The organism is Legionella qingyii, from assembly GCF_003184185.1.
In genome coordinates, this window is sequence record NZ_QHJG01000006.1 from 1 (window position 1) to 57,671 (window position 57,671).

Here is a 57,671-nt window from a genome sequence, read left to right on the forward strand (position 1 = left end):
CTCTTTCTACTCAATACTTAAGAAAAGTGATTGGTTTTTAAACTTTGATGAAATCGCCCTGAAAAATGATCCATCGCCTGATTTATTTAATATTTCCTTAAGAATTGAACGATACAATGGCGTCAATTAATGAGCTATTCATACAGATAAGTATCAAATGGTTTAATATCTGTATGAGCGGAGGACTGATACAACTTAGGCAATCTTAAATCAATAAGCTGAAATTATGTTGAGATAGATTTTTTAAGTTATCAGTGTGCTCAAAACAATCCAATAATAAAAACCTACGACAAAAGCACTATGTGTGTTGCTTTACGTTTTGATCAAACCTTTTTCATCACCTTTCTTAAACATAATCAAATAATACCTACAGCGAATTGAGCAAGATTTCCTGGGAGCAGCAATTTTTTATCTCGAATTACTTAACAGGTGCAGCATTTTGGCTGAGCTCATTATTAATTTTTAAGTAGGTATCCCATGAACGACAAACACGATCAGAATCAACAAGAACAAATAGCGCTGATAAGAGCAGAACGTGCACGACAATTTGCAGAACAAAAAGCAAAAGAAGAGGCAAAAGGATTGCTAGAACATTTAAATGTTCTTAATGAATTCTTCCATCACTATACATTTCCCAAAGACACACATGAAGATATTTATGCGACAACAGAACGTACCAACCAATACGTAACCGCGGTGTTCGAGTTACAACCCGTACTTAATGAATTAATCCAAAAATGGGATGGTATTGAATCCGAGCTAAGGCTACTCAGTCATGCGATGCAATTGCTTGCTACGGGCAAATCCAGTGCTTTAGGCGATTCATTTGAACATGAGTTAACGCAATTTTTTAAGTGTCTTCCTGTGTTGCTGGAGCATATAAACGAGGTGACGTCGCATATTAATGACCGAGATGAAGAGCGGCGCTATCATGATCAGAGTATTCTCGTCGAAGTGCGGGTGCTTCAGGAGCACTTGCAACAGATTCTTCATCAGCTATCTGGAGTGCAATTGCATGATGTTGATGAAAAGGCAGTTTCAGCTGTTGCGGCCGCACCGAGTAAGGCACTTGATGTAACAGAAGATGTTAAAGATATCAATCAAGACAATCCTTTTTTTTCACTTCCTGACGAAATGATGATGTCGATTCTACGCCACTTACCGCCACAGGATTTGCTTAATGCCCGATGGATGGCTAAATCAAAAACCGCAGTAGTTGATGCCACACTAGAAATGATAACCCGACCGTATTTTATCATCGATTACTTAAGCCATGCGGATGGAATTGCTGGCCATCAGTTTACAGCGTTTTATCAGCGAACCCCACGTTATCAAGAGCTAAAGCGCAAAGTCCTGGCAAATGAGCCTCTCACTGCCGAAGAAACTATTTGCTATACGCTCACCCGCGATTGCAACGTCTTACCCGCTAACTTAACAGAGGCCATGCAGGAACTGCCCTTAGATGAAGCCACCAAGAACCACTTGGAACTGATTCGTGCTGCTTCAGAAGAAATTCGTGCAATTGATGATATATATATAAGATACTTTAGTTGGCCAACGGAGGGCATTGCGAATAAAGCGATGGCTCATCGCGCTAATTTATTGGAGCACCTGAAACTACATCCAAATCAATTTGTTAATGTTTTGGCTGGGGCCAATTTTAGTGTTGGGCACTTCTCCGGTGTGGACTTTTCTTATCTTAATCTAAGAGGCATAAACTTTAGAGAAGCTGACCTTCGAGGGACCAATTTTAGTGGGGCTTTTCTTGCTGGAGTGAACCTGAACAGTGCTCTATTGTTCGGTGCTGATTTTACCGATGCGAAACTGGGCGGCGTGCAGTTACATTGCGTGAATTGTGATGGTATGGATCTGTCGGCAATGAATTTAGAAGGAATAGATTTTGAATGGGCCTATATTCGCGGTGCGAAATTATTGCCTGCGGGTGCCCTAAATAGCCCGGAAGAATTAAGCGCTGTGTTAGCTCAATTTGTACAAAGCATTGCAAATCATTCTTCTGGTAGCAAGCGTAAACTACAAGAACACATGTTAGCAGAAATTGCGCAGCATCTTGAGCTCTCCACCGAACACAGTTTAAGAGAAAAAATCGACTTGCTGGATGTTGCTTTAGCAGAGATTGATCCAGGCGAGCTGATTGTAGGGGTATTCCCATTCCAAAATGCCTGCCAGAAATTAAAAGAAAAAATGACCTCCGCACAACCTATACAGGACATTGCAGATCATCCGTTGAAAAACGAGGCAAAGGAGATTCTTGAGCGAATTTTGGGGATGCTACACGGAACGGACGAAGCTGAAGAAAAAAGGCCAAGCTGGCTTCCAAAACGGAAACAGATTAACGTTCAGGCCTATATGCGGCAATGCCGCTTATTGGTGGATTGTATTAAAAAATACCCTGAGCTAAATAATGGTCTCAAGGTTGCCAACGCGCTCGGTATTAGCCCTGAAATGTGGCATATGCTTTATACTACATATCCGGCTTTTTTTAATTTTTATCCTTCTTATTCGCCAATTTTAGTCGATTATCCTCGAGATAAACAACAAACGGATGATGAAGCGAGATATTATGCAAGTGAGGTATTTAATGGCTATAAGTTTAATATCAGATTACTGCAAAAAATAAAATGGAACGAGTTAGATCGATATTTATATGGAGAAGAAGATTTTGTTATCCTGGAAGGCAATGAATTTGATGAAAAGAAAGTAAAACTGGGTGATTTGTTGATTACTTTTTGCCCTAAGGGAAGTGATTTTCCAAAATTTGAAGTGATTGATTTTGAACGCCACAAACTAAAACCTGCTTTTTCAATTAATTTAGCGCATTATGGGAACATATCTTTGGAGGCATGCGTACCATTCGATCCCTTTGATATTGATCCTTCGCAAAAATTTAAAGCTTTCTGGTTGACTGTTGATGACATTCAATATTTCCCAGCGGCTTATGCATTAAAACAACAAATTATAGAAAGGGTGTTTGCATCTGAACGCGTCAATCGTAATCGTAAGCAAGAACTATTTTTTCCGATTTTCGAACAACATGAAGATAAAGATGAAAATCAATTGGCTGTGTTGCCCACGGAATTGCTTGATATGGTTTGTGCCTATGTTCATATGAACCGATTTAGGTCGCACAAAAATACTTCTCCCTTAGTTCAAGTAGGTGAGTTACACGGACAGTTTTTCAGGGAACGAGCCAAATCATTGCCAGAGAACACTACAAATCGACATGTTGGCTCAAGCTCCATGGCAAAAGAAAAGGAGATAACTACTGTGGAAAACCAGGAGCCTAAATCTGCTGAGAAGCTTGCTGCACCAAGAGCTCACGGATTATTTGCAGAGACTCAAAATGGAATCACCCAGGAACGCACAGCGCCGGTTGTAGCGCCTGTGATTCCAGAGCAAGGAAGAGGGCGACCAGTCCAAGATGGGACTCAAGGAGACTCTGAAACCTGTCTTCCTAAGCCTAGTATTGGTAGTTGCTTAATTTCATAAATTAATACTCAGATCCAACCGTATTTGGTTCCTCCAGCTTACAGATACGGTTGGCAAATTATACCCCTTGCGAATAAAGTTTTTCGGTTTCTACCTAAAATGAGCGTGTCGTTCCCGCCCGCTTGAAGCGACAAACGAAGTCAAATTTTTTAAGCGGGAATCCATAACAGAATATGAGCGAAGAAAATAGGGCGAACGATTGATATCCCTCGCACGTCACTGGTGAAGTGATACCGACTAAGGTATTATTCCTTATTAAGGAGAAGGCTAAGCCCTAAGGATGGGAGTTCATTGTTAATGAAACGTCTTGGTTTATCATTGCTACTGATTCTGGTTGGCTGTGGTGCTGCATCGGCTGCGCAAAAGACAGTTGTCTGCCATATGCAAGGAATAGAAGATGCTATTTCCTTTGCGCAACCCAATAAAATTGGGGATTTACCCAAAATTGATTTTGATTATCCAGTGAATGTTACTCGGTTCAGCCTGCGAGCTGATAATTTACTGCTCCTCGCGATGGATCAAGATGAGAAAGATCGCCCACGGATTTTCTTTTCAGCACAATTCAATAAACAAAAACAAGCTTATATTGGCCAATTTATGACGGATTCTGGCGGCAATGAATTGCAACTGGATAACGGTCCCCTTTCTTGTACATTAAAATAAATTAAGGTTCTTAGGAGGGCTCGCTAAGGTTCAAGCGAACGATTGAGTTCTTCGATTTCATCGAGAATCTTTAGAAATTTTTCTCCAAATGGGGTAACGAAATACTCAACCCTAGGTGGAAGTTCGTGAAACGTTGTTTTACCAAGGATGCCAAATTCAAGATTTTTTCTAAGACATTGATTTAAAACCTTAGTGGTGAGCCCTTCGACACGGCGAACCATTTCCCCGGGACGATTGATTCCATCTCGCAAAAGAGAATAGATGGTAAGAGACCACTTACAACCGTATATTGTCTCAACCATAGTTGCTGCTTTTAAGGTTTTTTTTTCGTTCAACGCGTTCTTCAAATAATTCAATAATCAGTACCAATAAGTACCTACTGTACCACTAAGTACTTACTTTTTTTAAGATTATATATCTCCCATACTCAGCAGAACAGATAGTTTACTAACTAAAAGGTGAGGGACATGTTACATCATAATTTAGCCATTATTATAGGTGGCTCTAGTGGTATGGGATTGGAAGCAGCAAAAAAACTAGCCGCAAGTGAACTTGATTTACTCATCACGGGAAGAAGTGAGCACAAGTTGAAGCATGCTGCCAATGAAATAAGACGGGTAGGAGGCAAAGTCGAAGAGTTAGTTACTGATCTTTATGATAATGCTCAGGTCGCACAATTGGTTATGAACATAAAAAATGAGACGCGCAAAATAAAATATCTTATTAATGCAGCTGGCTATTTTAAACCCATAAGTTTTTTAGACCATACAGAAGAGGATTATGATCTACAAGTAAACCTCAACAAAGCATTTTTCTTTATTACGCAAGCAGTTGCAGAGAAGATGAAGCACGAGGGAGGTGGCGCAATAGTTAATATTGGCTCCATGTGGGCGCATCAAGCAGTCAAGGCAACGCCTTCCTCGGCCTATTCGATGCAAAAGGCGGGTCTTCATTCATTCACCCAACATTTAGCCATGGAGCTTGCGGATCATAACATCAGAGTGAATGCGGTAGCCCCTGCAGTGGTCGTAACACCCATCTATAAGTCATTCATCAAGGAAGATCAAATTGAAGTATCGCTGCAGGATTTCAATAGCTTCCACCCGATTGGCAGGGTAGGCAAAGCCACTGATGTGGCGAATGCCATTGAATTCCTGTTGTCCGACAAATCAAGCTGGATCACTGGGGAAATCATCAATGTTGACGGGGGTGTTATGGCGGGAAGAACTTAACAAAGTCCGTGAGCGATACTCTATTAAGTTAAAGAACAAATCCCTCCCCCGTTTACGGGCGAGGGGAAAGGGCGCGACCATTAAGGTAAGGATTCTTGTCATTCCCGCGAAGGCGGGAATCTATTCTTAAATTTGGCACTACGCCTTGTCAGATATGGGTTCCCACCTTCGCAGGAACGACAGTTTGTTAGTGGGCACTTTCTCCCCAAGGGGAGAAGGGATCTTTAATTCTTATTCAGGGTGAAATCGCTTAAAGAACTGGAGCATTTCATAAAAGACATAGGGGCTAGCATCGCGATGATCGAGGGTATCACTTACTGATTTAATAAAGACAGCACTGCCCGATTTCTTAAACTGTTCATAGGCTATTTCTGCCCCATGATAAGGAACGTCTGTATCCCCCTTGGTGCCAACAAGCAATAAAGGTGCTGTTGGCGAAAAACTATAATGATTGAAATAGTTTTTCAGTTTCTCTGAATTGTCTTCTGTATGATTCAATATGGCATCAAAAAATTCGGGTTGAAAAATTAATGCTGGGTTTTGCGGCAGAGCATTCAGTATTTCCTTAGTGGAATGGTGCCCATCAAATAATTCAGGAATAGTAGCATGATAAGGACTGACAAATAGCTGATTTAAATCGAGCCAATAGTTTTTATAGGTTTGTAGCGAATAGAAAAAGTACGCTAAATATGCGGTGGCTCGAGGCCCCGGATTGCGCATAATAAATTGCATGGTTTCATTCCAGTCGTAAGGCGCGGAGCCTAAAGCAACAGCAGTAACTGGTATATCGGGATACTGGGTGGTCAGTAACTCAAACAGTACTAAAGAGGAAAATCCTCCTTCTGAATAACCACCAATATAGAGCTGGTCATTAAGATCAATTTTTATTATTTTGGCTAGCTGCTTGGCGGCTAACAGCATATTCATACTGCTACTGGCCAGGGTTTCATATTGTACGTAAGGATGAAGTGGAAGTTCGTTGTCTCCAAAGCCAAGATAATCCGGCATAACGGTTAGATAGCCACCATGGCTGGAAAATAAAGCCGGATAAATCGCATCCCCTTCCTTCATCTTCGAAGGTGCATCCTCATGGTTGAAACGTGTTCCATGCTGATAGCTGACAATTCCTAGTGTATCGTTTATATGAGGTACAGCCACCAAGCCTGAGGCCGTGGTGATATGGCCATCAGGAGCTGGGGTTTTATAGTTGATTTTATAAAGAGTTACATCGTAATTGGCTTCAAGTGCATCAAGTGGATGCATTTTTTTTAATGCTACTTGCGCCATCTCTTTAGAAAAGGTTCCTAAATAATTATAATTAACTAGGATTTCATTACGTTCTTGCGATTGGCCATAGGTGATACTTAAGAAGAAATATAAGGAGAAGAAAATAATTTTTTTTAAATTTGCCATCGCGATTTAGTTCCAAATAATCTTTAAAAGACAAGTACATTAAGAAAGCTCTACAACTCAGATTCAACTTTTTCTTCAGGGTTGTCAATTATAAATTTTCGCTGCATCTTATTGTTTAATAATCATATTTTAAGATTTATGTGAACAATCCAACACTCTGTATATATATTTACATCTGATAAAGGTTAAAATTGGGCCATGTTAATGTAATTAGGTAGTATTTAGATAAAACAGGATGTGGACAAATGAGAACAAAAAAAATACTAAGATTGATTTCGACAGAAAGCGATCAAGACGTGATCCTAAAAAAGCTGGATTTATGGTTCAGTAAAGACCCTCAATTAATCGAAAGAACTTATATTTTTGAACGCAATATTTTTCATCTTCTAGTATTAAAAAACAAAACGAAGGTTCTTGATAAATTGTTATCCGATGAGCAACGAAAATCAGTTGCGCAAAGAGCTGATCGACTAGGTAATACTCTATTGCATTTCGCAGTACGCAATGGAGGAGAAAATCAAGATACTTTGAATGTTTTGCTTAAGCATTTCCCTGAAATGGTCAATACCCAGAATAGAAGTGAAAATACCCCTTTTCATGATGCGGTTATTTTCGATCAACTCTGGGCGGTCAACATTCTTCTTAACCATAAGCAAACAAAGCGTTCAATAAAGAATGCTAATGATAAAACAGCCCCAGAATTAGCTCTTGGCAATCCTGCGATAAGGCAGGCAATACTTAGTATTGATTTGTCAAAAATTCAATTACTTGATTTACGTAATCGTCCAAGTAGTTCTAATTCGAGCGCTTTTGATAGTTTTCATGAGTCATTTCCTTTGATGTCTTCCCGAAGTAATTCATCAGATAGTTTAGCTTCTCCAGATAGCGTCGATTCTTCCAGTCCATCATTCAAATTACAAGAAATCAACTGGCGTGTACTTAATTTTGACCCAGGGGAAGAGCAAGAGGAAACGGAAGTTCTTAATAGGAAACCCACAAAACCTTATTCATTAACTCCTTATCTCAAGAAGCTATTAGCTGCCCATCAAGAAAAGGATTCGTCTTATCAGGCGTTATTCGAACGAGTTTGTAGGCGATTTGGTAAATATCATTTAAGTGAAGCTCTGGATTTCAGTGAGTTTTCAGCCGCCACAGTTCAAGAGGTGCTGCTGAGTATTCTGTCTTCTTCATGTTCGATTGTGACTGCTCAATCTAAACAAATTCAAAATAGAAATTTTCAATTATTCAAGGAGTTTTCTTCTTTGCTGCTCAGCAATAATTTAACGCTCCCTGAATCAAAAGAGATTGCCATTTCTGACAAAGAATCTCTTGCTAATGCTCTCAAATTATTGACAGCCTGCAAGGAAACACCAGAATCAATACGTGAATTTGATTTTGAACGAATCGCTCATAGAGCTTTAGGTTTGCTGAGCTTTTATGATTTGATAACCATCCTCATTAATCTGAGACGATTATATAAAAATCTCGATTATCATCAGAAGATTGTCGCTAATTATGTTGTTTGGCAATTATTTACCTATCAGTGTATTGAAGGGATAACTCCTGATTCCTTGGTCTTTTTACAAATGAAACTCTTCTTCAAATATAATGTTGATAAGGAGTTTGGTTTAGGTTTATTGGGGATGCAAATTAATGCTCTTTTTGAGGCATTAATTGAAAATAATTTGGATGTTTTTAATGTACCGGCATTAAGCAACTATCAACAAATAACGCAACGACTTGCCGAATATGAAGTCTCACAAGAGTCTTTTGATCGGTTAATTGATCGCGCAATGGATTTGAAAAAAGGCGAGCGAGAGTATGAGGTAAAACGGCTTGCTCAAGAAATGCGTATTCTTACGATCAACTTTTATCAAAACGTACTTATAAAAGAATTTGGTGGCGGCGAGTGGGCAAAAGCGGAATCTAAAAAAAATGCACCACACATAGATAAGTCAACTCAATTTTTTAACAAGTTAAGCGCTTATTTTGTGAAGAAAATATTGAGTCAGCCAAGTAACAATATTAAAAATGCATTACAATTCATGCTGGAGTTGGCTCATGAGCTTTGTCTTTTAGATGGTGAAAAATACCCTGATTTAAACCACCTGATGCTAATTTGTAGCGTATTGAATAATAATAATATTTTACGATTATCCAATTCATTTGAACTTTTATCGTCCAAAGAAAGAAAAGCACTTGCTGAATTGGAGCATATGGTTAGCAAGGAATCAAATTCAAAATGGATGCGCGAAGTTTATCGACTTTATCGAACGACCTTGCCATTTTTAGGTATTATTTTAACTGATGTTACTTTTGCTACTGATGGAAATCATTATCCTTTAAGCCGTTTTGAAGCAGTTGGTGGGATTTTGATGAGGGTTCTCGAAATCAAAACCTTGTTAAATAATAAATACAGCCGTAATACCACTGACCTGCAGGATTTTTTAAATAATTGTCTTGAAATCAGTGAGGACGACTTATATTTAGCTTCTCTTAGAATTCAGCCAAGAAAAGGGGATGTGTTGAATCTGGATGAACCAAGTAAAGATTGGCAGTTTATCTTGGATCATCTGAACCAAAATTTTTTAAACAATAATTTGATCCCTGCAGTTATTTATAAAGGGCAAATCCATCCCCCCATTCAATTGGCGAATCGATTAATTTCTTATTTTAGTAGATACATAGAAAATTTAAATAAAGCAGTCAAGGAGTTGAATGAGGCCGAAGAGCTTTCCGCAGAGCAGCTCAAATTAAAAGAGGATCATGACAAAATACGACAGTTGATTGAGCAGCTTGAAAAAACAATTGATCGAATTATTGAAGTGAATAAAACCTTCTACGTCAAACAAAATCTTATGGGGGCACTATGTCCCGTATATTATCAGAGTAAGATAATGCAGTTGAATCAGCAACAGTCACTGGTGGATAAATCTACAGACTTAAAGAAAACACGAAGAACTTCCTGGCGACAAGTTAGCACGCTTGTGCATAAAAAGCTTTTTTTCTCTTCTGTAGACGCAATCAAACCACAAACAGCTACAGGAGAACCTCTTTCGAGAAATTTCGCTGAGCGAATCCGCGCTGATATGGAAGTCGAAGAAATTCAACCGGATGGGGATTTGAGTCAACATGAAAGCAGTTCATTAAAACAGCTAAGCTTTTCTTAATGCGCACTTGTTATAATATTTGACCAACCAAACACACAGGAGTTACAAGATGGCATTGTCGCAACAAGAGCGTGAGGAACTGATACGTTTTATTCGATCAAATCAGTTAAATATTAAATCATCGACCGGATGGACTAATTATTCGAAATTTAGACAAAATAAAGATGCTCTGGTATTGGATATTGATGATACTGAATCATTAAGCAAGGTTTTGCAGTTCATTACTGCTTTAAATAAAAAGAAAGATCCTGCAGATCGTACTTTAGTAAGGCCTGCTGCAGGAGGTCGAGGAAAGAAATACAGTGAATCCTATTCGGTACATGGAGTGGAAGACGCTGATATTGTAATTCGTTTAGTAGGGAAAGAATTTACGGAAATTAAAGGGGTTGATAAGGAGGGGCAGGTTGTTACCATTGGTGCCAGTATGCAAGTTGGCGAAATAAATCAACAACTCTATGACCAATATAATCTTACGTTACCGACGTCCAGTTTAAATCCATACATTTCATTTATTGGTTTAGCCGCTAACAGCGGTATTGGTACTGGAAAAGATCAGCCCGGTGTAGCCGGCCTTATCAAATCGATGACACTCTGTCTGCCAAATGGAGAGATTGTAACCATTGATAGTTCCCATCCTGATTTTGAGACCATATGTTCAGGCCATCAAGGTTTATTCGGTTTTGTTTTAAGTGCTGAAGTTCAATGTATTGAAGCGCAAAAATTAGAATGCAATAAAGAAGTCATGAGTGTTGCGCAATTAATTGACGAAATAAAGCAGGGTTTATTCGAGCGCGATCCTTATACCAGTATCTATATTATGCCCACTTATCAAGCTGATGAGTTGACCAATCGAGCTTATAAAAATGTCTGCGTTTATCGTTGGCGTCCTGTTGAAAAAAACTGTGAGGATCAAAATGCTCGTACGCCCTTAACGCATGTAAGACAGGAAATGGAAACGAGAATTTATGATTATCTGAAAGTCAGCAATTTCTTGTGCCAATTTCCGCATGTGATTCCCCAATTTGCACAATATATAGTTCTTCCTCTTGTGATTGGGAGCAAAAATGAGACTTCTGTATCACGCTGGTATGATTCAGTTCATCATCAGACAGGTTATCCCGGAAATGTTGAAGACACAGGCTTATTATTTGAAGTGAGCGAAGATTGTCATGAAGTAGTCATCGCTCTGGAAAAGGTATTTACAACATTACATGAGTACAGTGAGCGCGATTATTTTCCCATCACTTCGGGGATGTATTTACGCTATTTACAGGGAATGAATGGTGGTGTCTCTATTACCCAACACGCCGACGGAAAACATGTTTGTTCGTTTGATATGGTTTCAGATATTCATAACCCTGGACATGATGCTTTCCAGAAAGAAATTACCAAATTCTTTAGGGAAAATCTTAAGGCGGTTCCGCATTTAGGAAAATTTTTACCTGATGATTATCAATTAAATTGCGCTGAGTATAATGATGCCTTAGTTCGATGGTATGAAGATAACAATTTAAATCTTGAAGAAAGCATGTTGCTTACCGCCCATTATTGCAAACTTTTGCAATTCCCTAATATGATGCCTGCGCAACCCGATTTTTCAAGAAGACAATTTGCTTTATTCCAACCCGCAGAAAACATTCCTCAGTTAAGAGATAGTGTTGATGATGAGCCCAGATATAAAGCTGCAATTTGAGCCTGCATGTCATTATTGCCAAGGTAGGTTGCATTGACAATTAATTTTTATTGCCTCTGGTATTTGTTTTATTCAATAACTAAACTTATTGAAATATATTAAAATTAACTTGAATTGAACGCTCTTTACCTACTAAGGCGGGTTGGGCGTAAAATTAAAACAGACGCTTGATGTTGATATGAACAGGACTTACGAAAAACGCCAAGGTCGAGGCAAAAAATGTTTTTAATGAGGAAGTTTAGATATACTAAATGACCGAATTAAAAACATTTTTTAACGAAGAGATGGGGGGCGTAAGTCCTGATGAAAATAAATAGCCTATGAGGGGCTGATAAAATGATACAGGACAAGAAGTCAAAACAGTTGTTGGGAATGGCTGTAATCATTTTAGCTATCCTTTTATTTCTACTTTGGCATTATTTCCAACCTAAGGCGTTAGGAAGTGATTTTGCCAGTGGGAATGGACGAATTGAAGCGATAGAAGTTGATATTGATACTAAAATTGCTGGGCGGATAAAAACCATCTACGTTGACGAAGGGGATTTCGTCAAAACAGGCCAGGTGCTTGCCAAAATGGATACCGATTCCCTTGAGGCGCAACTTCGTGAAGCGCAAGCCAAATATAAAGAAGCTCAAAGCAATGTGATTAGTGCCAAGCACCAGGTTATCCAACGAAAAAATGAAAAGGAAGTGGCTCAGGCTACGGTAGCTCAACGTCAAGCTGAGTTAAGTTTGGCAAGAAATCGGTTGTCTCGCGTGCAAAAGCTGGTCGCCAAAGGAGCTGCTTCAGTAGATAGTCTCGATGAAGCAAATGCGCTTTTTTATAGTGCTGAGGCCGTATTTAAAGCAGCCAATGCTCAGGTTGCTGAAAAAGATGCAATGATTGCAACCGCAGAAGCGCAAGTTAATGGTGCAGAATTATCCGTTGATGCAGCTGCTGCGACAATCGAGCGACTGAAAGTGGATATTAAAGACAGCACCTTGGTTGCACCAATTGATGGACGGATCCAATTTCGTGTTGCTCAGCCAGGAGAAGTACTGGCTGCTGGGGGCAAAGTATTAAATATGGTCGATTTAACCAATGTGTATATGGTTTTTTTTCTGCCCACAGAACAAGCTGGAAGAGTGCAGATAGGTGCAGCCGTACATCTGGTGCTTGATGCGATTCCTCAATATGTAATCCCGGCAAAAGTGACTTTTGTCGCGGATGTTGCCCAATTTACCCCCAAAACTGTTGAAACAGCAAGTGAGCGGCAAAAACTGATGTTTCGTGTTAAAGCACGAATCGCTCCAGAACTACTAAAAAAATACATCCATGCTGTAAAAACAGGGTTACCTGGTATGGCTTATGTCCAGTTGAATCCTAAAAGTAAATGGCCTGCCAATTTACAAGTGAATGTGCCAAATGAGCGAAGATAATGCCAAACGAATTGGAATAATTGATAATGTGAGCCTATGGTTTGGTAAGACGCAAGCACTTAAGCAAATCAACCTGAATATTCCTGCCAGTTGTATGGTTGGATTTATTGGTCCGGATGGGGTAGGTAAATCGAGCTTGCTTTCCTTAATTGCAGGGGCACGTGCGATTCAGCAAGGAACGGTCATAGTTTTAGGCGGCGATATGAAGAGTGCTTCTCATCGTAACGCCGTATGCACACGCATTGCTTACATGCCCCAAGGATTAGGAAAAAACCTTTATTCTTCACTTTCAGTTTTTGAAAACATTGATTTCTTTGGGCGCTTATTTGGTCATGAGCGCAGAGAACGTGAATACTATATTACGCGATTGTTAACCAATACCGGGCTATTGCCATTTAAAGATCGGCCAGTAAGCAAATTATCTGGTGGAATGAAACAAAAACTGGGTTTATGTTGCGCCCTGATTCATTCACCTGATTTGTTAATTTTAGATGAGCCTACTACCGGTGTTGACCCTTTATCTCGACGTCAGTTCTGGGAATTAATCAATGTCATTCGTCAAGATAAACCGCAAATGAGTGTTCTGGTAGCTACTGCCTATATGGAGGAAGCGGCACAATTTGATTGGTTGGTCGCGATGAATGATGGAGGCATTTTAGCAACAGGAACCCATAATCGGTTGTTGGCACATACTCAGACTTCTACCTTGGAAGAAGCCTTTATTGCCCTGTTGCCCAAAGAACAACAAATGCATCATCAAAAGGTAGTAATTGAACCACGGTTACAGCAAGAGTTTGCTGAAATTGCTATTGAAGCTAATGGCCTGACCAAAAAATTTGGTAATTTTACCGCGGTAGACTCAGTAAATTTTCGTATTGAGCGAGGAGAGATTTTTGGTTTTTTAGGGTCCAATGGTTGTGGTAAAACAACGGTCATGAAGATGCTGACTGGATTATTACCAATAAGTGCGGGGCAAGTATGGCTTTTGGGTAAAACAGTTGATGCTCATGATCTTAATATACGTCGACAAATTGGATATATGTCGCAATCCTTTTCGTTATATGCAGAACTGACGGTTTTTCAAAATTTATTACTGCATGCTCGCTTGTTCCATTTACCCAAGGAACAGGTCCATGCGCACATTAATCGCTTGGTAAACCGTTTTTATTTAACCGATGTTCTTAATGAATACCCTAATTCTTTGCCGCTAGGGTACAAGCAAAGACTGTCATTAGCAGTTGCGGTACTCCATCAGCCGGAAATTTTAATTTTGGATGAGCCCACCTCTGGTGTTGATCCTTTGGCACGTGATTTGTTTTGGCAATTAATGATTGATTTGTCCCGCCAGGATCGGGTCACCATCTTCATTTCCACTCATTTTATGAATGAAGCAGAACGCTGTGATCGCATCTCTTTGATGCATGCGGGAAAAGTATTAGTCAGTGATAAACCAGCCAATCTGATTAAAATAAAAAAAACCAAAACCCTCGAAGATGCCTTTATCTGTTACCTTGAGGAGGCTCGAAAAGAAGAGTCCACGAGCCAAATTACTTCATCAACAAACAGGACAAATCAACGCTCCTTTCTGCTCGCAAAACAAAATCAAAGAAATATAGCGTTTGATATCCGACGTATGTACAGTTATTGCCGGCGGGAAACACTAGAACTGATTCGTGAGCCTATTCGTGCGATTATGGCTTTTTTAGGTAGTGTCATTCTCATGATCATCATGAGTTACGGTATAAATCTGGATGTTGAAAATCTATCTTTTGCTGTGTGGGATCGCGATCAAAGTACTACCAGCCAAAATTATGTGCTTGATATTGCGGGCTCACGCTATTTTAGTGAGTATCCGCCGGTTATAAATTATAACCAATTAGACAAAAGAATGCGTTCGGGGGAACTGAATCTGGCACTCGAAATACCCAATGGTTTTGCCCGTGATATCAAACGAGGCAGGGAAGTCCAAATAGGCGCTTGGGTCGAAGGCGTCATGCCCCAGCGTGCGGAAACGGCAAGAAACTATATTCTGGGATTACATCAGCATTGGCTGGCGAATAACCTGCCTGAATTCAAAAAAAATGATCTGCAGAATTACTTCAATATAGAAACACGGTTCCGTTACAATCCTGATGTGAAGAGTTTACCGGCTATGGTTCCTGCGATGATCCCCTTACTTTTAATGCTGATTCCCTCCATATTAACGGCACTTGCTGTAGTGCGCGAAAAAGAATTGGGTTCCATTATCAACTTATATGTCACTCCAGTTACTAAAATGGAGTTCCTGCTTGGTAAATTACTGCCTTATATCGGCCTTGCCTTATTTAATTTCCTCTCGTTGGTTGCACTTTCTGTATTCTTTTTCAAAGTGCCTATTAGCGGTAGTTTTTTAACCTTTCTGATGGCAGCTTTTATTTATGTCGTCATCGCGACATCGATGGGATTTTTAATTTCTACTTTTATGCACAGCCAGATTGCCGCAATTTTTGGTACGGCAATCCTTACTATTCTTCCCGCAACGCAGTTTTCAGGTATATTGGAACCTGTATCCTCTCTTGAAGGATTAGGAGCTTTGATTGGCCAAATTTATCCCGTGACTTATTTTCTGAATATATCACGAGGCATTTTTTCCAAGGGATTGGGTTTTAATGAATTACATGGTGCTCTTTTTTCGTTATTACTTGCAGTACCCATATTAATGGCCCTTTGTTTGTGCTTTATCAAGAAACAGGAGCAGTAAAATGGCTATAAGTAATATAGTCTATCTGGCAGTTAAGGAATTACGGGGCATGTTACGTGATCCGATTATGCTGATATTAATTATTTTTGCATTTACTGTTTCTGTTTATGCGGCTGCAACGGCGTTACCTGAAACACTGAATAAAACACCTATAGCCATAGTCGATGAAGATCAATCTCCTCTATCACAAAGGATTACCGATTCATTTTATCCGCCACAATTTACTCGACCCGTGCTCATTAATTTGACCGAGATGGATTCTGGAATGAATTCTGGGACTTATACTTTTACCCTGGATATCCCCCCCAATTTTCAACGTGACTTATTGGCTGGCCGTAAACCCTCTATTCAATTAAATGTCGATGCAACACGCATGAGTCAAGCATTTGTCGGCTCGGGTTATATTCAAACCATGATTAATGGGGAAGTCAGTGAGTTTTTAAGACATTATCGCGAAATTGTCATTCCTCCAGTAGATTTAGTGTTGAGGGTTCGCTTCAATCCTACGTTAAGTAAAACTTGGTTTGGGGCCGTTATGGAAATCATTAATAATGTGACCATGCTTTCAATTGTCCTTACAGGAGCCGCACTACTGCGTGAGCGTGAGCATGGGACGATTGAGCATTTGTTGGTGATGCCTATTACTCCATTTGAAATCATGACCAGTAAACTTTGTGCTATGGGCTTGGTGGTATTAGTAGTCAGTTCATTCTCTCTGGTCATCGTGGTGCATCAGTTACTTGCCATTCCTATTGAAGGTTCCATCCCTTTATTTTTATTAGGAAGTGCGATGAATTTATTTGCGACAACATCCATGGGTATTTTTATGGGAACTATAGCCCGCTCCATGCCACAATTCGGTTTATTACTGATCCTGGTTATTATACCTCTGGAGATGCTCTCTGGAGGTATGACACCAAGAGAAAATATGCCTGAGTTGGTACGTACCATCATGCTCGCAGCACCCATCACTCATTTTGTTATGCTGGCGCAATCGGTGTTGTTCCGGGGGGCTGGTTTAGATATCATATGGCCGCAGCTGGCAGCACTTGCGTGTATCGGGTCTACTTTTTTCTATATCACATTACGTTACTTCCGTAAGTCGATTAGTTTGTTATAGATTATCCCTTAATTCATGCATTATGGCTTTCTATTTTTTCCAGAACCCATTAAGAGTACTGAGTGATTATTGGTGGGGACGCGCTTTTAAAAGGAATTTATTATGAAAACAGCATTGGTATCTGGATTTGCCCGTTCATTTATATCCGGTTGGCCGATTGCAGAAGCAACAATTACGGTTCTTGAACACGAGCAGTTAAAATTTAAGACGGATTCTTCGGGAAAGTTTGGACCCTTCGCGTGGCCCGTTGGAGAACCGATTACCTTGGTTTTTGAGAAATCTGGATCGTTTTGGACCGGATATAAGACAATACAAACAGCGACTTTAATTGTTCCGCCCGAGGGAATCAACGATGCGAATTTCCTAAAAAATATTTCATTTCAAGTTCCTTCAAATATGGCCTATAGATTTCTTTCTTTCGCAATGGGGGAAATTGAAGACCCGCAAGCATGTCAAATTGCTGCAACAGTTACACCACCCAATACCACCATGGATGACATCCCGCAAGGAGTTGAAGGTGTTACCGTGACTTTATCACCTAAAGTGGATGTAAGAACATTTTATTTTGGGATTTTTCCGATAGTTCACAAAACAAATCCTTTTGTCAAAAAATTAACATCGACGTCACTGGATGGTGGGGTTGCCTTCATCAATGTTCCACCAGGTGATTACATCATGGAAGCCAAAAAGGATAACATCCTTTTTTCCAAAGTAGCGATTAAGGCACGTAAAGGAATGATTGTGAATGCAAGCCCGCCACAAGGTCCAACAATGCTCGAAGACCCCAAAGTAGATTCAGAGAAAAAAACAAATCAGTTTAGTTTTTTTAAACCGGCATTAGCACTAGGATTTACTACGGTGGGTGCTCTTGCTGCAACTAGTATGCTGAGTAAACCTGCTCCATAAATCCTATAGGCTTAGCTATAATTGGACATGGGCCGCGTCATGGGATTACTGTTTCCTTTGAGCCGAAACGAGATAAGTGGATTCTTATTGATGCAAATGCGCCGCCAGCTCAGAAATATTCAGAAGACGATGCCATAGCCAAAGCTTTATTAGTAGAGGGTGCTTGTTCTACAAATGGAACTGCGGGAATTAATACGCACGTTTATTTGATGTCAGGAAATGAATCCTTACAACATGCACTTTCTGAATGGATGCAGGAAGTACAGAAATTATCTGAGCAGGATATGCAAACAAAAACCAAATAGGAGGATTCGCGAGGAGGAACTTTGTTGAGTGTGGTTCTTCGCAGCAATAATTCCGCTTGTTGTTTTAAAAAATGAACACGCAATAGAACGATTAATAGATTTTGATATTGCTGCATTGCTTAATTCCAAATTGTACTCTACTTTAGTAAATAAACATGAATATATATTTAATCAAATCGAAAAAGTTAAAGCATATAAAAATCAAACTAAGGAATTAACGAATACCCCGCAGAATCCAGCCGCTTAAGATATTGGTATTCTGACGGGCTATTGAGCAAGGAATGAAAGAACATGACAGACACAGCAATAGAAAAAACAGTGAGAAGAGTTTTTGATGAGTTGTGGAATCAGCAAAGGGCTGCCCTGGCAGATGAGCTCTTTTCTGCAAAAACCGTAATTCACTTTAGCTATGAACAAGCAGCCAATTTACAGAATTTTAAAGAAGCGCTACCGCAATGGTATCACGCTTTTCCGGATCTGATGCACTCTATTGATGATCTGATCGTGAGTGGTGATAAAGTCGTAACGCGCTGGCATGGCCTGGGTACCCATCAGCATGAGTTTTTGGGAATTCCCGCAACAGGTATCCCTGTATTTTATAGTGGCATTACTATTTTTCGCTTGGATAGTAATCATCAAATCGCTGAAGCTTGGGTCTATAGTGATTTAGACGACATGATCATCAAAATGCAGCAAAGTCAAAAGCAATAGGCATGATTATGGAAAAAGATCGGGAAAAGCGTTATGAGCGGGCAAAAAAATTTCTTCCGCAAAATGTTGTTGGTTTGCTAAAAAACCTTCAACCTTCAATTGCGTGGTCCCCCGATGATAAGCGTATTTGCTATCGGCATGATACGAGTGAAGGTTATGAATATTTAATTTTTAATCTACAAAGCAAAACCAAGGAGCTCGCTTTTGACCACAAAGTAGTGGCAGCAACAGTTGCTAAACAGTTAAATCGGGAAATCAAGGCTTTTGCCTTGCCAATCAATCAAATTGATTTTTTTGACGAACACATTTTGCAATTGCATATTGAGCAATTTATTTTTCAATATGATCGAACAACGCAGGTGCTCTCGCGTATTCCTGAGGCAAAAAAAACGGCTGCTATGACTCGATGCCCCACGATCATGGAATTATGGGGACTTTTACCCATTCCTATTGTTCCAAGAGTTCGCTCACCAGATGAGCGTTGGGATTTATACAGTAAGGAGCATAATTTATTTCTTTTTTCATTTGACGAAAATAAAGAATATCAGCTTACTACAGATGGCACAGTAACGAATGCATATGCAGCTTCCCCTGATACTAATTTAACTTCATTAACGCTGCGTCGTACTCAAACAGTACTACCGCCTATGGCTATTTGGTCTCCTGATTCACAAAAAATTGTAACTTTTCGATGCAATCAAGAACATGTAAAAAAATTGGCATTATTACAACATGCTCCTGAAGATGGTTCTTTTCGTCCCCAGGTTTTTGAGGCGCATATTCCTTTTTTAGGTGATGAAATCATTCCAGAAATTAAATTATGTTGGGTTGATGTCAGGGAAAAGAAGCTGTACGAAATCGACATGCCTCCTTTGATGCCCGCATTGGTGGGTTCTCCAATTGAAGCAGGTTATGTCTGGTGGAATGAAGACAGTACAAAAATATTTCTTTTGAAAGAAGAACGAGGTAATCATCAACTTTCTTTATGCGAATTAAATGTTGCGACCCAAAAGCTGCGCGTCATCCTTACCGAAAAGTCCAAAGGGTATCTCGAACCCAGTCAATTAATTTTGTGGCAAAATTACACGCGAATACTCGAAGCCTCAAATGAATTTATTTGGTTATCCGATCATAACGGTTGGGCGCATCTTTATTTACATGATTTACAAACGGGGCAAATAAAAAATCCCATTACGCAAGGTCTATGGATGGTTCGCAAAGTATTCCATGTTGATATGAAACATCGATGGATTTATTTTTTGGCTAATGGGAACGAGTCGGGTGTTGATCCCTATTTCCGTTATTTATATCGTGCCCGCTTGGATGGAAATGACGTGCAATTGTTGACACCAGAAACAGCGGATCATTCAATTGTCTTCTCACCATCCCAAGAATATTTTATTGACTATTATTCTTCTATGGATTCCATTCCAATCACAAAACTACGTGATAAGAATGGCCTAGAGCTCGATACCATAGAAAAGGCTGATTTTTCCCAGCTCTTTTCTTTAGGATATAAACAGCCTAAGCCTTTTTGCCTAAAAGGTGCGGATGGAGAAACTGATATTTATGGTGTTATTTATTTCCCTACTGATTTTGATCCAAAGAAAAAATATCCAATAATTGATGATATTTATCCTGGGCCGCAATTAACTCGAGTTCCTAAAACGTATTGTTATGATCCTCCTGAATATCTTTATGGCTGCTGGTGGCCTCAAAGTGTAGCGGAATTAGGTTTTATCGTTGTCAACATCGATGGGCGAGGTACGCCTTTGCGTTCTAAAATATTTCATGAGTACTCCTATCAACATTTAGAAAGTGCAGGTGGATTAGAGGATCATGTTGCGGTCATTAAAAGTCTGGCCAAGCAGCATTCTTATATTGATATCAATCGGGTCGGAATTTTGGGGCAATCTGCAGGGGGATATGCTGCAACTCGAGCTTTATTGGACTATCCTGATTTTTATCGAGTAGGGGTCTGTGTTTCCGGATTACAGGATTTACGAAGTTATTTAGCTTTTTGGGGCGAGCGGTATCAGGGTATGCCAAACGATGTAGACTACACACTGCAATCAAATTATCCACGGGCTGATAAACTTCAAGGTAAATTATTTCTGATTCATGGTGATTTGGATGATAATGTTCATCCATCCAACATGTTGCAATTTGTTGATGCGTTAATTAAGGCAGATAAAAATTTTGATATGTTATTAGTGCCTAATGCAAACCATGGTTTGTATTTCATGAATCCTTATGTTTGGCGTAGAATTTGGGATTATTTTGTTGAATATTTAAAATAGTAATTACGTCCTTACGTTTTACTGCTACGGGGTGGGTGTTCAATGAATTCCTTGAAGAAAGAGCAACCCGCTGCCATAATAAATTTAACGCGTTACCAGTAATTTAAAGAAAAGGATTCCTTATGGCTACTGTAGGTACTTATCTCGCACAACGCCTCCAAGAATTAGGCATGAACGATTATTTCGCTATTCCTGGTGACTATAATTTGGGCTTATTGGATGAACTGTTAAAAAATAAATCACTAAACATGATCAATTGCTGTAATGAGTTGAATGCAGGTTATGCAGCTGATGGTTATGCACGTATAAAAGGAGTTTCTGCACTGATTGTTACCTTTAGCGTTGGCGGCTTAAGTGCGGTCAATGCTGTTGCTGGTGCTTTTGCTGAGAATCTGCCTGTCATTGTCATTTCAGGGGGACCAAATACAAATTCAGTACAAGATGCGGAAATTCTACACCATACTTTGGCGACCGAAAATTACAGCTATGTTCGCGAAATTTTTGCAAAAATTACTGCACATAGTGTGTTTATTCATAGACCAAGTGATGCGCCCATGCAAATTGATACCGCTATTGCGATTGCGCTTGCAAAGAAAAAACCCGTTTATATTGAAATTGCATGCAATATTGCAGGACTTAGTGTTTCTCCGCCAACGCAACGGGCGCTTAATGTCAAAAAATTGAGTGATACGTCATCTCTTGCAGCCGCAATTGAGGATGCCGCTGCTAAACTTAATGCAGCAACTAAGCCAGTATTGATTGCAGGCAGTAAATCTCGTCCTTGCGAAGCAACTTCTATGATCGAAACCTTAAGCCAAGCCTGCGGCTATGCTTTAGCTGCAATGCCTGATGCCAAGGGATTTGTTTCAGAGCAGCATCCCAATTATATTGGCATTTATTGGGGGCCTGTCAGCTCTCCTGGATGTGGCGAAATTGTAGAATCAAGTGACCTGTATTTCTTTATAGGACCAAATTTCAACGATTATACGACGGTTGGTCATGTGTGTAATATCCAACCCAAGAAGCTTATTGTTATTGCGGATGGGAGTGTTTCTATCGCAGGAACAGTGTATACCGAAGTATACATGAATGAGTTTTTACATGGCTTAAAGGAGCGATTGAAATTCAATGATGCATCACTCAAAGCGTACAAACGAATCGCTGGTTCCGCTCCTTTATATAACGAGCCAGATGATTTGAATTCACCACTCACTACCCGATTTTTATTTGGGCAAATTCAGAAACTTCTAAGTAGTGATTATGGGGTGTTGGCGGAGACTGGTGACTCATGGTTTAATGGCATGCGTCTCAATTTACCAGAAAATTGCCCGTTTGAAATTCAAATGCAGTATGGATCTATTGGTTGGTCTGTAGGGGCGCTTCTGGGAATGCAAGCCGCACTTCATAATAAAAAACGTGTTATTGCTTTGATTGGTGATGGTTCTTTTCAAATGAGTGCCCAAGAGCTTTCAACGCTCATTCGTTATGGATTTAAACCGATTATCTTTTTAATGAATAATGCTTCGTATACGATTGAAGTTCAAATTCATGATGGCCCGTATAATGTGATTAATAATTGGCGTTATGCTGATTTAGTGGATGCTTTTAATGGGGAACAAGTAAATGCCCGCGCATTTAGGGCCCCTACGCATCAAACACTTCTTGATGCAATCGCAGAGGCTAAAAAAGCGGATGCCTTATGCTTTATTGAGGTCATTTTAGACAAAGATGATTGCAATAAAAACCTATTGGAATGGGGCGCCAGGGTCGCATCCTACAATAGTCGGTCACCAAGAACGAATTAGCCGTGCCCGCTATGTTCCATCGTGTCTACAACGAACTATACTTATACTTATAGTGATGGTTAAAAAGGACTTATATGAAAATCTATTTGAATCCTCAACCACATGCAGTGGAGCGTGTAAATAAAGTTCGAAATAAACCCTGTAGCATGCCAACTCCAAGACATAACAAAGTAGAAGAAGATTTATCGGAAATGTCAGATACAGAAATTTTCAAAACCGAATCTGAAGAGCAAGCTTGGAGAGATGTCCTTAAAAAGGATAAAACTCACTAGGTTTTTTCGATAAGGAATTATAGGTGATTCATTTTTTTCAGGTTTTTTTAGCACTTCTGTTGGTTTTACTCAATGCATTTTTTGTTGCCGCTGAATTTGGCATGGTAAAACTTCGTGCGACCCGTGTTGAAGCAATCAAAGATAATTATGGTCTACGGGGAACAATTTTAGTTCATGTGCATAAAAATCTTGATGCTTATTTATCTGCATGTCAGCTCGGTATCACGATTGCATCACTTGGTTTGGGTTGGGTAGGAGAGCCGGCATTTGCTGAGTTGCTTAAGCCTGTTCTGATTTTTATTGGCGTTGATTCACCGAGAGTAATTACAGTAATTGCTTTTTTCGTTGCGTTTTCATTTATTTCTTTTCTCCATATTGTTGTTGGAGAATTAATGCCTAAATCCCTTGCTGTTCGTCAATCAGAACGGGTATCCGTATGGACTGCACTTCCTTTATATGGTTTTTATTGGTTAATGTACCCGGCAATATGGGTACTTAATACTTGTTCAAATTTTCTTTTAAAAGTGTTTAAATTAGATGAAGTCCACCAGACTGAGTATTTTTATTCAACAGATGAAATAAAGCTGCTCTTGGGGACAAGCCATCTGCATGGTGAGCTTACTGAAGAAGAGGTTGAAATCATTGAACACACTCTTGATTTAGCCGATCTTAAAGTCACTGAAGTCATGCGCTTTAGTGAAGAAATGATCGTGATCAACATAAGTAAGCCGATACAACAAATTATCGATGTAATTATGGAGCATCGCTACAGTCGATATCCTGTTTATGACCCAGATAAAAAAGATGTGATTGGTATTATTCATGTAAAAGATCTGCTTCCTATTTTTTATCAGCATGGTGAAATCAAAGAGTTACACTCACTGATTAGACCGGTCCTTAAAGTGTCTCGCCGTCTACCTGCATTGGATTTATTAAATAAATTCCGTGAAGGGATGTCTCATTTTGCTCTTGTGTACAGCGGTAAAGGAACTATTTTAGGTTTTGTCACGATCGATAATTTACTGCAAGTACTGATTGGCCGCATTAAAGATGAATTTCATCGTACCAAAGTGGATTGGGTATTGAATGCAGATGGAACCATATCTGCCTCGGGGAATTGTTCCATTTATTTTTTAGAACAAGCAATTGATGAGGATATCGATATAGAAGACGAAATTGATACTTTAAATGGGTTATTCCTTCATCGATTAGGTTATTTGCCTAAGGAAGGGGAGCGTATTGAGTTTCCAGAGTTTAATGCCAAAATTGAAAAAGCAACCCCCTCAAAAATTATTAAAGTAAGAATTTATCCTAAAAATGCGGAGCCTTCTGAAGGGCAAAATGATGTAAAAATCTGATTTGGCCTTGATACTGTGTTCAAACAGCCCTGTTGTGGAAAAGTAATATAACGGAGCTGATGGGTTGGAGATACAACGTTCTGTGAACAATTCGACTACACTTTCGATTTTTTTTCTTGAGTTCATTTCGATAGTCCAATAATTTGCAAATAAAAATTTATCTGCTCCAGTTTTTCTCTATTTTATGAGTGTAGTCACTTTTTTGGTATTCAAAAAATAATCATTATTTTTGCTAATTTTTTTCTGTATATGACGATCAAAATGATTGTGGATAAGTATATGGAGCGACATTATCATCGCTGACAAATGTGATTTTATGGTTAAATTTGGATCATATTGGTTGAATTATGAAAATTACTTGCCTATATTTATAACATTCATTAATTCAAATAGAGAGACTCAAAGCTCTTTGATTAAGGTAGTTATGAAACAGACCGAATTGCATTTGTATCGTGGTTTAACCAATTCGGAAAAGCGATACAGTAGAGCCATAATATGGATACCCTTATTAGTTACACTATACAGCATAATTTCAGGGATGTTATTTAATATTGGTGTTGGTACATTAATATTGTTTTTAATTTGTTACAGCTGTACCGTTTTAGGGATTACGATTGGTTTTCATCGCTTGTTAACGCATCATTCATTCAAGGCAAAGCGATGGGTTAAGATTGTGTTTGCTTGTTTTGGTTGCATGGCTTATGAGGGACCACCATTCTTTTGGATAGCTGCTCATCGAAGACATCACAAATATACAGAGACTGAATTCGATCCGCATTCACCCCTTTCAACAAAAAAAGGGGGGCTCTATGGTTTTTATCACGCTCATATGGGATGGATGGCTAATCATACTTTAGAGAACTGGCGATATTACCTGGGCGATTTGCTCCGGGATCGCGATTTATTGCTTATAAACAAACATTATAGCCTTATTGCTCTGGGCGGAATAATTATTCCTGGAATCATCAATGGATTAATGTACATGAGCTGGTATTCGTTCTGGGAAGGAGTTATTGTTTGTGGATTTGTCAGAATCTGTTTCCAACAACATGTTACCTGGTCCATTAATTCTATTTGTCACATTTGGGGCAGAACAGATTTTAAAACTCAGGACAACAGTAAAAATAATTGGCTCTTTGCGCTTCTCGCTTATGGTGAGGGTTGGCATAATGGACATCATGCTTTTCCAAGTTCAGCCAAGCATGGGTTAAAAAAATGGCAAATTGATCTTTCTTATATATTAATATTATTACTATCACGCGTGGGGTTAGTCCATGAAATCAAGTTACCTACAGAGGAGCAAATAAAACAAAAATCTATAAAATAATATAATGGTGATGTCCTGGGTTCTCATCAACTATTATTTTTTTCTGCATAAAACTATTCATCTTCTCTGTTATGGACCGCAACTTTGAGATCGGGATCAAGAGGATTTCCAGGAATTGTTCGCGTTTCGCTGGCCCATTCGCCTAAATCAATGAGTTTACATCGATCAGAGCAAAAAGGTTTGAACCGGTTCTCAGGGTGCCAGGTATTCTGTTTCCCACAAATAGGGCAAGCGATTTTTTGATGATTGTTCATGACGGTCTTCATTAATTTACATTGAGTATGGGGTATGTGATCTGGCACCATTGATGTTCAATATTCCAGATCATATCAATTTTAGCATATTCAGGTATTATCGGAACATTTAGGGACGAAATTTAAGAGAAGGTATTAACCTATAATATGGTAACCGCTATCAATATAAATGACGTCGCCAGTAATATTTTTTGCATATGGGCTTGCAAGAAAAACAACCATTGCCCCTACATCATCTATATCAACTAATGATTTTAGTGGCGATTTTTCTTTAGCATGTTGGATTAAATCATCAAACTTTTCAAGGCCTGAGGCTGCGCGTGTTTTTAGCGGACCCGGAGAAAGTGCAATGACGCGAATTTGTTTTGGACCCAATTCCACCGCCATATAGCGCACAGAAGCCTCCAAAGCAGCTTTAACAGGTCCCATGAGATTATAGTTTTCGACGACCTTTTCCGCTCCATAGAATGACATGGCAAACAATGAGCCCCCATTTTTCATCAGCGGTTTAGCCAGATTGGCCATACGGATAAATGAATGACAGGAAATATCCATGGCCATGAGAAAGCCTTCTTTAGAGCATTCATGCACAGGATTTTGTAAATCTTGTTTTGGCGCGAAAGCAATCGAGTGGATGAGGATGTCTATTTGTCCCCATTTTTTCTCTATTTGTAAAAATAAATTATCCAAATCCTGATTTTGAGTCACGTCACAAGGACAATAAATAGATGGTCTGAGATCCTTGGCGACTTTATCTACAAATGGTTTGGCTTTTTCATTTAAATAAGTAATTGCCAGATCAGCGCCTGCCTTTTTTAATGCTCGTGCACAACCAAAAGCAATGGAGCTGTCATTGGCAATGCCAATGACTAATGCTTTTTTTCCTGCAAGTAATGTGCTGTCCATGCATGGTTCCTTTTTCATATTCTCCATATTTGCCTTTAAATATTTTTCTACCATCACTCATAGCATTTCAATCTAAAGAACACGTCTTATAGTTAATTTTAGACCATAGTTAAACAATTAGATTAATTTGCGATCAGTAGGTTGGGTGTCATGAATTTCGCTAGACACACAGGTTGATGCTGTTGTGTTTTAAAAAAGGGATACTTATTGAGCTGAAAAATATTGCGTAATAATTAAAAATCGGCCTAATGAGTACAATTAAAAACAAAATGTTCTATACTATTTCAATAGCCAATTCCAATTTCAATGCTGCATTAGATTAAGGATAGTTCTATGTTGCATAACCCAATTGATAACCGCTCTTTGTACAACTGGTATGATTTGACAATGAGGTCGCTCCAGCCCTACTCAGATTATTGTCTCATGCTTTCCAAACGGTTTCGACGAATAGCTGATACCATGGATTTACCGATTAATCTGCCATTTCTTTCTGACATGCAAAAAGAGTTAGGTGAATCGGCTATGCATTCGTCAATTAAATATTTTAGAGAGTTAACCGGCTATTTTTATTTTTCTCATATGATGACAAACATTTATGAGAAACCGAGCTTTGATATCAAAGATATAAAATTAGGTGATGACTATTATGATATTGTTGAGGAGGTCGTTGATCGTAAAAGTTTTTGTCATTTATTACGCTTCAAGAAAAAAGGGATTGATGATCATGTTTTCCCTAAAATGCTTCTTGTTGCCCCGATGTCAGGCCACCATGCAACTTTATTAAGAGATACGGTGCAAGCACTATTACCATTCTATGATGTATATATTACCGATTGGAACAATGCACGCGATGTTCCCTTGTCAGAGGGAGCATTTGACTTAGATGATTTCATTGAATATGTGATTTCTTATTTCAAACTTTTGGGGCCTGGATTGAATGTGATGGCGGTATGCCAACCTACAGTTCCTGTCTTGGCTGCTCTTGCGTTGATGTCAACCGCTAAAGACCCTAAATTACCTCGTTGCACCATTTTATTGGGTGGGCCTATCGATACGAGTCACTCTCCTACTGCGGTAAATGAACTTGCTGTTTCGAGAGGCGATGATTGGTTTCAACAGAATGTAATTTCTATGGTTCCAAGTCGATTTCCTGGGGCAATGCGGTTAGTCTATCCTGGGTTTATGCAGCTTTCTGGTTTCATGAGCATGAACTGGCAACGGCACATGGAATCGCTCCAATCAGCTATAACGGATTATGCGGAAAATAACCGAGAATCTGCGTTTAAAACGATACGTTTTTACCTTGAGTATTTTTCAACGATGGATTTGACGGCTGAATTTTATATGCAGACAATCAATACGGTTTTTCAAGAGCAATTACTTGCTAAAGGTCATTACAAATCTCGAGGAAAGAACATTCGTTTACAGGATATAAAAAATACATCGATTTTGATTATTGAAGGTGAGCATGATGACATTACGGGGCTTGGACAAACTAAATCGGTTATTAATTTATGCAAAAACCTTTCTGAAAGTAAGAAAAAGTATTATCTCGCGAAAGAAGTTGGACACTATGGATTATTTAATGGCAGCAAGTTTCGAAAGAAGATTATTCCAGAAATAAATAGTTTTATTCAAAAACAGAGTGGTTTGGTGAAAAGGGATAGATTAAAACATGGATCACAAAAGACTTGATTTGGATAAATTAGCAAAGAATTTTCTACAAAAGTGTCAGGCCTTACCAAAGATCAAGGTAGCTGTAGTATTTCCTTGCAGCGAGGATTCCCTTGAGGGCGCAATCGAAGCCAATCATTTGGGGTTAATTGACCCTGTTTTTATTGGGCCTAAATCCAAAATTCAAGACATTGCAAAAAGCATAAAAGCTGATATTGGCGATTATGAATTAATTGATATTGCAGAGTCACAGGTGGCTGCTGAAAAAGCAGTGCAATTGGCGAGAGAGAGAAAGGTTGCCGCTTTAATGAAAGGGAGTTTGCATACGGATGAATTGATGCATGCGGTTATTAAGAAAGAAAATGGATTACGAACTCGTCGTCGCATCAGTCATGCGTTTATTATGGCGATTGAAAAATATCATAAGCCATTTATCGTTACTGATGCAGCAATTAATATCGCTCCTGACTTGATGGTTAAGAAAGACATCATTCAGAATGCAGTCGATCTGTTTCATGCATTTAGTAAAGAAATAGTACCAAAAGTAGCGCTTTTATCCGCAGTAGAAACCGTGCATCCCGAGATGACATCGACAACAGATGCAGCATGCTTGGCAAAAATGGCTGAGCGTGAACAAATTACCGGAGCAATTGTCGATGGTCCATTTGCTTATGATAATGTATTCAGCCTCCATGCAGCCCAAACTAAAAATATTAAATCCACAGTGATTGGTGATGTTGATATTTTTGTCGTGCCCAATTTAGAAGCCGGTAACATTTTAGCCAAACAAATGGTATTGATTGCTGATGCACTGTCTGCGGGCATCATTTTAGGCGCTGCGGTACCCATTATCTTAACCAGTCGTTCTGACAATATTCGTTCTCGGATTGCATCATGTGCAGTGGCCGTTATGATGGCCAATGCGAAAAAAACAAGAGAGTATAATGAGCAATATTCACTATAAAAATGTTCATGAAATTACTGGGGATATACTGAAAATAGTTGTCCCATACGCTCATGATATGCGTGCAATTTCAGTTCCAAGACTCGATGATTTAGCGTTGATCCATACCTCAAAAGGGGTATTACTTGCTCAAATTACCCATTTAGAAGACGAGATCGTTACTTTGCAAGTGTATGGGAGCACCAAAGGGTTATCAACAAACGCTTCAGTTACCTTTCTTGGCCATCCGATGCGGGTGAGTTATTCTCCAAACATTCTCGGACGTGTGTTTAATGGAGTTGGGCAACCTATTGATGGTGGTCCTAATTTAGAACAAGACGATACAACACCTATTCGTACATCCACAGTAAATCCTACGCGACGAACGCTTGCTTCCAAAATGATCCGCACCAATATTCCTATGATTGATGTGTTTAATTGCTTGGTTGAAAGTCAAAAAATTCCCATATTTTCAATCGCAGGTGAACCTTACAATGAATTATTGGCAAAAATTGCAACCCAAGCAGAGGCAGACATTATTGTGTTTGGTGGAATGGGGCTATTGTTTGATGACTATTATGCTTTTCGTAAAACTTTTGAAGACCATGGTTCAATTGCCCGGACGATTATGTTTGTAAATCAGGCTTCCGATTCTATTTTAGAACGATTACTTATTCCCGATATGGCGTTAGCTGTTGCTGAAAAAATGGCAATTGAAGAAGGCAAACGTGTGCTGGTGTTATTAACCGATATGACGGCGTTTGCTGATGCATTAAAAGAGGTGGGTATTGCCATGGAACGTGTGCCATCAAACAGAGGGTATATGGGCGATCTCTATTCTCAATTGGCAAGACGATATGAAAAGGCTTGTGACTTCCAAGGTGCTGGCTCGGTCACCATTCTCTCAGTAACTACGATGCCAGGTAATGATGTAACGCATCCTGTACCTGACAATACTGGGTACATTACCGAAGGTCAGCTTTATCTGCACTCAGGCTCTATTGATCCATTTGGTTCACTATCCCGACTCAAACAACATGTGATTGGCAAACAAACACGTGATGATCACGGTCAAATTATGAATACGATGATCCGCTTTTATTCAGCTGCCTGTGAAGCGGAGCAAAAACAAGCAATGGCTTTTGAAATTTCTGAATTTGATGAACGGTTACTTAAATTTGGTCGTTTGTTCCGTGAACGATTTATGGATATTAAAGTTTCCATCTCTTTAGAAAAGGCATTGGATTTATGCTGGCAAACACTTGCGGAGTGTTTTCATGAAAATGAATTACTTATGAAACAAGAACTGATTGCTAAATATTTTAATGCCAAGACTCAACCGGATACCGATCATGGCGCAAATCAAACTCAATAAAGCATCACTAAGTCTAGAGCAAAGAAATCTGAAGAACTATCAGCGATTTTTGCCTTCCTTAGAATTGAAAAGGAAAAAATTATTGTCGGAGCGAAGCCGTGTTGATACTCAAGTTAATGAATTAAGACAAAAAAAAGAAGCCTTGGAACACTGCATTCAAAATGATGTACCTATGGTTGCAAGCACTATGAACATCTTAAGTAAACTCATTGACATTAAAGAAATTGCCCTCGCTGAAGAAAATATTGCTGGCATCAAGTTACCGCTGTTACAAACGATTACTTTCCATCCTATAGATTATGTGTATTTTAATACACCGCAGTGGTTTGAGCGGTTAATTGTTGTGCTCACTGAAAAAATCGAATTGCAGCTGCGTTTGCAAATAGCACTGGAACGGCAACGGCGATTGGCTAAATCCATTCAAACGGTAACTCAGCGAAAAAATCTTTTTGAAAAAGTATTAATTCCCAAGTCATTGAATAATATCCGGCTGATTCAGATTTTTTTGGCCGATAATGAGCGTGCCGCAGTGGTTCGTTCGAAAATCGCTAAAAAGAAAAGGATACTACGATGAGTATCGCAACCTTTGAGAAAGTGAGTGTCTTTGGGCCAAGTCGATGCAAGGCAGATATTTTAAGTGCTTTACAAGAATTAGGTTGCATGCATTTGATTGCTATTAACCCACCCAGAAAAACGGCATTAACTACTATTTCTACAACATTACTTGATCAAATAAGATGTGCATTGCTTTATCTTAATAATTCACCGGAGCATGGAAACCCTCGCCTTATTTGGAAAGATTTTAATCCGGATATTGTGGTAAAAAAGATTTTAGCGAACCAACATGATTTGAGAATTGCAATTGATCGACGTGATTTTTTAACAACACGAATTCGTGAGGTATCTGAATGGGGTGAGTTTATATTACCTCCCGATGGTGATTTAGGCGGAATCAAATTATGGTTTTATAAAATTAAACTGAAAGAAATTGCCCGGATTCCCAAAAATGTTCCTTTGCACGAAGTGTATCGGAATCATCGTTATGCTTTTATTATCGTGCTGTTCGAGCAAGAGCCTCAAGAAGAGCAATTTCCTTTTCATCGGATTCATACAGGTTCGATCGCTTTAGAAGCACTGCGTGTTGAATTAAATGAATTGAATGAAAAAATTGATGATCTTATGGATGAACGACGTAATTTAACGCGTTATCGTTATTTGTTAGCCCGCGAGGTAGCTCAATTTTCTGATAGAACCGAGTTGCAGAAGGCTTCAGGACAAACACAAGAGCATGATGAATTTTTCTTGTTACAAGCTTGGGTACCGCATAATGAATTATCACGTCTCACTCAATTTTGCCAAGAGAACCAATTAAGCTTGGTCATCGAAAAACCGTTACCCGAAGAACTACCACCGACGCTTATGGAATCACATCCCTGGTTGCAAGGTGGGGCTGAGCTCGTTAATTTTTATCAGACACCAGGATATCATGCATTAGATCCCTCCATTATGGTCTTTTTTTCATTTTCAATCTTCTTTGCGATGATTCTTGCTGACGCTGGCTATGGAATTCTATTGGCCTTTTTCGCAGTTTTTGGGTGGAAAAGATTAGGAAAATACAATGCCGCAGTATGGTTAAGACCTTTATTAGTGGTTATTAGTCTTTTTTCCATTCTATATGGCGCCATGCTTGGGAGTTATTTTGGTATTGAACCTAAAGCAGGAACATGGTTAGCGACATTGAAAATAATTGATATCAATGATTTCAAATTGATGATGCTCCTCGTTCTTATCATAGGATGTCTGCATATTTGTATTGCTAGTGGCATGCGTGCCTGGTTTGCCCAACATCGCCATGAACGCATTCAATCTTCAGGGTTTATTTTATTAATTGTTGCCACATTACTTTATTCCATTGGTTTGATGAAACATAACAGTACGATAACCCAACTAGCCATTTTTCCTTTTATCCTGAGCTTATTGCTGATCATGATTTTTGCCTCAAACGAACCGATTACCAGCTTTAATAATCTTGCAAAAAGAATTGTTCACAGTTTGGGGGCTTTAACGGAATTGCCCTCGCTATTTGGCGACATCCTCAGCTATCTTCGCTTGTTTGCATTAGGAATGGCAGGGGCTTCATTAGCAGTCACATTTAATTCCATGGCGCAGCATATTACCCAATTTGGTAAACCAAGTAGCTGGGTTTTAGCGGTTCTTATTTTAATTATCGGACAAACACTTAATTTTGTTTTATGTTTTATAAGCGCGATAGTTCATGGACTTCGTCTAAATTATATCGAGTTTTTCAAATGGAGCATCAAGGAGGATGGGTATTGTTATCAGCCTTTTAAGAAACAGGAGATATCCCATGAATGAGTTAATGGTACTTTTTGGATGGGCAGGTATATTTGCTCCGATGGCATTAGCAACAATAGGAAGTATCTGTGGTTGCGCCATTGCAGGACAAGCGGCAATTGGCGTGATGTTAGATACTGGAAGTGGATATGGAAAATACATCGGTGTTTCAGTGCTTCCCTCTACCCAGGCCATTTTGGGAATAGTCATTATGTTTACTCTCAATAGAACAGTTACGCCGCAGATTGCTGGAGGACTTTTTGGTATTGGATTTTTGGCCGGAATCGCTTTGATGATATGTGGCATTCAACAAGGATATTGTTGCGCCAGTGCGATCAATGCAACAAAAAACAAGCCGGAAATATTTGGTTTATCTATTGCTCCAGCCGCGATTGTGGAAGGTTTTGCAGTATTCATATTTGTATTTGCTCTGGTAATAAGCAATGGAATATAGGAGTTTTTTATGGAACCCAAGCAAAATCAAACGGCGAACATGATTTCTCAAGGCGTTGAAGCACTAATCGAACGGTTAAAACAGGATGGAGTGAATGCCGGGAAAGAGGAAGCTGCACGATTAATCAGTGAAGCACAAGAGAAGGCGAACACGATCCTCAATAGCGCGCAGACTAAATCAAAAGCCATGATGGATGAAGCACACCAATTGATTCAACAAGAAAAAAAGGCGGCAGAGGATGCACTACAGCTTGCAGCGCGAAATATGCGCCTTGAGCTCAGACAAAACCTGATTGACCGTTTTACTCAAGAGGTCAGATGTCTTGTACATAAAGAACTGGATGATAAGGATGTATTACGACAATTAATTCTTTTAATTGCAACAGATTCTGTGGAGCAAATCCACGCGTTTAAAGCAAAAAATATAGAAATTCAATTGCCCCAAAAAGTACTCGATTTCGATGAGATTAGAAAAAATCCTGAATTACTGGAAAAAGATTTCTTAAAAACGATGGTGAAATGTTTAACTGGGCGCATGCTCAGAGAAGGCATGAGTATGCGCGTCAATCAGCAAGAAAATAAAATCGCCGGGATTAGAGTGCACCTTGTTAATGAAGAAATTGTCCTGGATTTGACGGAAGATGCCGTCAGCAGTTTACTCATCAAGCATATGCAGCCTCGATTTAGAGCGCTCCTGGAAGGATTATTACAATGAGCGGTCAATATTATACTGTTGTATGCAGCTTGCCGCGCATGAACAGGTATTTCCAAATTCAGGAAACACCTATTTCAAGGCTACAACTGGAAAAACGGCTAAAACTACTCCCAACAGAGAAATTTACTCTTGCTTTTACTCTAGAATCATTAGCTTGGACAAGTTGGTTTGCACCTCATCAATCCATGTCTGAGCTAAGAGATGCATTTCAACAACTGATTGACAAGGAGCCTGCTTTTATTCGCGATATCCTTATCTGGTTTTTCGATTTACGCAGTATCTTTGCGGCCTTGCGTATGAGAAATGAAAAAAAAGAACCACCCGAAAACCCTCAAGAGTATTGGATTACGCGATGGAATCATAAATTGCTCAGAAACTGGAGTGAGCCAGATTTTGGATTGAAATTCATTTATCCTTGGCTGCCCAAGGTTGCTGCAGACATTGCCAAAAAAGATACGGTCGCAGTCGAAGAGTTTTTATTGTCCTATATTTGGAAGTATTTATCGATTATTGAAACTGGGCATTACTTTGATTTTGAGGCAATTATTATTTACTTACTCCGGTGGAATATCATTCATTATTGGTCGCAATTTAATAAAGCTAATGCGTTAACTTATTTGAATGAACTCTCTAATTTATTATTAAGCAAGCAGCTGCCAAATGATGTTATCTTGAACGACAAAGGGAGCGTGTCATGAAGGATAAACAGTCTCAGCAATTAGTCCATAATGCCACAGTGATTGCAATACAAGAGGGTGTTGTGCATATCCAGCAAAAAGGATCTATGCCCATCATCAAGAATGAAATTATCTATATTTGCCCTGCTCAAAGTCCCACTGACGAACGCATAATGGCTGAAATCTTACAGGTAAAGGACGATACCGCGATTGCTCAGGTATTCGAAGAAACGAGCGGTATAGCAATAGGTGATCGTGTTGAGCAATCAGGGGAGTTGCTCTCTGTAACTTTGGGCCCAGGTTTATTAGGAATGATCTATGATGGCCTACAAAATCCTTTAACTAATTTTGCCAACAAGTATGGCTTTTTTTTACCGCGTGGTGTCCGTGAAGAATCAATTGATCCACATAGAAAATGGGTGTTTACAACATGTGTGCATGCAGGTGATACGGTGAATGCTGGCAGCATATTGGGGGTAGTTCAAGAGGGGCGATTTACCCATAAGATCATGGTTCCTTTTGATATGGGGAAACACCTTAAAGTGGAATGGTTGCAGCAAGGTACTGTTACTGCTGATACACCCATAGCAAAGCTCATCGACTCTGAAAATAACGTGCGCGAAGTCAGCATGTTACAGAAGTGGCCGGTACGTTTTTCGATTGCGCAAACCCTGATGAAAAATAATCTTGCAGAGCGCCTTTATCCTAGCGAACCGATGATGACTACATTGCGATTGGTCGATACTTTTTTCCCCATCGCACGCGGTGGAACCGCCTGTATTCCAGGGCCATTTGGTGCAGGAAAGACTGTTTTACAGAATTTAATTGCACGTTATTCTGATGTTGATATCGTCATTATTGTGGCATGTGGTGAGCGAGCAGGAGAGGTAGTAGAAACCATTACTGAATTTCCAAAACTTGTTGACCCCAAAATGGGGGGGACGCTTATGGATAGAACCATTATCATTTGTAATACCTCTTCAATGCCGGTCGCTGCACGCGAAGCATCTATTTATACGGGAATTACTCTGGGTGAGTATTATCGGCAGATGGGATTTAATGTGTTACTGATTGCAGATTCAACTTCTCGATGGGCACAGGCGATGCGGGAAACCTCAGGACGAATGGAGGAGATTCCCGGGGAAGAAGGTTTTCCAGCGTATTTGGATAGCAGCATTAGAGGATTATATGAACGAGCAGGCATTATTCAATGTCACGATCAATCGACGGGTAGTCTTACCATAGTTGGAACAGTTTCCCCTGCGGGCGGAAATTTCGAAGAGCCGGTAACACAATCCACATTAAGCTCAGTTAAAACGTTTCTTGGGTTAAGTTATGATCGCGCTTATAAGCGCTTTTATCCTGCGGTTGATCCATTAATTTCCTGGTCGCGTTATTTTGAACAACTTAAACCTTGGTTTGAAACCAATATCGAGCCAACATGGACAACTAAAGTGATGGAGGTAATCAAGCTGCTGCATCAGGGACAAGAGATTTTTAATATGATGCAAGTTACAGGTGAAGAAGGTATTACCATGCGAGATTACATTCTCTATCAGAAATCGCTTATGTTTGATATGACCTACTTGCAACAAGATGCTTATGATCCTATCGATGTTTCCGTACCTATGAACCGCCAAAAGGAATTTTTTAATCTTCTGTTTGATATCATTATGAAAGAATATGAATTTACAGAGAAAGAAGAGGCGCGTGATTTCTTTGTGAAACTAACGGGTTTATTAAAGAATTTAAACTATTCACCATTAAATTCCGATAGTTATACAAGCTATTACAATCATATTATTAAATTAACGAAACTGTGATGGGGTTACGCGAGCAGGGGCTCGTTTTTAAGCTCTCTCCCTTTCGGTTTTAAAGCAAACTACACTTACATACTTTACTTCTCTTAATTTATCCGTTGTGCAAATTTATTTGTTTTAATGTGCTAAATTTATCATAATGACAGCTTTTTTCGTCTAAGGATCTTATGTCATCATTGCTTACAATCAATTTGTTAGAAGATTTAGTTCGTACTGCTGAGTTGAATCAAGAGGGTAAGACTGCAGATTATATTCCGGAACTCGCTAATGTGAATCCGGATTTAACCGCGATCGCAGTGCAACCATTAGGTGGGCAACCTCTTTCACACAGCAACGACCTCCTGAGCCCAGTAACACTGCAAAGTACATCCAAGATGATCCCTTTGATTGGGTTACTTGAGGAAGCTGGTAGCGAACAAGTGTTCGAATGGGTTAAGGTTGAGCCTTCTGGAGATGATTTTGCGTCAATTACTCGCCTGGAGCAATTTGGTCCTAAACCTTCAAATCCCATGCTGAATGCTGGGGCAATTACTTTATGCTCACGCATTCCGGGCAAAGGCGAGCAACAATTTGGATGGTTAGAACACTGGACGCAAAAATTATTTAATCAACGTCTCAGTATTAATCCTTTGGTTTTTGCCTCTGAAAAACGAACGGGGAACCGCAACCGTGCACTCGCTTATTTATTGAAAAGCAGAAACAATCTTGGGGTGGATGTTCATGAAACTCTGGACTTATATTTTGCTCTATGTTCCTATGAAGCCAAGTTAGAACAGATGCTCTTTTTACCTACTTTATTAGCGAATGCCGGACGAGATCCAGAAAGTGGGGAGCAAATCATTTCCACTGAAACGTGTAAAATTACTTTAGCAATCATGGCAACTTGTGGACTCTATGATGAAACAGGGACTCATATGGTTAAAACCGGGATGCCGGCTAAAAGTGGAGTATCTGGCTATACCATCGCCGTTGTTCCTGGTAAAGCAGGGATTGTCGTATTAAGCCCACGAGTTAATGCGAAAGGAAATAGTATTCGCGGCGAAATCATGCTCCAGGGGTTATCTAAAGCCATGAATTGGCATTTTGCATTACCCTAATCGGATCAATACCAAGCTTATCTCGGGTATCTAAACGGATTTCCCGGGTTAAGGGGGGCGCCTTTACCCGGGTTACATTATCCTTTGCTGCAAGGTGCAATTACAATGTGACTGTTGAGAGAGCAAAAAGTTTATCGTATTCATGTTGTAATACATCATCCTCATGGCGATGTTCAATTAAAACGTTTTGTAATGAGTGCAGCAGATTGTCACATGCAGTTATTCTTAAGTTTAATATTTTAAGAATTTTTTGTTGTTCAGGGGGCTGACCCTGTTCAACTTGCTTGATTACTGTATTCAGATTTCTTTTGGCTTTAATAACAACGTTTAGCGCTTCAACTTCATTTCCTTTGATTTGTGACGCAATACGGGCAAAGCTTATTTGGGCATCGGCTTGATTAACGTAGCCCAAAAATGAGTTTGTTGCTTCCTTATAATAAGGATAAGCTTTTTCTAGATCTCCATTGCGTTCAAATGCAGCACCTGCAAGAGTTGAAAAGAATACCTTGTCCTCATCAAATTCTGCTTTGCTCATACTGGTGGCATAATCGGCTGCTCTGCTAAAATAGAATGCACTTTTATCATAATTTCTGGCACCTAAATGCAGCAAACCTAAATTCTTGTAGGCATCATACAAAGCAGGGCTGCCAAGATTCAATACAGGGTTTTTACTCTCGCTAATAACAGATTCCATTCCATTGATAAGCTCCTCTATTTCTATTCGATTATCCTGAGTAAATTTAATGAAATCATGAGATGGGTTCAACACGAGATACTCTAATGGTTCACGGGAGTCTATGGCTCTAAGTAGTTTGCCTAAAAATTTATCAGATTGTGTTTTTAAATCCCGAAGCTTTTCTTTCAGCTTCATTTGCTTTTCTTCTGGGAGTTTCTCATGGGCATATTTATTTATATTATTATTAAATGCATTCTCATAAGATTCGGTGTATAAGCCATTATTTGAAATAACAGTCAACGTTTCAGACTCTGGATTAAATGCAACGCTATAATAATAGGCGTGATTTAATGCTTCATTGATAATTACATTCGATTTGACTAATTTTCCCGGAATTCGTTCTTGTAATGTAGTTAATATTTTTTCTTGGACATTCTCAATGTTCCAATGTTCATTGTTTGCAACAACAATTACTTCCAATTCTGAGTTCGAATGGGTTCCTATCAATTCACTATTATAATAGTATGGATCTAAATCAATATAGGCTGGTTTTTTAACGTTAGTCAATGCTATATCACTATCCATGAAAAATAGACCAAACCCACTCGTACTTACTGCTGTTCCAACCTCTTTATTGACAGGGTTATAGGGTCTGCGTAGAGCTTGCGGGGAGACATGGAGCATAAAATAATTGTTGTATGTGCGATCTCTGACAATCACCGTATGACAATGATGAACGCCTGTTGATTTTAAAACTATTTCTTCTTTGGGAGCTATTTTTGTCGGCTCATAAGTTGCATATGCGTGAAATTTCTTATCGAATTTTGGATGCAATGCATAATAGGCTAATTGGCTTGGAGAATATTGAACGGCATCATCTTCTGAAACTTGAATAAATGTAGGCATAATTTTTGCAAATTGATTAATAATCGTGTTGTGCATTCTATCGACAAAATCTTAAGGTTTTCTTAAGAGAATTATTGATGCCATTGTGTAAAAAATTAGTAGTAGATGCTTGAAAAAAGGAATTAAATTTTTATAATGCCTAAATGTTAATCATTCCAAGATGCTATTTTTATGTATTCCAACATATATTTGCCCCGTTTTTTTTCAACATCCCTTGAAATAGATATTCAGAGAAAACTGTCAGATCGCGAAACTTTGAATTGGGATCAAACTCGATATCAAGCTTTATTGAACTTAAAGAAGCATCTCTCACGCATGATGACAAGTCTTGCGCAATTAAAACAAATTACAGGGGCTGCCCAGATTGAATCAATGTGTTCACTTATCGAGCTATCGATGCAAAAAGCAATATCTGATCCCAGCTTCAATTCAGTTCAGTTTTCTAATGCATTGAATAATAAATTTTCACAATTAAAAGATGAGATTGAAGAATATAAGAAATTACAAAAGTGTTTTTCCGGGTGTAACTTGTTCGCGAATTCTATTGTGGCTTCTGTAGGTGCTCTAGGCGTTGTTTTATTTGGAGCTGCCGCAGCCACTGGCCCCTTGGGTATCGCTCTTTTAGGATTAGGGATGGCCATCTTGTCGGCACTCGTTTTTGCTGCGGCTGCTTATAGCGTTTATGTAGATGCGCGATTTCTAGGAGATAAACAGCTAGAAAACCTTGAAACAGGTATAAATTTCTTAAATAACTATCCTAATGTGTCGTTTTTGCTTGATGAACACCCAACTGGCAGCACTCTATGTTGTATTTAAAGTTACATCGTGTAGTTTTGCTGCTTATTCTGATGACTAAGAGAGACAGTTACAGGACTTACGAAACCCCTCTAGGTTGAGGCAAAAAATTTTTTTAATGAGGGAGTTTAGATAGACTAAATGACCGAATTAAAAACATTTTTTAACGAAGAGATTGGGGTTTTTCGTAAGCCCCAACCTGATTTCGACTTTCTACAAAACTGTCTAATAAATTCAAGGCTTTATAGAATAGAGGGATTCCTCTTTTTGTTTTACAAACATTGACCTATGGATTTCTACGTAAGTCTCGATGATTTGGGATTTTAATTTATCAAGCCCTATCCCTTCTTTTGCAGATGTTTCGATATAAACTGTATTGAAACGTTCGGCCAGTTCTTTTGCCTCTTGGTTGCTTACTTGTCGCTCCGAATCAGTATCGCATTTTAAGCCTACCAATAAAAACCTGAAGCGGGGATTATGTTCGTTATATCGAAAAACATCTTGATACCAAAACATTAAATTATTAAAACTCTCACGAGTACGTATATCAAAGCACAAAAGATGAATTTTATCTCCCATATATTGTTTTCCATAATAAGGAGTTGCATTATGAGTCATTGGATAATCGCGTCCTTGAATTAAAGGGCTTTCATAACGAAACAACAATGTTCCATAGTTCTTATCATTCTGCTCATGACTTTTCTCAATCTGTGTCTTATTCGAATTAATAAACTTGTTTTCGGCAAGTCGACAGATTAGGCTTCTAATGCCAATATCTGTATCGCCAATCAGATTAACGGTAATTGTTGGTACACTCTTTTTAAAAGAAGTTTTCCAATTGGATCTGGGAATCTCTGTTATTTTTCTAAAAAAATGGCCTGTTTCTGAGAGTCGGCATAGGTCCTTTGGTTTGAGAAAAGAAGTAATGCAGGCTGTTATTTCCCTGGGTAATGTACTAAAACTCCCAGCTCTAATCGTAATTAATTCATTTTGTGTTTCTTGCGGTAATTCTCGTTCAATGACTTTTTGTTTTTGATGAATTGCCATAGTCAATTCGTCAAGGTATTTTTTTAATTCTGCTTTAAATTGTTTGATAGCGGGAGAGCCAGTAAGAGTTGAAGTAAATTGGGTTAACAAGGATTTTTCTTGCATCTGCAGCGAGCTAAAGGTTTTCGCCAGAAGCAGACTATATTGCTTCTTAAGGGCCGTTTGGGATGAAACAGGGCAGCTCAGATCAATGAGATCAATGAGTAATTTTTCTACTCGCCTTCCTATCTCAGAACTCAGGGAGTTAAAAGCTGATTTGTTATCTTTTTGTCGTTTGAGTTCTTTTAGCATCCCTTGTAAATTGCTCACAAGTTCCGTACGTTCTTCCAGTGCCTGTTTAATTTTTAATAATTGACTCACTCCATTGTGCTCATCAGAGCTTCGTGGATTAAAGCCGCTTAAATAGTTATAGGATTGTTCTAGCAGAACATAGACTGCATGAAGAAGATTAATTTGTTCTTGAAAGTATGTAATGCGTGAGTTCATATTTTCTTCTAAATATCCAATAAATTAATTGTTAGTTAAAATGCAATGCATCTTGTCGGGACGTTAATCTAACATTTGGGTCAAAATAAAACAATCATGTGCTATATTTCCGTCTTTGAAATATAACTAGTACCCATCTTTGCAGCGAAGGTACTAATAAGGGGGGGCTTGCCTGTGTAATGTAGTGAAACCCGGGTTATGGCTCCTTCGGGCAGGCGCCCAGACACAAGGATTTAGAAACACGGTTTTGTGTTTTTATAAAATGCGGTACACTGGTTTTCATTTTTACGGTATGGCCAAACAAAATGCTTAATGTTTCTCGGGATACAAAAAATAACAAAGAATTCAATACAGCAGAGACGATAGATGCATCGACATCAGCAACAGAAGGCAATTCGCAAAAGCCTTCTATCCAAAGCTTGCAAGAGATAATTCTCGCTGTAATTGCTCAAGATCCTCTCTTGGTTATTAAGCTTATTCAAAATAAGAGCTTTGAGGATACTCTTATTCCAGAAATTCTGAAAAAAAGTACTCCTTTTATCAATTTAGTACCTGCAGAACTAAAATGTGAGCTTCTTAAGTTTCTTCCTATTCGGGATTGGTGTTCATTATTTAAGGTGAGCAATGAGTGGCGACAATTAGTAATAACTGCTGCAGAATTGTTTCTTAATGAAGTTGCACGTGACAAACCAACGGTAATTTTAGTTGATAAATTTGAGGAAAGTCTTAACAGCCTGCTGGAAAAAGTTAAGAGTTACCACCAAAAAACTCGAAGACGCCCTCGGCAGGTGCAGGAGATAAAGCAGCTAGAGAGCGAAGTTAAGTCTTTCACCCAGCCGTTGGCAAAATTTTTTCATTGCCAGAAAAGGATGGATGAAATTCAAAGAGCTATAGAGCGTGGATATGGAAACAGTACCTTAGTATCTATTTTTTCTGGTCCGGGAAATAGTCAATTGTATCAAATTATTGAATCATTTCTCAAAGAATGCAAAAGAAATACGGATTCAACCTGGTTTAGAAAAGTTCAGTATTGTGTGAGCCTGTGCCCTGAGCATGTTATTGCCCAGCAATTTTCTGATGCTTGGTTAGAAATAAAGAATCTGCAAGTTGACTTAAAAATACCATTACTTTCAGCTACATTTGGGATTTAGTGATATGGTGATTACAACTCATATTATGATTAGAAGATAATTTTCAATAGAAAAAATTAAAATAGCTCGTTCACAATAGTTAATATATTTTGGGGATTTCTCGCGATATGGGTTGGATTATAACGAGTCAGTAATGATTCTGAATTAAATCCCCACGTGACCGCTATAGAATGGATGTGACATTTTTTAGCCGCTTCAATATCTCGTGTTTCATCTCCTATGTAAAAAGTATCATCCAACTTCATTGAGTATGATTTGATTGCTTTTTTTAATAAATACCCTTTACCAAAATAGCTCGATTCTGCATGAATAAAATTAAATATATTCTGCATTTGATGTTGTTCAAGCCAGGCTGAAACATTGGCTAATGAATTCGAGGTTACTATTCCCATAGCGCAATCTAAACGCTTCAATTCATTAAGTACTTCAGGTAGATCGATAAATGTAGATAAGATAGGAATTTCCTTTTTCATCTGCTCTCTTGCTCGATGCATTAGGTAAGGAAGCTTATAAAATGGAATTTTTAGATAATGGATGAGTTCTTTTGATGTTAGATTCCTTAATATTTCTAATTCGGAGGGCTCTATTTTGCGTAAATTTAGTTCATTAGCTAAAAGCGTCAATTGTTCAATAGCAATGGGGAAACTATCGGCTAATGTACCATCAAAATCAAAGATTAAATTAAATTTCCTATTGATCATTTTTCTTCTCTTTGTGATTTCACACTTGATGATAAATTCAGCTCCTAATATAGAGTATGCTCGAATATTTAGAAAATACAGGAGTAGTCAGGTATTTTTATTCAAAATAGTGCAACAAAAAAGAATTACCCATAAATCCTTCAAAGACGCTAAGGACTTAAGATGGTATTTTGTTATGCCCTTATACAGCAAGTGATTGAAAATTTATCTATTTGATGTTATAATGTTCATTCGATTTTGAGTTTCAGGTCTGCATTAAAGATTCGTTCTCGTTCAAATAAAAACAATCAAAAAAGAAAATCGCTTTTTCATGGAGTAAATCATGTGGTTCACTTTTGCTATCCTTGCCGCCATCTTATGGGGATTTAATTATGCTTTAGCTGAAAAAATACTAAATAGTATTTCACCCATTACCCTATTGGCATTGGAAATGATAATTGGTGCTATATTGTTTTCCGGTATTTCTTTTTTTACCACGATGAAAAAAGACCTTCAACTATTAACGACTGATTCTGGTTTACTTTTATTAACCATAACTGAGATTGCAATTGTGCTCATCGCCAGTTATTTTATCGCCACGTCCATTAACCTTAAAAATGCTACAATTGCAGGTATCGTCGAATTAACCTATCCTCTATTTACCATTATTTTTACCTGGTTTTTATTTAATCAAATTCATGTAAATTTTTCAGTCATCATTGGCGGACTTTTAATTTTTATCGGTGCCTTGGTAATCGGTTTTGCATAAATTGGCTGTACTGCTTTACGTTTTAAGAGTTGGTTTGCTCAACCTTTGGGCATGCCAAACTAAAATCAATCTCGCCCAGCTCTCTGCGCGAATGGCATTAATATCCTCTGGTTGTCGATGACGGAACATATTCAGTTCTTTTTCAAAACAATCATTTTTTCCTTGGACATGTCGTTCATCGTCCACGGAATCCCTCCAATGCCGTAACCCGATTGCTTTAATCCTGCAAATGGCATCCAATCGGTGCGAAAGGCGGTATGATCATTAATCAGTACTGTGGAGGCTTCAAGGCATTCTGCTGCTTTTAGCGCAGGTTCTATGTCCTCAGAAAATACGCTGGCTTGAAAGGCGACGGGTAATGAGTTCGCAATACGAATTGCCTCGTCAAGTTGCTCATATTCATAAACACAGGTTACTGGGCCAAAAATTTCCAATTGGGACACTTTAGCATCAGCAGGTGGATTGAGTAATACGGCAGGAAGTAAGGTTGTTTCAGAGAACCTGCCTCCACCAAACAGTTTGGCTCCTTTGGCCACTGCTTCATCGATCCAGGACATGACGCGTTCTGTTTCACGTGGGAGAATCAATGGTCCCACCTCTGTTTCTTTGAAGAGTGGATCCCCAACGCGCAATGATGTGACTCGTTTAACGAATTCATCCATAAATGGGCTGATAATGTCTTTATGTACCAAAATGCGCTGTACAGAAACACATACTTGCCCGGCATGGTAATACCCACCTTTGACAAGCGATTGGGTGGTTTTCTGGATGTCTGCACTGCGATCTACAATTACCGGTGCTGCACCGCCATGCTCTAAGGCACAACGAGTTCCTGGAGAAAGTTTGCTTCGTAAACTCCAACCGACTTTGGCTGAGCCAATAAAGCTCAAGAAGGCAATCCGTTCATCAGTAGCAAGTTGCTCAGCCAGGGAGTTATCCTCTGTGATAAAAGTTTGACACCAAGCTTCTGGAAGACCAGCTTGTCGTACTAATTGGATGAGTTCTAAACAACATAAGGGTGTTGTAGTAGCGGGTTTAATAATTACCGGGCATCCCACCGCGATTGCTGGAGCGACTTGATGCACAATCAGATTTAAAGGATGGTTAAATGCAGAAATAGCCGCTACGACGCCAATCGGTTCTTTAACCGTAAATGCCCAGCGATGATCACTTGCAGGGGTTAGGCCCATAGGAATTTCTTTACCTGCGAAATGCCGCAATTCTTCTGCTGCATCGTTTAACCCATCTATGGCGCGCGTCACTTCAATTGTTGCGTCAGTAAACGGTTTACCACCTTCTTGGGCAATGAGTTTGGCAAAACGCCCCTGCTCGGATGTTAATAATTGAGCCGCGCGTTTCAAGATGGCCATGCGCTCATAGGGTTTGAGCCAATCCTTGCGATTGTTTAGTGTTGATGCAGCGGTCTTAAGTTTTGTTCTCAGTGCTTGTTCATCATCAACGGTAATTTCTTTGATCAAGGCCCGGTCAAATGCTTGTACCACTTGCAGTGCTTTTTTCATGATGTTCCCTTATTTGCTGGTGCTGGAGGTAGACGTTGTTGTAACTCATCGACAAGGACACGTTTATTTTCTGAATAATCGATTGGGAAAATAACAAGCTGTACTCCTCCAGCAGTGAATGCATTCTCGAGAATGGATTGAAAGTCTTCAATTTTTTCAACTCGGGTGCCATGTGCTCCATAGGACTCAGCATATTTTATGAAGTCAGGATTCTTGAAGGTCATCCCGAAATCAGGGAAGTGATCTACCGCCTGTTTCCAACGTATCATGCCAAAAGCATGATCTTCGATCACCAGGACAACCAGGTTTAATTTCAGCCTGACTGCGGTTTCTAGCTCTTGGCTGTTCATCATAAACCCCCCATCACCACACACAGCCATCACCCGGCGCTTAGGATATAAAAGTGATGCCATAATTGCGGATGGAAGTCCAGCCCCCATAGTCGCGAGTGCATTATCAAGAAGAATGGTATTTGCCATTTGCGTCCGATAATTGCGGGCAAACCAGATTTTATACATCCCATTATCCAAGGCGAGAATTCCATCATGTGGCATGACTTGCCGCACGTCATAGACCATGCGTTGTGGAGTAAAGCGATCTTCAGTAGCTCGCGCAGTAATTTTGCTCAAAATACCTTCGCGTAAATGCAAAAGTGCATTCGCATGTGGAAGATTCCCTTCGAGTTTGTCGGCGAGCAAATTTAAGGAGGGTCCCATATCTCCAATAACTTCTGCTTGAGGAAAATAAATTTGTTCCACAGTAGCAGATTGGTATCCAACATGAATGACCTTAAGATGGCTGGTTCCCATGATAAAAGGTGGTTTTTCAACGGTACTATGGCCTATGGTAATAATCAGATCCGCTTGTTCTATTGCTTCATGAACATAATCTCGTTCTGAAAGAGCGGCTGTCCCCATATAAAGCTCTGTGGCTCCTGAAACAGTCCCTTTACCCATCTGTGTAGTGAAATAAGGAAGTTTTGTCCGCAAAATAAATTGCGCAAGCGCATTGGTCGCTCTAGGACGTGAAGCGGCCGCACCGAGCATCACGAGCGGTCGCTTGGCTTGCATAATCATTTCTGCGGCGCGATCTAGGGCCGCTTCGCTTGCGACGGGATATTCAATAGGGTGTGGCGGGATGAGTGCAACCTTTTTGCTGCGCTCGGCGGCAATGTCTTCAGGGAGTTCTAAATGTACCGGTCCCGGTGTTTCTGCTTGGGCAAGATGAAATGCTTCACGCACAATAGTGGGGATCATCGAAGGGGATATAATTTGACGCGACATTTTAGTTAAGGGCTGCATGGTAGCTACCGTATTCACCATCTGAAATCGCGCTTGATGCGAGGATAAAACCCCTTTTTGTCCGGTAATCATGATCATCGGCATTGCACCAAGGAGAGCATAAGCAGCCCCGGTCGTGAGATTGAGTGCTCCGGGGCCAAGGGTAGTCATACAAACTCCCGGGTTCCCGGTTAATCGGCCATAGGTCGCGGCCATAAATGCGGCTGCTTGCTCATGCCGGGTGAGTACTAGTTCAATTGAAGAGTTACGAAGTGCTTCTACAACATCGAGATTTTCCTCTCCGGGAATACCAAAAACGTGTTTGACTCCCTCGTTTTCAAGGGCTGCAACTAACAGCTCGGAACCTTTGATCATAATGTCCCTCATGGATTTCAAAATGTTCTTCTTCCAATTATAAACCAAACTCGTTCATATTTTTTTATTATGTTGTCTTGTGAGGAAGAATCAGTTGTTATCAGAAGAAGTGAATCGATAAATACGATTTATCATAAAAACGAAAATGGACAGGTTGATTCTAGCCTTGAGGATCTATGTAATACAGGGTATTTAGATTAGTCCCTTTTTGGTTTATCAACGCGCTGTACCGAATTTGGTAAATGTATACGACAGTTGAATTTGGCATGTTTTGCAAACTATATTTGCTGATAAATATAAAAAAGAACGTTATGATGAATCAGGGGTAGCTATACCAGTATAATTACTTATCAATACGAGCTCAAATATGCCTAATCTTATAAAAAATAAAACTATTCTCATTTCAGGCGCCAGTATAGCAGGCCCGGCCTTAGCATATTGGCTGCATCATTACGGCTTTACGGTTACTCTTGTTGAGCAAGCCCCTAAGTTTAGAGAAGGTGGATATAAGGTTGATGCACGGGGAATATGTATCGACGTTTTGAAAAAGATGGGACTTTACGAAAAAATCCAAGAAAAAAATGTACACACAAAAACAGCTATCTTTATGGATGATGAAGGCGCGATTACCTCAGAAATCTCCGCTGATGAATTAGGTATGCGGCAACCCCAAGATGTGGAACTGCTTAGAGGAGATTTGTCTAAAATTTTATATGATGCCACCCGTGATGAATGCGAATACATTTTTAATACGTCAATTAAATCGATTAAGCTTAACAAAGACGATGTTGAAGTTGAGTTCAATAATAATATGATTCGCAGCTTTGATTTGGTAATAGGTGCTGATGGCATTCATTCTAATGTGCGTTCTCTTGTTTTCGGTGAAGAGTCTCAATATTCTCATGATTTTGGCAATTATTTTTATGCTATTTATTCCATAGAAAATTATCTTAAACTAGCCAATAAAGAATTATTTTATTCTATCGAAAACAAGCAGGTTAATCTTTCTTCTACCCAAGCAGAAAACAACATTACTGTAATTTATCTCTTTCAAGATAAAAATTATGCTTACAATTATAAAGAAGTTGATAAACAAAAAGCTGTTGTTATTAAAAATTATGCCAATGCAAAATGGGAAGTGCCTCATCTATTAAAAGAAATGGATAAAGCAAATGACTTTTATTTTGATGTTGCCAAACAAATTCACATGCAGCAGTGGTTCAAAGATAGAGTTGCATTAATAGGTGATGCCGCTTACAGTCCCGCGTTAACATCTGGCCAAGGCAGCAGTGTTGCTATTGTCGGCGCTTATGTATTAGCGGGAGAGTTATATGCTGCTGCGGGTGATTACGAAAAAGCATTTACTTCATATCAAAATAAAATGCAAAAATATATTAAAATTAACCAAGAAATAGGTGAGGCTGTTATAAATTTTATTCTTCCTAAACCAAAAAATATATTCCAACAAGTATACGATAAAATAAAATCTGTTCTCTTGCCAAAAGATTACACAATAAAACAATTACGTAAAAAATTTTATAAAGCATCCAATGGAATTACGTTAAGTCAGTATGAGTAGGGTGAAAATCTTCTATATCAGAATGCGCGCTATTTGTACAAAAATTCGTTCAACATAGGGGCTAACAATATATTGGCAAGGTACAATTTGCTGTTGATGGTTGCGATTATTCGTATTACCTTTTAATGCTTGATGCCTTGGAAACTTGCTAGTCAATTTAGGATGGGATTGTCAACATGCCCTACTTAGGATTACGAAATAAACGAGGAGGAGCTACCACTTCCATGTGGCTCGCGTCATCCATGACGCCCTAAAATTCTTTTTTAAAACATCCATTGTTTATTTCCTCGTTGTGTTAAGCATAGCAAAATCCCCTAAAAGGTCATTAGCCTATGTGCTTAAATTTTTGTAAGATATTTCTTAAAATGGACATGTGTTCCTTGAAAGCCCTGAGTTGGCCTTTCTCAAGGGGATGGACTGACTTCAGAAGTTCGCAGGTTTGATACTGTCAATCTATTTATCCGGCAATACATCAATTTTGTTTACAAAACATTTAGTCTCACCACTCCAGGGGAGAGTATAGGCATCACAATGATAGCTAATGATTACATGTTTGTTATTTTGCATGGCAAAATCAGCTTGCTCTACCAGTTCGGATTTGAATTGTCCCAGCGTGAAGTGAAAAGCACGTCCACTTGCTCCACTGGCATTTTCTAAACCACCCAGGATCATTTCTCCTTCATAAGTCCCCCAAAATCTACCTTCTTTGGCAACCTTAACTATAACTCCTGATTTTTGCCCTTTCTGTACAGACCAGCACCCTGTTAATAAACAGGAAGTGATGAGTAAAATGGCTGATATGAATATTTTTTGCATCGTTGTATTCTATTGTTCGAGTGACAAACACTCTTTTAGTTGGTTTGTCTATTATTGTAAAGCAGTTTTACTATTGATGTAATATTGGATTCAATGAATGGCCTTTTTTCTATTCTATTCGCTTTTATAGCGTTTGACTTTTTTAAATAAGCGAATTAGTTTGATGTTGAGTTTATTTTCAAATTCAGTAAGGATTGTTTGATAGTGTTCTGAGTGCAAATCGGTAACAGAAGACTTGCTGGCAAATAAAATATAGTTATCGCTCACTGTAGGACAAATAAATAATTCAGCAAAATAATCGCGCATGGATTGAATAAAAGCGGAATTCAACTCAGGAAGTTCATGAAAATTGATAACCAGCCAGCCCCTATCATCCAAAACACGATCAGCTTGTTCGATAAACTGTTGCTGGATTTGAAATGAGTCCATTCCATAATCAAGGTACATATCAGCGAAAATGACTTGCGTGTTGTTGCTTTTTTGAAATTTGATTGCAACCTGGGCATCTGCAATTAATATCTCGATGTTTTGCTTTTCTGGTAATTGAAAAAAATTCGTTGCTACATCATATACCTTTTGGCGTAGTTCAATACAAAATAGCGAGCACTCGGGTAAAAGAAAGTGAAGGCAATGAATCAAACTTCCTCCACCCAGGCCTAATAAAGTGATATGGCTTGGATTTACGAATGCAAGAACTAACAACATCACACGAGTATATTCATGTACGGGTATATGAGGATATTGAATATAAATACCGGTCTGATCATAGATGGGATCAAAATTTAACGCTCTAATATTTCCTCTATCAATGACGAAGATATCACCCCAGGAATCATGTGTGCGATAAATTATCGTTTTTCCAAAGAAATCAGTATCTGTAGTCTTCTTAGCGCTCAATCGTTTATCCTTTATATCTTGTCTTTGAACAGGCAAAGCATTCATTTTGACGGATTCTATCTCATGTTCCAACACAATTTTTTAAATTCATGAAGTAGAACAATTAAAAAGAAACGGCTATTCATCAAGAAAAAAACCGGTTTACCTATTTGAGTCTGTTAGAAACCATAGGCCGTCGTTGGTCTATGGTTTCTAACGATACATGGAAATTTACAGATTAGAAGAAAATTCTGGTGGAGTATAACTTTCTTCTTTGCTCTTGGTTCCCGGCTTCATGGAAAACACACCAAGCTGGGTTGCATTTTTTGCGCTGCCAGGGGACAGGGAGGCCTCTACAGGTTTTTTAGCAAACACTTTTTTATCATCAAGCAGTGTTTTACCATTACTATCGGTAATAGTTAAATATAGGGTTTCGTTGTCCTTATATTGTTTTGATTTTAATGCAACAAATTGACCAGACATATCATAAGAACAAACATATTCCTCTGATTTGGCATCAAGGGTCGTGTTGTCAGTCACTTCCATACGACAGGTAAATAATTCGCGAACAGCGGCCCATTCCTGAAGTTTCTCTTTTTTCTCTAAAGCCTCAGCAAAATCAATCGTATCTGTATTAAGAACAAGAGAACCGAATAATTTGGCCACTTCATCCAAGATTGAAGCTTGGATTACACCGTAACTTAAGATAAAGAATTTATTACGTGCAGGAATTATAGATGATTCGTTTTTTAAGGATGTAACTGATTTTTCAAGGGCAATGCTGAGTGCGTTGTTATCGCCTATTGTATTCTCGCCATCGGTAAATAATAAAATATTATTGTGTTGATTTGATTTCATAAGCATCGATAATTGATCGGATACCGTACCAAAAAGGCGCGTATATCCTTTAGCTTTTAATCCATTGACATTTTGAGACAATTGGAAAAAATCCTCTTTTCGGTAACTACCCATGCCAACATTTTTAGTTTCGCTGTTAAACTCAGTGATATTAATGACTGCATCAGGCTGAAATTTAAATAAGGCATCGGCGAACTCAATGACACTCTTTTTCAACTTGGTTAAGCGCTGTCCTTGCATACTGTCACTGGTGTCTAAAACAAAATGATAAGTAGGGGGTGTCAGAGCCTCGGGAACGAAAAAGTAAGGCGTCACTTCAAGCGTATCCTCGCTAACTCGTTTTTCTGCATAAAAAACCTTTTTATCTTCAAAGGAATTTGAATGAGCCAAAAGTAAAGGTGATTTCCCATCAATTAAAATAAGTTCTTGCTTGTGATTTTTTAGGAACTCCTTGACGTTAAATTTTATTTTTTCGCCCTCAATGCTCATGCACTTATAATTCAACGAATTAAATAATGGTGCGAAGGCGGCAGACGGTAATTGGATGTTCAAGTATTCCTGTTGCTCATCGATGGTGAAATCGAGCCCGGTAAGTTGCAAAACATTCAATACGGCCAGACACGATTTTTTGTGTGTATCAGCTGTTAGATTATCAATACAGGTGGCCTGAGTGATCTCTTCAGCCAATAAATCAGCCAGAGTTACTCTTTTTAGGTCTGGTTTTACGGTGTTTTGTTGTAAGAGTTCTTGCAATTCAGCCGCAAGACGCTCATTTTCCTTTGTTGTTGTGGAGTGAAAAACAACCCGCTCATCATGACATACCACTTTGGTATTATCTATAGGAACACCCATAGCGTTCAACAATCCCACCATATTTTTTGTGCGCAGCATATTATTAGCAAGATGCTTCATAAAACCCCCCATTTATTAAAATAAACGCAAATTGCCGAGGATAATACACAGAAATAAAAGGGAATAATAGACAAGTGCCAATGCTTTATTTCAATCGCAATTGAAAAGTTCAGTTCCATTTTTTAAAGTATCCAAATCACTATTGAATAAGTGAGTTAATTGTACTTTGGTTGAGTTATATTGGGTCTGGTGGGGTGATTTTGAGCACTCAATTGTTTATGCGAACAACATGTCAAGAAATAGAAAATATTGGGGATTACATAATAATTATATTTATTATCCAGGAAGGCATAAACTTCATGCTTCGGGCTATTTTCTTCGGAAACTAAAAAAGAACCAGCCCATTATTCAGAACCTCAAAGAATCACTATAGATTTAGTGTGATGAGCGTTGTTTGCCTTATTCACCAATAATTTTTATTAAGACTCTTTTATCGCGGCATCCATCGAATTCACCGTAAAAAATTTGTTCCCAGGGTCCAAAATCAAGTGCTCCTTCAGTAACCGCGACGACCACTTCTCGTCCCATTATTTGTCTTTTTATATGTGCATCCGCATTATCTTCTCCAGTATTATTATGTTGATACTGTGATATAGGTTGATGCGGAGCCATGTGTTCTAACCATTTTTTATAATCTTGGTGCAGGCCTTCCTCATCGTCGTTAATAAAAACAGATGCGGTAATGTGCATTGCATTAACTAAAACAAATCCCTCCTGAATGCTGCTATCTTTCAGGCATTCACGTACTTGCTCCGTAATATTGATAAATCCCATCCGTTCGGGAACGTGGAACCATAACTCTTTTCGATACGATTTCATTGAAGACCTTAGCCTAGATAAAATTTTAAATAAAAACCAACGATATTACTCTAAATACTAACCATGACAAGTCGTTAGACGTAAGACACCAATCGTTTAATTTGGACCACAAACTGTGCCCCCCAATTACTTACGCCAGTAGGCAAAGCATTTTTTCAGCTACCATCAAACACGGCTTTGGGTGATATAAGCCATAGCGGCTCTCTCAGTAAAGAACATTCATTTTTATTACTCGGAGTACAGGTTTCAATATAACGAATTTTAAGAGAGTCTTTCCTCAGAGTTCAGCGAGTTCCCTTGCAGCATTAAGGTCCAGTTTTGTGATCAAGGAAAATACATGGTCCATTTCCTGGGTTGAAAAGGAATTCTTTAAAAACTTCATGCAGCGATAAGTCAAAATAAGTGCGTCTAATGCTAAACCAGGTTCCCAGGCAATTAAATGATGTTTATTGATTAATTCCAGAATAAACGTTAAATAGGGTTTTAAAATCGATTGCTCATTTGCATCAAGCAATGATTCGCACATGGCCATGTAGGATAATAATTTTACTTTGTTACTTATTGAGTCTTTGTGCAGCAATTCAATTTGCTGGCGAGACATATCGGCTTTTTGGGTATTCAAGTGAGCAATGACTTCTTTTATTGCTTGCAGTTGATTTTGCTCGATTGCAGATAATGTTTTCTCACTGTCTGTACTTTGTGAGCTCTTTTTTACGGTAAATAGGTTAAGTTGTGCTACGTAGTGTTCACTTAGAAAAGGAGTTTTGTCGCTAAATCTTAATTTTTCAATACCAGGTATTCTATTTATAAAATGAACCAATTCTCGTTTGGTTGTCTCATAGGCAGGATTAAATTTCCCATCGAGCTTTTGCAATGCATTAAGGCTAATTAAATTTAAATCGAGCCAAAAAGGTTCTTGAGGGAGCATTTCTTCTGCTGTAGCAACTATTTCAGCCCAATTTCCCGTGTCTTGCACTTTTTTGATGCGTTCTTGATTGAAATACTCAGGAGGTTTTACCAGCGTCAATCCATCGTCGTTAAAAGGGATTCCTGTTATTCCGCTCCAGGATGCAACACGATTTAAATAATAAGCATAAGGATTGGATCGATCCTTTTCCATCAATTCGCGTGCGAATTGAGTGCAGAGAAGGAAGGCTGGTTCTAAACTAACACTTGATTCGTTCTGTCGATTTGAGCTCTGCATCTCAATAATCGTTTGTTCTTGTGCTGCTGTGGGTAGGGCAATTACTTCAGTGGATTCGATTTTTTTTTGCAAATTTGAAAAAAGATCGATATTTACATTGCGTGTAAGTAATTCCCGCTCGAGATTTTTTAAGGTGCTAATACTTGGTTGCAGAAAATCTTCATCTTCCGAAACAAGTTTAATCTGCTTTAAATGATTCAGTGATTGGGTCGCATACCAGTTTAACGCTTCAATTTTGGCTTTCAGTCGGCCTTGGGGGTATGCTTCTTCCCAAAAATGTACAATAAAATCTAGAAGAAAATTTAACCCAGCTGCTAGTCCTCTAAATTGGTATTGGTGAAAGAGGCCATAAGCCAAATAAGAAGCGATTTGAATGTCTTTAGTATAATAGGTCAATAACTCAATCGAATTATCAATAATGCTCAACCAATGAACATCTGATGATTGCCCGACTCGAGATAATTTTTGCACTTCATTGCGAATCAGGGTGTATTGAGAAAACTCATAACATTCTTGGCCTGCTCTATTGAGTCCTGGGATGGGTTGGGTTCCCAGGTTGGTAATCGAGTCAATTTTAAACATCGTATTCGCCCTGGGCCCAGCAATCAGTGATGGTTCTTGGAAGCTTCGATACATGGGAGAGATTCTTTTGTGCTACTTTATAATCTCTTTGTGCTGCAAAGTATTTTGCAATTTGCCACATGATGTCATGGCCACCTTTTATGTAGTAACTGACACGAATTTTATCAATTTTATTCGCTTGTAAAAATTTCGCATGCTCTGGAAAATTATGCGGATAAAAATCTTTAATTCCAGTATCAAAGTCCTGTAAAAAGTGTAAAAACCCTTCATCTCCTTGATATGGAATTACTAATTTAGCACCTGGGAAGAACAGAGTAATCTCAGTTGGGCCACAACTTTCTAATTGCCAGTTAGGAATTTTTTGTTGTGACGGGTAATTATAGTTTTCCAGGCTGTATTCTTTTTCCTTACACTCAACATGTAATACCGTTTTATAAGGCAGTACTGTTGCTTTCACATCTAGGTTTGTAGGTTGAGCATAAATCATTAAATTAACCGGGGAGCGCTCTTCAGGTTTTTGTTTCAAATGGCCTAATGCTTCCAGATCTTCATTAATTCTCATTCCAAAGGTTAACAACTGGTAATACTGCTCTTTAAACGGAAATTCATGACCTAAAATGTATCTGGGTAAGAAATGGGTTCCAATTTGTTTCATGAAAGGAAGGGCATATTTGTCATTAAAGATCCAGACAAGGCCACCTTTGGCAAATAAAGTTTGATTTAACTCTTCACCACTTAAAGCAATCGTTCGGAGATATACTTCATCGAGCCACTTTTGTTGGATATAGCATGATGCAAAACGATTTGTATAGTCAATGTAATAGTCCAATGGACCACGCATCAGTGTCCAAAAAGGATTAGAAGCGTCGAGTTGGTCAAAATGTTCAAGAGCTCTTCTCATATCAACTAAAGCCTGATATGCCTGCATAACTAATGAAGATTGCCTGTCGACTTCAATTTGACTTAAATACAACTCTCGAGCATTCGTATAAGCCTTAACTGATTGTACGTAAGGCTCCTTATAAAGTTGCTTTAATAAATCACGATATCTCATATAAGACTTGGCCGCATTCACTTGAGTGTTGAAATTTAACTTGTTAGCAACGCTCGGCGGTCTGTTATAAATATTACTCGGACTATCGGTTTTCCACTGAGAGGGCTTTTCCTGGAGTTTTTTCATCCAATCTGAAATCAGATCGGATAGCTGCTTAAATTCTATTCCCTGTTCGCTATTATGGCTGTACACCATGAGGTCGGAAAACTGTAAAACAAGTTGAATCCAACGAGGCTTGGCGAAGGGAAGGTTGCCCTGAAATTCCGATGCTAAATCTTGCAAGAAGGCATTATAAGGGCTGGTGGTTTGCAACATATCATTGAAGGTTTGATCCCATTCATATTGAAAGGCCAGAGTTTTAGTGCCTTTATAGAAATTAAGTGCAAAGTTTTTCCATACATTTAGACGGGTTTCGGCATACCATACATCAAAGCTGCCTTTGGATCGGCTCATATCGATGTATAGAGGTAGAGCATGGTTAATTTGAACTAATAACGACTGAATGGCTGCAAATCCTGCTTTTGTGTATGCAGGGGCAATGAGGTAATCCTTGACAATATTGGAGCCTATCCAGAAGCTGTTTAATCCAAGCTCAGATGCATTGTCTTGAGTATTCGCCCATGCAAGCAGCCAACGCAAATCCGATGCCAAGAGATGTGATTGATCAAGCCAGAGTGTTAATTTACCGGCCTCACCGCGTAGTTGCTCGGAATTTGAATTCCAAATGACATAATCCTTGTATAAGGGGCCAAAGGTATTGAGAAAACGCTCCGGTAATCGATTGTATCCCAAGTATTTTATTTGTGGATCTGGCATCTGCATTAGGGTAGTGGGGCTTACACCGCTAATTATTTTGGCCTGGATTAAATTAATCCGACTCACCATATTCTGGACCAAATAGGCTTTCTGTGTGTCAGTAAGACCTCCATGAGTAAGCATTTGCTCCATTCGCTTATCAAGAAGCGCTAAGATGTATTGTTTAAAATGATTTACATATTGCTCACTGTAATAAGCATATAATCGATTTAAACCGCCTCGGTAAGGTAATATTTTAATTTGCAACTGATTTCTAAAAA

The 57,671-nt window shown here is 39.0% G+C and carries 45 protein-coding genes (1 of these 45 running past the window's edge); 30 read left to right on the forward strand and 15 right to left on the reverse strand.

Annotated elements, in window-relative coordinates:
• The first annotated feature begins 477 nt into the window (after window positions 1-477).
• Window positions 478-3,507 carry a pentapeptide repeat-containing protein gene (locus DGG96_RS04575; protein ID WP_110141781.1) on the forward strand — a complete coding sequence of 1,010 codons (3,030 nt, stop codon included), beginning with the start codon at window positions 478-480 and terminating at the stop codon, window positions 3,505-3,507.
• 297 nt (window positions 3,508-3,804) lie between these two features.
• Window positions 3,805-4,170, forward strand: coding sequence for a hypothetical protein (locus tag DGG96_RS04580; protein ID WP_110141782.1), 366 nt, complete (start codon window positions 3,805-3,807; stop codon window positions 4,168-4,170).
• 23 nt (window positions 4,171-4,193) lie between these two features.
• On the opposite strand, the gene DGG96_RS04585 is transcribed toward DGG96_RS04580, so the two are convergent.
• The gene (locus tag DGG96_RS04585) at window positions 4,194-4,505 is read right to left on the reverse strand and encodes a winged helix-turn-helix transcriptional regulator (protein ID WP_240610429.1); all 312 of its coding nucleotides are present in this window, start codon (window positions 4,503-4,505) and stop codon (window positions 4,194-4,196) included.
• Between the two features lie 132 nt (window positions 4,506-4,637).
• Between DGG96_RS04585 and DGG96_RS04590 the strand changes: the two genes are divergently transcribed.
• Window positions 4,638-5,402, forward strand: coding sequence for an SDR family NAD(P)-dependent oxidoreductase (locus DGG96_RS04590; protein WP_110141783.1), 765 nt, complete (start codon window positions 4,638-4,640; stop codon window positions 5,400-5,402).
• A 231-nt stretch (window positions 5,403-5,633) separates the two neighbouring features.
• On the opposite strand, the gene DGG96_RS04595 is transcribed toward DGG96_RS04590, so the two are convergent.
• Window positions 5,634-6,815: an alpha/beta hydrolase family protein gene (locus tag DGG96_RS04595; protein ID WP_165831578.1), complete on the reverse strand. Its 1,182-nt coding sequence runs from the start codon at window positions 6,813-6,815 to the stop codon at window positions 5,634-5,636.
• Window positions 6,816-7,060: 245 nt separating this feature from the next.
• Between DGG96_RS04595 and DGG96_RS04600 the strand changes: the two genes are divergently transcribed.
• The 13 genes from DGG96_RS04600 to DGG96_RS04660 all read left to right on the forward strand — a co-directional run bounded on the left by DGG96_RS04600 (window position 7,061) and on the right by DGG96_RS04660 (window position 25,941).
• Complete coding sequence (locus tag DGG96_RS04600) at window positions 7,061-9,985, forward strand: RasGEF domain-containing protein (protein ID WP_110141785.1); 2,925 nt, start codon at window positions 7,061-7,063, stop codon at window positions 9,983-9,985.
• A gap of 49 nt (window positions 9,986-10,034) precedes the next feature.
• A complete protein-coding gene (locus tag DGG96_RS04605; RefSeq protein ID WP_110141786.1) occupies window positions 10,035-11,678 on the forward strand; it encodes an FAD-binding protein in 1,644 nt (547 codons plus the stop codon).
• A gap of 336 nt (window positions 11,679-12,014) precedes the next feature.
• A complete protein-coding gene (locus tag DGG96_RS04610; protein WP_110141787.1) occupies window positions 12,015-13,097 on the forward strand; it encodes an HlyD family secretion protein in 1,083 nt (360 codons plus the stop codon).
• Complete coding sequence (rbbA, locus tag DGG96_RS04615) at window positions 13,084-15,837, forward strand: ribosome-associated ATPase/putative transporter RbbA (protein ID WP_110141788.1); 2,754 nt, start codon at window positions 13,084-13,086, stop codon at window positions 15,835-15,837. The genes DGG96_RS04610 and rbbA overlap by 14 nt, the downstream gene beginning before the upstream one ends.
• A 1-nt stretch (window position 15,838) precedes the next feature.
• Window positions 15,839-16,957, forward strand: coding sequence for an ABC transporter permease (locus DGG96_RS04620; protein ID WP_110141789.1), 1,119 nt, complete (start codon window positions 15,839-15,841; stop codon window positions 16,955-16,957).
• A gap of 102 nt (window positions 16,958-17,059) precedes the next feature.
• A complete protein-coding gene (locus DGG96_RS04625; protein ID WP_233590517.1) occupies window positions 17,060-17,863 on the forward strand; it encodes a carboxypeptidase regulatory-like domain-containing protein in 804 nt (267 codons plus the stop codon).
• A gap of 333 nt (window positions 17,864-18,196) precedes the next feature.
• Window positions 18,197-18,415, forward strand: coding sequence for a hypothetical protein (locus DGG96_RS04630; protein ID WP_110141791.1), 219 nt, complete (start codon window positions 18,197-18,199; stop codon window positions 18,413-18,415).
• A gap of 44 nt (window positions 18,416-18,459) precedes the next feature.
• Window positions 18,460-18,879 carry an ester cyclase gene (locus DGG96_RS04635; protein ID WP_110141792.1) on the forward strand — a complete coding sequence of 140 codons (420 nt, stop codon included), beginning with the start codon at window positions 18,460-18,462 and terminating at the stop codon, window positions 18,877-18,879.
• 2 nt (window positions 18,880-18,881) lie between these two features.
• The gene (locus tag DGG96_RS04640; RefSeq protein WP_240610431.1) at window positions 18,882-21,179 is read left to right on the forward strand and encodes a S9 family peptidase; all 2,298 of its coding nucleotides are present in this window, start codon (window positions 18,882-18,884) and stop codon (window positions 21,177-21,179) included.
• Between the two features lie 122 nt (window positions 21,180-21,301).
• The gene (locus DGG96_RS04645; RefSeq protein WP_110141793.1) at window positions 21,302-22,984 is read left to right on the forward strand and encodes a thiamine pyrophosphate-binding protein; all 1,683 of its coding nucleotides are present in this window, start codon (window positions 21,302-21,304) and stop codon (window positions 22,982-22,984) included.
• 74 nt (window positions 22,985-23,058) lie between these two features.
• Complete coding sequence (locus DGG96_RS04650) at window positions 23,059-23,256, forward strand: hypothetical protein (protein ID WP_110141794.1); 198 nt, start codon at window positions 23,059-23,061, stop codon at window positions 23,254-23,256.
• Window positions 23,257-23,279: 23 nt separating this feature from the next.
• Window positions 23,280-24,614 (forward strand): hemolysin family protein, encoded by a 1,335-nt coding sequence (locus DGG96_RS04655; RefSeq protein ID WP_110141795.1) that lies wholly within the window; start codon window positions 23,280-23,282, stop codon window positions 24,612-24,614.
• A 424-nt stretch (window positions 24,615-25,038) separates the two neighbouring features.
• On the forward strand, window positions 25,039-25,941 hold the full coding sequence (locus tag DGG96_RS04660; protein ID WP_110141917.1) for an acyl-CoA desaturase: 903 nt from the start codon (window positions 25,039-25,041) through the stop codon (window positions 25,939-25,941).
• Window positions 25,942-25,994: 53 nt separating this feature from the next.
• Here DGG96_RS04660 and DGG96_RS04665 read toward each other — a convergent pair whose 3' ends face one another.
• Window positions 25,995-26,195, reverse strand: coding sequence for a DNA gyrase inhibitor YacG (locus tag DGG96_RS04665; protein ID WP_110141796.1), 201 nt, complete (start codon window positions 26,193-26,195; stop codon window positions 25,995-25,997).
• 135 nt (window positions 26,196-26,330) lie between these two features.
• Window positions 26,331-27,101 (reverse strand): enoyl-ACP reductase FabI, encoded by a 771-nt coding sequence (gene fabI / locus DGG96_RS04670; protein WP_110141918.1) that lies wholly within the window; start codon window positions 27,099-27,101, stop codon window positions 26,331-26,333.
• Window positions 27,102-27,434: 333 nt separating this feature from the next.
• On the opposite strand from fabI, the gene phaZ reads away from it, so the two are divergent.
• The 10 genes from phaZ (at window position 27,435) to glsA (ending at window position 38,210) form a co-directional block, all read left to right on the forward strand.
• Entirely contained in the window at window positions 27,435-28,796 is a 1,362-nt protein-coding gene (gene phaZ / locus DGG96_RS04675; protein ID WP_110141797.1) for a polyhydroxyalkanoate depolymerase, read from the forward strand.
• The gene (locus DGG96_RS04680) at window positions 28,777-29,739 is read left to right on the forward strand and encodes a bifunctional enoyl-CoA hydratase/phosphate acetyltransferase (protein ID WP_110141798.1); all 963 of its coding nucleotides are present in this window, start codon (window positions 28,777-28,779) and stop codon (window positions 29,737-29,739) included. The genes phaZ and DGG96_RS04680 overlap by 20 nt, the downstream gene beginning before the upstream one ends.
• Window positions 29,720-31,093, forward strand: coding sequence for a V-type ATP synthase subunit B (locus DGG96_RS04685; protein WP_110141799.1), 1,374 nt, complete (start codon window positions 29,720-29,722; stop codon window positions 31,091-31,093). Before DGG96_RS04680 ends, DGG96_RS04685 begins: the two co-directional genes overlap by 20 nt.
• Complete coding sequence (locus DGG96_RS04690; RefSeq protein WP_233590516.1) at window positions 31,071-31,667, forward strand: V-type ATP synthase subunit D; 597 nt, start codon at window positions 31,071-31,073, stop codon at window positions 31,665-31,667. The genes DGG96_RS04685 and DGG96_RS04690 overlap by 23 nt, the downstream gene beginning before the upstream one ends.
• Window positions 31,664-33,469 carry a V-type ATP synthase subunit I gene (locus tag DGG96_RS04695; protein WP_110141800.1) on the forward strand — a complete coding sequence of 602 codons (1,806 nt, stop codon included), beginning with the start codon at window positions 31,664-31,666 and terminating at the stop codon, window positions 33,467-33,469. Before DGG96_RS04690 ends, DGG96_RS04695 begins: the two co-directional genes overlap by 4 nt.
• A complete protein-coding gene (locus DGG96_RS04700) occupies window positions 33,462-33,902 on the forward strand; it encodes an ATP synthase subunit C (protein ID WP_110141801.1) in 441 nt (146 codons plus the stop codon). The genes DGG96_RS04695 and DGG96_RS04700 overlap by 8 nt, the downstream gene beginning before the upstream one ends.
• Window positions 33,903-33,911: 9 nt before the next feature.
• Window positions 33,912-34,616, forward strand: coding sequence for a hypothetical protein (locus DGG96_RS04705; RefSeq protein ID WP_110141802.1), 705 nt, complete (start codon window positions 33,912-33,914; stop codon window positions 34,614-34,616).
• The gene (locus DGG96_RS04710) at window positions 34,613-35,314 is read left to right on the forward strand and encodes a DUF2764 family protein (RefSeq protein WP_110141803.1); all 702 of its coding nucleotides are present in this window, start codon (window positions 34,613-34,615) and stop codon (window positions 35,312-35,314) included. Before DGG96_RS04705 ends, DGG96_RS04710 begins: the two co-directional genes overlap by 4 nt.
• Window positions 35,311-37,116 (forward strand): V-type ATP synthase subunit A, encoded by a 1,806-nt coding sequence (locus DGG96_RS04715; protein WP_110141804.1) that lies wholly within the window; start codon window positions 35,311-35,313, stop codon window positions 37,114-37,116. Before DGG96_RS04710 ends, DGG96_RS04715 begins: the two co-directional genes overlap by 4 nt.
• 164 nt (window positions 37,117-37,280) lie before the next feature.
• Window positions 37,281-38,210 (forward strand): glutaminase A, encoded by a 930-nt coding sequence (glsA, locus tag DGG96_RS04720; protein ID WP_110141805.1) that lies wholly within the window; start codon window positions 37,281-37,283, stop codon window positions 38,208-38,210.
• A 100-nt stretch (window positions 38,211-38,310) separates the two neighbouring features.
• On the opposite strand, the gene DGG96_RS04725 is transcribed toward glsA, so the two are convergent.
• Window positions 38,311-39,828, reverse strand: coding sequence for a hypothetical protein (locus tag DGG96_RS04725; RefSeq protein ID WP_110141806.1), 1,518 nt, complete (start codon window positions 39,826-39,828; stop codon window positions 38,311-38,313).
• Between the two features lie 135 nt (window positions 39,829-39,963).
• Here DGG96_RS04725 and DGG96_RS04730 point away from each other — a divergent pair, with 135 nt between their 5' ends.
• Complete coding sequence (locus DGG96_RS04730; RefSeq protein WP_110141807.1) at window positions 39,964-40,608, forward strand: apolipoprotein L family protein; 645 nt, start codon at window positions 39,964-39,966, stop codon at window positions 40,606-40,608.
• 213 nt (window positions 40,609-40,821) lie between these two features.
• On the opposite strand, the gene DGG96_RS04735 is transcribed toward DGG96_RS04730, so the two are convergent.
• A complete protein-coding gene (locus DGG96_RS04735; protein WP_110141808.1) occupies window positions 40,822-42,120 on the reverse strand; it encodes an F-box-like domain-containing protein in 1,299 nt (432 codons plus the stop codon).
• 305 nt (window positions 42,121-42,425) lie between these two features.
• Here DGG96_RS04735 and DGG96_RS04740 point away from each other — a divergent pair, with 305 nt between their 5' ends.
• Window positions 42,426-43,271: a hypothetical protein gene (locus DGG96_RS04740; RefSeq protein WP_110141809.1), complete on the forward strand. Its 846-nt coding sequence runs from the start codon at window positions 42,426-42,428 to the stop codon at window positions 43,269-43,271.
• A 56-nt stretch (window positions 43,272-43,327) separates the two neighbouring features.
• On the opposite strand, the gene DGG96_RS04745 is transcribed toward DGG96_RS04740, so the two are convergent.
• On the reverse strand, window positions 43,328-43,972 hold the full coding sequence (locus DGG96_RS04745) for an HAD hydrolase-like protein (RefSeq protein ID WP_110141810.1): 645 nt from the start codon (window positions 43,970-43,972) through the stop codon (window positions 43,328-43,330).
• Window positions 43,973-44,294: 322 nt separating this feature from the next.
• Here DGG96_RS04745 and DGG96_RS04750 point away from each other — a divergent pair, with 322 nt between their 5' ends.
• Complete coding sequence (locus DGG96_RS04750; protein ID WP_110141811.1) at window positions 44,295-44,720, forward strand: DMT family transporter; 426 nt, start codon at window positions 44,295-44,297, stop codon at window positions 44,718-44,720.
• Window positions 44,721-44,851: 131 nt separating this feature from the next.
• Here the strand turns inward: DGG96_RS04750 and DGG96_RS04755 are convergent, their stop codons facing one another.
• Both DGG96_RS04755 and DGG96_RS04760 read right to left on the reverse strand, forming a co-directional pair.
• Complete coding sequence (locus tag DGG96_RS04755) at window positions 44,852-46,240, reverse strand: aldehyde dehydrogenase family protein (RefSeq protein WP_110141812.1); 1,389 nt, start codon at window positions 46,238-46,240, stop codon at window positions 44,852-44,854.
• The gene (locus DGG96_RS04760; protein WP_110141813.1) at window positions 46,237-47,895 is read right to left on the reverse strand and encodes an acetolactate synthase large subunit; all 1,659 of its coding nucleotides are present in this window, start codon (window positions 47,893-47,895) and stop codon (window positions 46,237-46,239) included. The genes DGG96_RS04755 and DGG96_RS04760 overlap by 4 nt, the downstream gene beginning before the upstream one ends.
• 367 nt (window positions 47,896-48,262) lie before the next feature.
• Here DGG96_RS04760 and DGG96_RS04765 point away from each other — a divergent pair, with 367 nt between their 5' ends.
• Window positions 48,263-49,474, forward strand: coding sequence for an FAD-dependent monooxygenase (locus DGG96_RS04765; protein ID WP_110141814.1), 1,212 nt, complete (start codon window positions 48,263-48,265; stop codon window positions 49,472-49,474).
• Window positions 49,475-49,927: 453 nt separating this feature from the next.
• On the opposite strand, the gene DGG96_RS04770 is transcribed toward DGG96_RS04765, so the two are convergent.
• The 6 genes from DGG96_RS04770 to DGG96_RS04795 all read right to left on the reverse strand — a co-directional run.
• Window positions 49,928-50,290 (reverse strand): hypothetical protein, encoded by a 363-nt coding sequence (locus DGG96_RS04770; protein WP_110141815.1) that lies wholly within the window; start codon window positions 50,288-50,290, stop codon window positions 49,928-49,930.
• A gap of 114 nt (window positions 50,291-50,404) precedes the next feature.
• Complete coding sequence (locus DGG96_RS04775; protein WP_233590515.1) at window positions 50,405-51,232, reverse strand: class I SAM-dependent methyltransferase; 828 nt, start codon at window positions 51,230-51,232, stop codon at window positions 50,405-50,407.
• Between the two features lie 165 nt (window positions 51,233-51,397).
• The gene (locus tag DGG96_RS04780) at window positions 51,398-52,936 is read right to left on the reverse strand and encodes a vWA domain-containing protein (RefSeq protein WP_110141816.1); all 1,539 of its coding nucleotides are present in this window, start codon (window positions 52,934-52,936) and stop codon (window positions 51,398-51,400) included.
• A 399-nt stretch (window positions 52,937-53,335) separates the two neighbouring features.
• Window positions 53,336-53,755, reverse strand: a complete 420-nt coding sequence (locus tag DGG96_RS04785) for a secondary thiamine-phosphate synthase enzyme YjbQ (protein WP_110141817.1) — start codon at window positions 53,753-53,755, stop codon at window positions 53,336-53,338.
• A gap of 277 nt (window positions 53,756-54,032) precedes the next feature.
• Complete coding sequence (locus DGG96_RS04790) at window positions 54,033-55,541, reverse strand: TssA family type VI secretion system protein (RefSeq protein ID WP_110141818.1); 1,509 nt, start codon at window positions 55,539-55,541, stop codon at window positions 54,033-54,035.
• On the reverse strand, window positions 55,534-57,671 hold the 3' portion of the coding sequence (locus DGG96_RS04795) for a type VI secretion protein IcmF/TssM N-terminal domain-containing protein (RefSeq protein ID WP_110141819.1). The gene runs 1,354 nt beyond the window's last position; 2,138 of the gene's 3,492 nt are visible here — the last part of the coding sequence; its start codon lies beyond the right edge, outside the window; the stop codon is at window positions 55,534-55,536. The genes DGG96_RS04790 and DGG96_RS04795 overlap by 8 nt, the downstream gene beginning before the upstream one ends.

What these genes read in the sequence shown, in the direction of transcription:
- DGG96_RS04600 (WP_110141785.1), top strand. Translation starts at nt 7,061, where the DNA reads ATGAGAACAAAAAAAATACTAAGATTGATTTCGACAGAAAGCGATCAA.
- DGG96_RS04635 (WP_110141792.1), top strand. Translation starts at nt 18,460, where the DNA reads ATGACAGACACAGCAATAGAAAAAACAGTGAGAAGAGTTTTTGATGAG.
- DGG96_RS04740 (WP_110141809.1), top strand. Translation starts at nt 42,426, where the DNA reads ATGCTTAATGTTTCTCGGGATACAAAAAATAACAAAGAATTCAATACA.
- phaZ (WP_110141797.1), top strand. Translation starts at nt 27,435, where the DNA reads ATGTTGCATAACCCAATTGATAACCGCTCTTTGTACAACTGGTATGAT.
- rbbA (WP_110141788.1), top strand. Translation starts at nt 13,084, where the DNA reads ATGAGCGAAGATAATGCCAAACGAATTGGAATAATTGATAATGTGAGC.
- DGG96_RS04780 (WP_110141816.1), bottom strand. Translation starts at nt 52,936, where the DNA reads ATGAAGCATCTTGCTAATAATATGCTGCGCACAAAAAATATGGTGGGA.
- DGG96_RS04775 (WP_233590515.1), bottom strand. Translation starts at nt 51,232, where the DNA reads ATGAATGCTTTGCCTGTTCAAAGACAAGATATAAAGGATAAACGATTG.
- DGG96_RS04580 (WP_110141782.1), top strand. Translation starts at nt 3,805, where the DNA reads ATGAAACGTCTTGGTTTATCATTGCTACTGATTCTGGTTGGCTGTGGT.
- DGG96_RS04755 (WP_110141812.1), bottom strand. Translation starts at nt 46,240, where the DNA reads ATGAAAAAAGCACTGCAAGTGGTACAAGCATTTGACCGGGCCTTGATC.
- DGG96_RS04790 (WP_110141818.1), bottom strand. Translation starts at nt 55,541, where the DNA reads ATGTTTAAAATTGACTCGATTACCAACCTGGGAACCCAACCCATCCCA.
- DGG96_RS04660 (WP_110141917.1), top strand. Translation starts at nt 25,039, where the DNA reads ATGAAACAGACCGAATTGCATTTGTATCGTGGTTTAACCAATTCGGAA.
- DGG96_RS04690 (WP_233590516.1), top strand. Translation starts at nt 31,071, where the DNA reads ATGGCGCAAATCAAACTCAATAAAGCATCACTAAGTCTAGAGCAAAGA.
- DGG96_RS04640 (WP_240610431.1), top strand. Translation starts at nt 18,882, where the DNA reads ATGATTATGGAAAAAGATCGGGAAAAGCGTTATGAGCGGGCAAAAAAA.
- DGG96_RS04750 (WP_110141811.1), top strand. Translation starts at nt 44,295, where the DNA reads ATGTGGTTCACTTTTGCTATCCTTGCCGCCATCTTATGGGGATTTAAT.
- DGG96_RS04685 (WP_110141799.1), top strand. Translation starts at nt 29,720, where the DNA reads ATGAGCAATATTCACTATAAAAATGTTCATGAAATTACTGGGGATATA.
- DGG96_RS04785 (WP_110141817.1), bottom strand. Translation starts at nt 53,755, where the DNA reads ATGAAATCGTATCGAAAAGAGTTATGGTTCCACGTTCCCGAACGGATG.
- DGG96_RS04730 (WP_110141807.1), top strand. Translation starts at nt 39,964, where the DNA reads ATGTATTCCAACATATATTTGCCCCGTTTTTTTTCAACATCCCTTGAA.
- fabI (WP_110141918.1), bottom strand. Translation starts at nt 27,101, where the DNA reads ATGGACAGCACATTACTTGCAGGAAAAAAAGCATTAGTCATTGGCATT.
- DGG96_RS04710 (WP_110141803.1), top strand. Translation starts at nt 34,613, where the DNA reads ATGAGCGGTCAATATTATACTGTTGTATGCAGCTTGCCGCGCATGAAC.
- DGG96_RS04620 (WP_110141789.1), top strand. Translation starts at nt 15,839, where the DNA reads ATGGCTATAAGTAATATAGTCTATCTGGCAGTTAAGGAATTACGGGGC.
- DGG96_RS04665 (WP_110141796.1), bottom strand. Translation starts at nt 26,195, where the DNA reads ATGAACAATCATCAAAAAATCGCTTGCCCTATTTGTGGGAAACAGAAT.
- DGG96_RS04650 (WP_110141794.1), top strand. Translation starts at nt 23,059, where the DNA reads ATGAAAATCTATTTGAATCCTCAACCACATGCAGTGGAGCGTGTAAAT.
- DGG96_RS04765 (WP_110141814.1), top strand. Translation starts at nt 48,263, where the DNA reads ATGCCTAATCTTATAAAAAATAAAACTATTCTCATTTCAGGCGCCAGT.
- DGG96_RS04625 (WP_233590517.1), top strand. Translation starts at nt 17,060, where the DNA reads ATGAAAACAGCATTGGTATCTGGATTTGCCCGTTCATTTATATCCGGT.
- DGG96_RS04745 (WP_110141810.1), bottom strand. Translation starts at nt 43,972, where the DNA reads ATGATCAATAGGAAATTTAATTTAATCTTTGATTTTGATGGTACATTA.
- DGG96_RS04680 (WP_110141798.1), top strand. Translation starts at nt 28,777, where the DNA reads ATGGATCACAAAAGACTTGATTTGGATAAATTAGCAAAGAATTTTCTA.
- DGG96_RS04770 (WP_110141815.1), bottom strand. Translation starts at nt 50,290, where the DNA reads ATGCAAAAAATATTCATATCAGCCATTTTACTCATCACTTCCTGTTTA.
- DGG96_RS04760 (WP_110141813.1), bottom strand. Translation starts at nt 47,895, where the DNA reads ATGATCAAAGGTTCCGAGCTGTTAGTTGCAGCCCTTGAAAACGAGGGA.
- DGG96_RS04695 (WP_110141800.1), top strand. Translation starts at nt 31,664, where the DNA reads ATGAGTATCGCAACCTTTGAGAAAGTGAGTGTCTTTGGGCCAAGTCGA.
- DGG96_RS04735 (WP_110141808.1), bottom strand. Translation starts at nt 42,120, where the DNA reads ATGAACTCACGCATTACATACTTTCAAGAACAAATTAATCTTCTTCAT.
- DGG96_RS04705 (WP_110141802.1), top strand. Translation starts at nt 33,912, where the DNA reads ATGGAACCCAAGCAAAATCAAACGGCGAACATGATTTCTCAAGGCGTT.
- DGG96_RS04575 (WP_110141781.1), top strand. Translation starts at nt 478, where the DNA reads ATGAACGACAAACACGATCAGAATCAACAAGAACAAATAGCGCTGATA.
- DGG96_RS04605 (WP_110141786.1), top strand. Translation starts at nt 10,035, where the DNA reads ATGGCATTGTCGCAACAAGAGCGTGAGGAACTGATACGTTTTATTCGA.
- DGG96_RS04700 (WP_110141801.1), top strand. Translation starts at nt 33,462, where the DNA reads ATGAATGAGTTAATGGTACTTTTTGGATGGGCAGGTATATTTGCTCCG.
- DGG96_RS04590 (WP_110141783.1), top strand. Translation starts at nt 4,638, where the DNA reads ATGTTACATCATAATTTAGCCATTATTATAGGTGGCTCTAGTGGTATG.
- DGG96_RS04715 (WP_110141804.1), top strand. Translation starts at nt 35,311, where the DNA reads ATGAAGGATAAACAGTCTCAGCAATTAGTCCATAATGCCACAGTGATT.
- DGG96_RS04725 (WP_110141806.1), bottom strand. Translation starts at nt 39,828, where the DNA reads ATGCACAACACGATTATTAATCAATTTGCAAAAATTATGCCTACATTT.
- glsA (WP_110141805.1), top strand. Translation starts at nt 37,281, where the DNA reads ATGTCATCATTGCTTACAATCAATTTGTTAGAAGATTTAGTTCGTACT.
- DGG96_RS04645 (WP_110141793.1), top strand. Translation starts at nt 21,302, where the DNA reads ATGGCTACTGTAGGTACTTATCTCGCACAACGCCTCCAAGAATTAGGC.
- DGG96_RS04595 (WP_165831578.1), bottom strand. Translation starts at nt 6,815, where the DNA reads ATGGCAAATTTAAAAAAAATTATTTTCTTCTCCTTATATTTCTTCTTA.
- DGG96_RS04610 (WP_110141787.1), top strand. Translation starts at nt 12,015, where the DNA reads ATGATACAGGACAAGAAGTCAAAACAGTTGTTGGGAATGGCTGTAATC.